Origin of the sequence: Wolbachia endosymbiont of Ctenocephalides felis wCfeJ, from assembly GCF_012277315.1 — a bacterium.
Classification (GTDB): Bacteria; Pseudomonadota; Alphaproteobacteria; order Rickettsiales; family Anaplasmataceae; genus Wolbachia.
The window spans coordinates 922,228-979,898 of the sequence record NZ_CP051157.1 but is presented as its reverse complement, the minus strand read 5'-3'; the positions used below and the strand labels follow the sequence as shown (position 1 = coordinate 979,898).

The 57,671-nt window shown below is 35.7% G+C and carries 50 protein-coding genes and 3 pseudogenes (2 of these 53 only partly in view); 23 read left to right on the top strand and 30 right to left on the bottom strand.

Features of this window, described 5'->3' with window-relative positions; translation table 11 throughout:
* A protein-coding gene (gene prfB / locus HF196_RS04705; protein ID WP_179958992.1) for a peptide chain release factor 2 occupies nt 1–448 on the bottom strand; the annotation gives its coding sequence in 2 pieces (ribosomal slippage) (nt 1–372 and nt 374–448; 1,104 coding nt in all) (it extends 657 nt beyond the left edge of the window).
* Nucleotides 449–603: 155 nt separating this feature from the next.
* Here prfB and mgtE point away from each other — a divergent pair.
* Nucleotides 604–1,974: a magnesium transporter gene (gene mgtE / locus HF196_RS04700; protein WP_168456030.1), complete on the top strand. Its 1,371-nt coding sequence runs from the start codon at nt 604–606 to the stop codon at nt 1,972–1,974.
* On the opposite strand, the gene HF196_RS04695 is transcribed toward mgtE, so the two are convergent.
* The 3 genes from HF196_RS04695 to HF196_RS04685 form a co-directional block, all read right to left on the bottom strand.
* Nucleotides 1,971–2,969 (bottom strand): pyruvate dehydrogenase complex E1 component subunit beta, encoded by a 999-nt coding sequence (locus HF196_RS04695; RefSeq protein ID WP_168456029.1) that lies wholly within the window; start codon nt 2,967–2,969, stop codon nt 1,971–1,973. The two genes, mgtE and HF196_RS04695, sit on opposite strands and share 4 nt — an antisense overlap.
* Before the next feature lie 78 nt (nt 2,970–3,047).
* Nucleotides 3,048–4,907, bottom strand: a complete 1,860-nt coding sequence (locus HF196_RS04690; protein WP_168456028.1) for an ankyrin repeat domain-containing protein — start codon at nt 4,905–4,907, stop codon at nt 3,048–3,050.
* Nucleotides 4,908–5,094: 187 nt separating this feature from the next.
* Nucleotides 5,095–5,478, bottom strand: a complete 384-nt coding sequence (locus HF196_RS04685; protein ID WP_168456027.1) for a TrbC/VirB2 family protein — start codon at nt 5,476–5,478, stop codon at nt 5,095–5,097.
* Between the two features lie 194 nt (nt 5,479–5,672).
* Between HF196_RS04685 and HF196_RS04680 the strand changes: the two genes are divergently transcribed.
* Both HF196_RS04680 and HF196_RS06150 read left to right on the top strand, forming a co-directional pair.
* On the top strand, nt 5,673–5,870 hold the full coding sequence (locus tag HF196_RS04680) for a hypothetical protein (RefSeq protein WP_168456026.1): 198 nt from the start codon (nt 5,673–5,675) through the stop codon (nt 5,868–5,870).
* A gap of 96 nt (nt 5,871–5,966) precedes the next feature.
* On the top strand, nt 5,967–6,239 hold the full coding sequence (locus HF196_RS06150) for a hypothetical protein (RefSeq protein WP_410543532.1): 273 nt from the start codon (nt 5,967–5,969) through the stop codon (nt 6,237–6,239).
* Nucleotides 6,240–6,295: 56 nt separating this feature from the next.
* On the opposite strand, the gene HF196_RS04670 is transcribed toward HF196_RS06150, so the two are convergent.
* Nucleotides 6,296–7,075 carry a hypothetical protein gene (locus tag HF196_RS04670; protein ID WP_168456025.1) on the bottom strand — a complete coding sequence of 260 codons (780 nt, stop codon included), beginning with the start codon at nt 7,073–7,075 and terminating at the stop codon, nt 6,296–6,298.
* Nucleotides 7,076–7,202: 127 nt separating this feature from the next.
* Between HF196_RS04670 and glpX the strand changes: the two genes are divergently transcribed.
* The 3 genes from glpX (at nt 7,203) to HF196_RS05810 (ending at nt 9,651) form a co-directional block, all read left to right on the top strand.
* Entirely contained in the window at nt 7,203–8,129 is a 927-nt protein-coding gene (gene glpX / locus HF196_RS04665) for a class II fructose-bisphosphatase (protein WP_168456298.1), read from the top strand.
* Nucleotides 8,130–8,225: 96 nt separating this feature from the next.
* Complete coding sequence (locus HF196_RS05815; RefSeq protein WP_174855517.1) at nt 8,226–8,660, top strand: hypothetical protein; 435 nt, start codon at nt 8,226–8,228, stop codon at nt 8,658–8,660.
* Nucleotides 8,638–9,651, top strand: a complete 1,014-nt coding sequence (locus tag HF196_RS05810; RefSeq protein ID WP_174855516.1) for a hypothetical protein — start codon at nt 8,638–8,640, stop codon at nt 9,649–9,651. Before HF196_RS05815 ends, HF196_RS05810 begins: the two co-directional genes overlap by 23 nt.
* Here HF196_RS05810 and ychF read toward each other — a convergent pair.
* A complete protein-coding gene (gene ychF / locus HF196_RS04655; protein ID WP_168456024.1) occupies nt 9,641–10,735 on the bottom strand; it encodes a redox-regulated ATPase YchF in 1,095 nt (364 codons plus the stop codon). The two genes, HF196_RS05810 and ychF, sit on opposite strands and share 11 nt — an antisense overlap.
* A 118-nt stretch (nt 10,736–10,853) precedes the next feature.
* Here ychF and HF196_RS04650 point away from each other — a divergent pair, with 118 nt between their 5' ends.
* The 4 genes from HF196_RS04650 to HF196_RS06040 all read left to right on the top strand — a co-directional run bounded on the left by HF196_RS04650 (nt 10,854) and on the right by HF196_RS06040 (nt 13,829).
* Entirely contained in the window at nt 10,854–11,981 is a 1,128-nt protein-coding gene (locus HF196_RS04650; protein WP_246198538.1) for an OTU domain-containing protein, read from the top strand.
* A gap of 79 nt (nt 11,982–12,060) precedes the next feature.
* Nucleotides 12,061–13,236, top strand: a complete 1,176-nt coding sequence (locus HF196_RS04645) for a CCA tRNA nucleotidyltransferase (RefSeq protein WP_168456023.1) — start codon at nt 12,061–12,063, stop codon at nt 13,234–13,236.
* A gap of 217 nt (nt 13,237–13,453) precedes the next feature.
* Nucleotides 13,454–13,657 (top strand): hypothetical protein, encoded by a 204-nt coding sequence (locus HF196_RS04640; RefSeq protein WP_168456022.1) that lies wholly within the window; start codon nt 13,454–13,456, stop codon nt 13,655–13,657.
* 46 nt (nt 13,658–13,703) lie between these two features.
* A complete protein-coding gene (locus HF196_RS06040) occupies nt 13,704–13,829 on the top strand; it encodes a hypothetical protein (protein ID WP_256359375.1) in 126 nt (41 codons plus the stop codon).
* Here HF196_RS06040 and HF196_RS04635 read toward each other — a convergent pair.
* Entirely contained in the window at nt 13,813–14,925 is a 1,113-nt protein-coding gene (locus HF196_RS04635) for a D-alanyl-D-alanine carboxypeptidase family protein (protein ID WP_168456297.1), read from the bottom strand. The two genes, HF196_RS06040 and HF196_RS04635, sit on opposite strands and share 17 nt — an antisense overlap.
* Nucleotides 14,926–15,098: 173 nt before the next feature.
* Entirely contained in the window at nt 15,099–15,635 is a 537-nt protein-coding gene (locus tag HF196_RS04630) for an HK97 family phage prohead protease (RefSeq protein WP_168456021.1), read from the bottom strand.
* Between the two features lie 174 nt (nt 15,636–15,809).
* Between HF196_RS04630 and HF196_RS04625 the strand changes: the two genes are divergently transcribed.
* Both HF196_RS04625 and HF196_RS06035 read left to right on the top strand, forming a co-directional pair.
* Complete coding sequence (locus HF196_RS04625) at nt 15,810–16,805, top strand: Mrp/NBP35 family ATP-binding protein (RefSeq protein WP_168456020.1); 996 nt, start codon at nt 15,810–15,812, stop codon at nt 16,803–16,805.
* Nucleotides 16,798–16,920, top strand: coding sequence for a hypothetical protein (locus HF196_RS06035; RefSeq protein WP_256359374.1), 123 nt, complete (start codon nt 16,798–16,800; stop codon nt 16,918–16,920). The genes HF196_RS04625 and HF196_RS06035 overlap by 8 nt, the downstream gene beginning before the upstream one ends.
* A 28-nt stretch (nt 16,921–16,948) precedes the next feature.
* On the opposite strand, the gene HF196_RS04620 is transcribed toward HF196_RS06035, so the two are convergent.
* On the bottom strand, nt 16,949–17,164 hold the full coding sequence (locus HF196_RS04620; RefSeq protein ID WP_168456019.1) for a hypothetical protein: 216 nt from the start codon (nt 17,162–17,164) through the stop codon (nt 16,949–16,951).
* Between the two features lie 129 nt (nt 17,165–17,293).
* On the bottom strand, nt 17,294–17,446 hold the full coding sequence (locus HF196_RS04615; protein WP_168456018.1) for a hypothetical protein: 153 nt from the start codon (nt 17,444–17,446) through the stop codon (nt 17,294–17,296).
* Between the two features lie 238 nt (nt 17,447–17,684).
* Between HF196_RS04615 and ubiH the strand changes: the two genes are divergently transcribed.
* A complete protein-coding gene (gene ubiH, locus HF196_RS04610) occupies nt 17,685–18,842 on the top strand; it encodes a 2-octaprenyl-6-methoxyphenyl hydroxylase (RefSeq protein ID WP_168456017.1) in 1,158 nt (385 codons plus the stop codon).
* Nucleotides 18,843–18,992: 150 nt separating this feature from the next.
* On the opposite strand, the gene radC is transcribed toward ubiH, so the two are convergent.
* Nucleotides 18,993–19,667 carry a RadC family protein gene (gene radC, locus HF196_RS04605; RefSeq protein WP_168456016.1) on the bottom strand — a complete coding sequence of 225 codons (675 nt, stop codon included), beginning with the start codon at nt 19,665–19,667 and terminating at the stop codon, nt 18,993–18,995.
* 217 nt (nt 19,668–19,884) lie between these two features.
* Between radC and secG the strand changes: the two genes are divergently transcribed.
* The 3 genes from secG to HF196_RS04590 are packed head-to-tail and all read left to right on the top strand — an operon-like array spanning nt 19,885 to nt 22,257.
* Nucleotides 19,885–20,205 (top strand): preprotein translocase subunit SecG, encoded by a 321-nt coding sequence (gene secG, locus HF196_RS04600; protein WP_168456015.1) that lies wholly within the window; start codon nt 19,885–19,887, stop codon nt 20,203–20,205.
* Complete coding sequence (locus tag HF196_RS04595) at nt 20,205–21,800, top strand: CTP synthase (protein ID WP_168456014.1); 1,596 nt, start codon at nt 20,205–20,207, stop codon at nt 21,798–21,800. Before secG ends, HF196_RS04595 begins: the two co-directional genes overlap by 1 nt.
* A 40-nt stretch (nt 21,801–21,840) precedes the next feature.
* Nucleotides 21,841–22,257, top strand: coding sequence for a nucleoside deaminase (locus tag HF196_RS04590; protein ID WP_168456296.1), 417 nt, complete (start codon nt 21,841–21,843; stop codon nt 22,255–22,257).
* Nucleotides 22,258–22,433: 176 nt separating this feature from the next.
* Here the strand turns inward: HF196_RS04590 and HF196_RS04585 are convergent, their stop codons facing one another.
* The 5 genes from HF196_RS04585 to ppdK all read right to left on the bottom strand — a co-directional run bounded on the left by HF196_RS04585 (nt 22,434) and on the right by ppdK (nt 28,215).
* The gene (locus tag HF196_RS04585) at nt 22,434–23,348 is read right to left on the bottom strand and encodes an Rpn family recombination-promoting nuclease/putative transposase (RefSeq protein WP_168456013.1); all 915 of its coding nucleotides are present in this window, start codon (nt 23,346–23,348) and stop codon (nt 22,434–22,436) included.
* 115 nt (nt 23,349–23,463) lie between these two features.
* Nucleotides 23,464–24,735: an MFS transporter gene (locus HF196_RS04580; RefSeq protein ID WP_168456012.1), complete on the bottom strand. Its 1,272-nt coding sequence runs from the start codon at nt 24,733–24,735 to the stop codon at nt 23,464–23,466.
* 263 nt (nt 24,736–24,998) lie between these two features.
* Entirely contained in the window at nt 24,999–25,160 is a 162-nt protein-coding gene (locus HF196_RS04575) for a hypothetical protein (RefSeq protein ID WP_168456011.1), read from the bottom strand.
* Between the two features lie 212 nt (nt 25,161–25,372).
* A complete protein-coding gene (locus HF196_RS04570; protein ID WP_168456010.1) occupies nt 25,373–25,591 on the bottom strand; it encodes a hypothetical protein in 219 nt (72 codons plus the stop codon).
* The gene (gene ppdK, locus HF196_RS04565) at nt 25,579–28,215 is read right to left on the bottom strand and encodes a pyruvate, phosphate dikinase (RefSeq protein WP_174855515.1); all 2,637 of its coding nucleotides are present in this window, start codon (nt 28,213–28,215) and stop codon (nt 25,579–25,581) included. The genes HF196_RS04570 and ppdK overlap by 13 nt, the downstream gene beginning before the upstream one ends.
* A 197-nt stretch (nt 28,216–28,412) precedes the next feature.
* On the opposite strand from ppdK, the gene HF196_RS04560 reads away from it, so the two are divergent.
* Nucleotides 28,413–29,375, top strand: coding sequence for an Rpn family recombination-promoting nuclease/putative transposase (locus HF196_RS04560; RefSeq protein ID WP_168456008.1), 963 nt, complete (start codon nt 28,413–28,415; stop codon nt 29,373–29,375).
* Between the two features lie 28 nt (nt 29,376–29,403).
* On the opposite strand, the gene HF196_RS06115 is transcribed toward HF196_RS04560, so the two are convergent.
* The 10 genes and pseudogenes from HF196_RS06115 to HF196_RS04520 form a co-directional block, all read right to left on the bottom strand.
* Nucleotides 29,404–29,781, bottom strand: a complete 378-nt coding sequence (locus HF196_RS06115) for a hypothetical protein (RefSeq protein WP_369799935.1) — start codon at nt 29,779–29,781, stop codon at nt 29,404–29,406.
* 92 nt (nt 29,782–29,873) lie between these two features.
* Nucleotides 29,874–30,236 carry a hypothetical protein gene (locus HF196_RS06110; protein WP_369799934.1) on the bottom strand — a complete coding sequence of 121 codons (363 nt, stop codon included), beginning with the start codon at nt 30,234–30,236 and terminating at the stop codon, nt 29,874–29,876.
* 193 nt (nt 30,237–30,429) lie between these two features.
* Nucleotides 30,430–30,636 (bottom strand): hypothetical protein, encoded by a 207-nt coding sequence (locus tag HF196_RS04550; RefSeq protein ID WP_168456007.1) that lies wholly within the window; start codon nt 30,634–30,636, stop codon nt 30,430–30,432.
* Between the two features lie 107 nt (nt 30,637–30,743).
* Nucleotides 30,744–31,226, bottom strand: coding sequence for a hypothetical protein (locus tag HF196_RS05930; RefSeq protein ID WP_246198536.1), 483 nt, complete (start codon nt 31,224–31,226; stop codon nt 30,744–30,746).
* The gene (locus HF196_RS05925; protein WP_246198534.1) at nt 31,223–31,882 is read right to left on the bottom strand and encodes a hypothetical protein; all 660 of its coding nucleotides are present in this window, start codon (nt 31,880–31,882) and stop codon (nt 31,223–31,225) included. Before HF196_RS05925 ends, HF196_RS05930 begins: the two co-directional genes overlap by 4 nt.
* Before the next feature lie 75 nt (nt 31,883–31,957).
* Nucleotides 31,958–34,849, bottom strand: coding sequence for a glycoside hydrolase/phage tail family protein (locus HF196_RS04540; protein WP_246198532.1), 2,892 nt, complete (start codon nt 34,847–34,849; stop codon nt 31,958–31,960).
* Nucleotides 34,818–36,548, bottom strand: a complete 1,731-nt coding sequence (gene ltrA / locus HF196_RS04535) for a group II intron reverse transcriptase/maturase (RefSeq protein WP_256359389.1) — start codon at nt 36,546–36,548, stop codon at nt 34,818–34,820. Before ltrA ends, HF196_RS04540 begins: the two co-directional genes overlap by 32 nt.
* 560 nt (nt 36,549–37,108) lie before the next feature.
* Nucleotides 37,109–37,456, bottom strand: a pseudogene (locus HF196_RS04530) (baseplate megatron protein TIM-barrel domain-containing protein); the annotation flags it as partial.
* 82 nt (nt 37,457–37,538) lie between these two features.
* The gene (locus HF196_RS06145) at nt 37,539–37,703 is read right to left on the bottom strand and encodes a hypothetical protein (RefSeq protein WP_168456006.1); all 165 of its coding nucleotides are present in this window, start codon (nt 37,701–37,703) and stop codon (nt 37,539–37,541) included.
* A 166-nt stretch (nt 37,704–37,869) separates the two neighbouring features.
* Nucleotides 37,870–38,844, bottom strand: a complete 975-nt coding sequence (locus HF196_RS04520; protein ID WP_168456005.1) for an Rpn family recombination-promoting nuclease/putative transposase — start codon at nt 38,842–38,844, stop codon at nt 37,870–37,872.
* A 675-nt stretch (nt 38,845–39,519) separates the two neighbouring features.
* Here HF196_RS04520 and HF196_RS04515 point away from each other — a divergent pair.
* Nucleotides 39,520–40,158 carry a hypothetical protein gene (locus tag HF196_RS04515; protein WP_168455263.1) on the top strand — a complete coding sequence of 213 codons (639 nt, stop codon included), beginning with the start codon at nt 39,520–39,522 and terminating at the stop codon, nt 40,156–40,158.
* A 101-nt stretch (nt 40,159–40,259) separates the two neighbouring features.
* On the opposite strand, the gene HF196_RS04510 is transcribed toward HF196_RS04515, so the two are convergent.
* The 4 genes and pseudogenes from HF196_RS04510 to HF196_RS04495 form a co-directional block, all read right to left on the bottom strand.
* Nucleotides 40,260–42,302: an ankyrin repeat domain-containing protein gene (locus HF196_RS04510; RefSeq protein WP_168456004.1), complete on the bottom strand. Its 2,043-nt coding sequence runs from the start codon at nt 42,300–42,302 to the stop codon at nt 40,260–40,262.
* A gap of 156 nt (nt 42,303–42,458) precedes the next feature.
* Nucleotides 42,459–43,363: pseudogene (locus HF196_RS04505) on the bottom strand (IS982 family transposase).
* A 561-nt stretch (nt 43,364–43,924) separates the two neighbouring features.
* Nucleotides 43,925–44,461, bottom strand: coding sequence for a hypothetical protein (locus tag HF196_RS04500; RefSeq protein ID WP_168456003.1), 537 nt, complete (start codon nt 44,459–44,461; stop codon nt 43,925–43,927).
* Between the two features lie 301 nt (nt 44,462–44,762).
* Nucleotides 44,763–45,552: pseudogene (locus HF196_RS04495) on the bottom strand (IS5 family transposase).
* A gap of 179 nt (nt 45,553–45,731) precedes the next feature.
* On the opposite strand from HF196_RS04495, the gene HF196_RS04490 reads away from it, so the two are divergent.
* The 5 genes in view from HF196_RS04490 to HF196_RS04475 are tightly spaced (at most 59 nt apart) and all read left to right on the top strand, a layout consistent with a single transcriptional unit that may run on beyond the window.
* The gene (locus tag HF196_RS04490; protein WP_168456002.1) at nt 45,732–47,027 is read left to right on the top strand and encodes a hypothetical protein; all 1,296 of its coding nucleotides are present in this window, start codon (nt 45,732–45,734) and stop codon (nt 47,025–47,027) included.
* A gap of 22 nt (nt 47,028–47,049) precedes the next feature.
* Nucleotides 47,050–49,383 (top strand): hypothetical protein, encoded by a 2,334-nt coding sequence (locus tag HF196_RS04485; RefSeq protein WP_168456001.1) that lies wholly within the window; start codon nt 47,050–47,052, stop codon nt 49,381–49,383.
* Nucleotides 49,344–54,782 (top strand): ankyrin repeat domain-containing protein, encoded by a 5,439-nt coding sequence (locus HF196_RS04480; RefSeq protein WP_168456000.1) that lies wholly within the window; start codon nt 49,344–49,346, stop codon nt 54,780–54,782. Before HF196_RS04485 ends, HF196_RS04480 begins: the two co-directional genes overlap by 40 nt.
* A 59-nt stretch (nt 54,783–54,841) precedes the next feature.
* The gene (locus tag HF196_RS06100; RefSeq protein ID WP_369799950.1) at nt 54,842–56,671 is read left to right on the top strand and encodes an ankyrin repeat domain-containing protein; all 1,830 of its coding nucleotides are present in this window, start codon (nt 54,842–54,844) and stop codon (nt 56,669–56,671) included.
* A protein-coding gene (locus HF196_RS04475) for an ankyrin repeat domain-containing protein (RefSeq protein ID WP_369799949.1) crosses the window boundary here: on the top strand, nt 56,608–57,671 show its 5' end (the start). Its footprint extends 2,170 nt past the window's final position; the window shows 1,064 of its 3,234 coding nt (coding positions 1–1,064); it begins with the start codon at nt 56,608–56,610; its stop codon lies off the right edge, out of view. The genes HF196_RS06100 and HF196_RS04475 overlap by 64 nt, the downstream gene beginning before the upstream one ends.

The window sequence follows — 57,671 nt, the reverse complement described above, 5'->3', positions numbered from 1 at the left end:
CATTAGCATTTCAGCCCAATCATTGCTCTCTGTTCCACCAGCTCCTGAGTGAATTTCTAAGAAGCAGTCATTGTTATCTGCTTCGCCAGTAAATAAAGATTCTGTTTCTTTACGCTGAATTAATTTTTCCAATTTTATTAGTTCATTTTCAACTTCAGAGAAAAATTCTTCGTCATTCTCATCAATAGCAGATTTCATTAAGGTAATAGCATCATTATAATCACTTTCCAGCTTTAAAAACGACTCTACATCGTTCTTAATTTTAGAACGCTCTTTTAAAATTTCCTGTGCCTTTTGGTTGTCTTGCCATAGATCATCGTCTGCAGCTTGAGATTCCAGTTCTGCAAGACGCAACTTCAATTTTTCTACGTCAAAGACACCTCCTGATAACAGCAATACTTTTATCTAAGCTCTGAAAGTGCTCGAGAATTTCTAAACAAGTTTTCATTACGCCTTAGATTTTAATATGTTCACTATTAATAGCAATAATAGTACACAAAATAGAAATTTAACCATATAGTAGTTAATTTGAAACAACCTTATTATACTCTGATGTTTATAAGGAATCAAGTGCGTGTATTTATTAAGAAGTAAGGTGAAGATATGAATGTTGAAATAAACTCCCACTATGGCTTAGACAAAAAAGTTATTGATGACTTAACTGAGTCACTTGATAGCGAACAGTTAGAAAGTGCCTGCGAGATTGTAAAAACAATAGATAGCATTCAGTTGGCCTATTTTTTGTCTACTTCAATCAGTGATCACAGGGAAAAATTAGTTAGTATTTTAGATCAACATTCATTAAGTGATGCCTTGGTGCATGTAGTGCCAGATTTACAAGTGGAGATCATAGAAACGCTGGGAATAGAAAATACTGCAAAGTTATTAATGCTTCTTGATGTAGAAGACATAGTAACCATAGTCAAGGGTTTGGACAGAAAGTCTATAGAAAACATACTTAACCACTTACCCAGTGCAACTCAAAAGTTAGTGGAGGAATTGCTATCATATCCGGAAGAAAGTGCGGGAAGGTTGATACACAAAAATATGGTTATAGCACCATATTACTGGACAATAAATGAGCTAACAGAATTTTTGCGCAACTATAAAAAAATACCAGAAACATTCCACCAAATCTTCATCATCAACTCGAAGCTGGAGCCTATAGGTAGTGTTAACTTAAATAAGGTAATATCCCACTCAGGAGAAACAACGATAAAAGAGATAATGAGCCAGGATATAAAGATCATCAAAACTGGAGTAGACCAAGAGGAGGTAGCAAGAATATTTAAAGATTACTCTCTACTGTCAGCTCCGGTAGTAAATAAGCGTGGTAAGATTATAGGTGTAATCTTAATCGAAGATGTAATAAGAGTTGTTCAACAAGAAACAGAAGAAGATGCGCTTAAAATCAGCGGTATGTCGTCTAAAGCCGATATAAATGCCCCCATACATAAAACTATAATTCAAAGGTTACCTTGGCTACTATTTAATCTTTTGGCTGCAACAATGTGCTCCATAGTAGTTGGCTTTTTTGATAATGTAATAAAGAGCTTTGTAGTACTGCCAATAGTTATGCCGATAATTGCATCAATGAGTGGAAACGCAGGATCCCAAACAGTAACGCTAACCATTAGGGCAATTGCCACGAAGTATTTAACTGAGCAAAATGCAAACAGAATATTGATAAAAGAATTTTTTATAGGTCTGATAAATGGAATAATTCTATCTACTATTTCACTCGCAGTATTAGCAGTGAGGTTTCACAGCTTCAAAGTGGAGATCATTTTTGTAGCCTCCATGATTATGATGTCGATCATTGCAACATTTATTGGAACTTTCATTCCTATAATGCTCCATCGTTTAAAATCCGACCCTGCAGTTTCCTCTTCAATTTTAACATCAGCAACAACCGATATTCTTTCAGCTTTTATATTTCTCGGCTTAGCTACGCTCTTCCTGCTAAATAGCTAAGTTTTTCTAAAGCAGACCTGGTGCACAGCGTCAACTATATCTTCCACTTGTGGTAATGCTTTTTTCTCCAGATTTGCAGCGTAGGGTAAAGGGACATCCTTGCCAGTTACCCGTACAACTGGTGCATCAAGGTAGTCAAATCCATGTTCCATAACGATAGCTGAAAGCTCTGCGCCGATTCCCGCAAATGGCCACCCCTCCTCTACACTAACTAGCCTATTAGTCTTCTTGATGGAGTTAGTGACAGTTTCAGTGTCAAGTGGCCTTAAGGTTCTCAGGTCAATAACTTCAGCTTCTATACCTTTACTAGAAAGTAAATCTGCTGCATTTAAAGCGTCCATTAATTGCAGTGAGAAAGCAGTGATAGTTACATCCTTTCCTTCCCGTATAACAGCAGCTTTGCCTATCTCAAGTAAATGGTCTTTATTTGATAACTCAGAGTCAGGAACTTCGTGCTCATGCCCATAAGCGATCTCGTTTTCTAAAAATATCACTGGATCCGGATCACGAATTGCAGCTTTAAGCAGACCTCTGCAATCGGAGGCAAAATAAGGGGCTATTACTTTGAGCCCTGGTACATGCGAATACCAAGATGCAAAGCATTGAGAGTGTTGTGCGGCAACTCTCGCTGCAGCACCATTTGGTCCACGAAATACTATAGGGCATCCAAGTTGTCCACCTGACATATAATTGGTTTTTGCTGCAGAGTTCACAATTTGGTCGATGGCTTGCATAGAAAAATTAAAAGTCATAAACTCAACAATTGGCCTAAGTCCAGCAAACGCTGCTCCAACAGCAAGGCCAGCAAATCCATGCTCAGTAATGGGTGTATCAACCACCCTACTCTCTCCAAACTCTTTCAGCAACCCTTTCGTTACTTTGTAAGCACCGTCATATTCTGCAACCTCTTCACCCATGATAAATACATCAGGGTCATTTTGCATTTCTTCTCTGATTGCTGTGCATAAAGCTTCTCTTACACTTAAAGTTGCCATTTATAAACTTTTATAGATTTTAACTAGAGTAACTATATCAAAGTTACCAGGTGCTAGTAAAGCAGATATTACTGTAAATCATATGCATAAACAACCATACTGTTGATCTTGAGTAGTTACTTCTTTCAATTCAGTGGCAGGTTTTGGCATTGCGTATACAATACCACCAGCTATCAATGCAGATGTCACAGAAGTTGCAATTATTGATAGAACAAACAATCCAGAAACAATACTGAAAACGGAACATGCTATTGATATAGATACAAGGCTTACGTAGGCAATTTTTGGTAACAGTGGCTTTTTTTCTACTTTTTGTAATGACACTTCACTTGTTTGAGAATGCTGATTTTTATTTTTTTCTAATTCGCTATTAAGCGTTGCATTTTCACTTTTTAGATTTTTTATTTCTTGTTCCAGCAATTCACTCTCTTCTTGGTTTTGTTTTTTCAATGCTTCTAATTTAGCCTCATGCTCAGCTATATAATTAGAATGCTGATCTCTGTTTTTTTCTAATTCATCCTTAAGTGCTGTATTTTCATATTCTAGATTTTGTATTCGTTGTCTTAATGATCGATTTTCTTCATCAAGCTTATCAAGCACTTCCAACCTAGTTTCATGTTCAGCTACAAAATTTTTTAATTCTGCTAGATCCTTTTGTGCTTTTTCCAGTTTTTCCTCAACCTGCTTTAATTCCTCATCTGAATCTTCCAATTCTTGGATTCGACTCTCTTTATCACTTAACTTTTTCAGAGTATTATCTAATTGTTGTTGTGCATTAATTTGCTGTTCTTTTAAATCATTCATTTGCTTACTTAACTTTTCAGCTTTGCTTTCTGAATCTTTCTTCTCTTGAGCTAATCTATTCAATTGATCATTTAATTCCCTTTCGCGCTTACTTGAAAAATCCACAACTGCAGCAACATTTTTCTGTGACTTCTTTAACTCATTTTCTAATTCCCTGATACATGTGGTCTCGGGTTGTTCTGATTTTAGAGATTTTATAATATTTACATATTTATTAATAAAATATAAAGGAGTATATCCATCTTTATCTTGTATATTAATGCTTGCTCCGCTATCTGCTAAACATTCTATAATCTCTACATAACTATATTTAGCAGCAAAATATAGAGGAGTACGTTTATCTTCGTCTTGTGTATCAACATTTGCTCCATTTGCTATCAAAAGTTTGACTAATTCCTCATTTCTAGCTGCAACGGCATAGTGCAAAGGAGCCAGCCCATCTTTATTTTGCATGTTGACATTTGCTCCATGCGCTATCAAAAGTTCTACTAGTTTCTTATTGTTTTCTGCAATGGCAAAATGTAAAGGAGTCCTTTCATTTTTATCCTGTGCATCAATTTTTGTTCCATGTTCTATTAAAAGTTTTATTAGTTCCTCATTGTTCCCTGCAACAGCGAAATGTAGGGGAGTCTGTCCATCTTTATCCTGTGCATTAACATCTGCTCCACGTGCTATCAAAAGTTTTACTGATTTTTCATCGTTTATCTCAACAGCAAAATGTAAAAGGGTGCATCCATCTTTATCCTGTGCATCAACATCTACTTCATGTTCTTCTAAATATTTTGCTAATTCTTCATGAGCCTCCTCTATGGGAGTACATATTCCACTGTCATCACGAGTAATACTGCCACTTGAAGAAGTATTTTCATCATTACATGTAGCACCGTATTGTCTCAAATGTTGATCGTGACCAATTTGTTTTATGTGCTTCTGATTATTGGAAGGTTGTTGTTTTGTCCTTTTCAACCCTTTTGCTGCAGCACTTTTATTTTGCAATGAATTAAAAAGGTTTATTAGATCCCTAACGCTTAAGCGTTGATCACTACTTTCACCAGTAGTCGAATCAGAAAAGATCTGTTCACTCTGAACACCACTATTCTGCCTTTTATCCCACGTTTGTATTCCTAATAACATAATCCTTCTCTCTTAGTCTATTTATCATTGCCATATGGTTGCACAGAAAGATTAAATTTATTAAAATTCTATATCTGATATAAAAATTGGGCGTAAACATTTTTTTGTGCTACTGCCTGTCGTTCAAGTAGCAGATGCTGAGATTGAGAAAGAAGGCTAGATTCGAGTGGAGTGAAAGCGGCAGGAATTAATGTCGTTCCAACATGTGATGCAAGACATTTATTTTCTTTTCATCCGCTCCACATTTTTCCATAATGGAAGTGCTTCCGGCACCGCCTATGCCACTAATTAACCTCGTCACGATGGCTTTCGCGCCAAAAAACACAGCACAGAATACACCAAGTGCGAAAAGTGCTGGCCATGGCATTCTACCAAATATTGCAAGCAAGGCTGCACCTATTATCACTATAGTCATTAGAGGTCCACCTATTCCCCAAACATATTTTATGATGTTGCATATTACTTTAGTAGTTGCATCAAGATCATCTGCAGCAGCACTGCTCATGTGAGAAAAGGAAATGAGTAATACTAGAAGAAACACACTAAAAACTTTCCCAATTGTAGGGTTCATCCCTATACCTTAAATTTTAAACATTGTAATTATATCTAAAATACTATAATTTTTAGTAAAATTAGCATAAAGATTGGTAAGCTTGTACAGCAAAATTCCAGTGCATAAATATAGCTAAAGCAATTCAAAAATCTATAACTGGTATCATTCCAGCGCTTGACGCTGGAATCCAGTAAAAAAAAGAATGGATCCCAGTGTTAGCTAATAAGCCTTATTTTCATTTTTACGCAAAATCGAAAATAAGAGATTTTTTATGTTTATCCACGCAAATAGATAAGCCTTATTTTCATTTTTATACAGAATCGAAAATTAAGTCTTATTTTCATTTTTGTACAGAATCGAAAATAAGAGGTTTTTTTATTTTGATCAAAAGATGTCATTCCAGCGCTTGAACCCTGTTATTCCTAGTGCTTGACGCTGGTTCACTTTCTGAAGGTGTCATTCCAGCGCTTGACGCTGGAATCCAGTGAAAAAAAGAATGGATCCCAGTGTTAGCTACTAAACCTTATTTTCATTTTTACGCAAAATCGAAAATAAGAGGTTTCTTATGTTCATCTACACAAATAGATGAGCTTTATTTTCATTTTTATACAGAATCGAAAATAAGAGGTTTCTTATTTTCATCACAGGGTGTCATTAAAGTAGCTGACACTGGAATCCAGATTGTAGTCGTTTCATTTAAAATGCTGTACAGCGTACTTGTTTACAACCAGTTTTGCTGGATCCCAGTGTCGGGGCACTGGGATGACATTATTCAGTAGCACTGGGATGACACCCTAGTGGTAGGCTCAAATCACAATGTTCGTACAGTTGTGCATCATGCGTTGGGATTACATCCTACATTTGTACACCTTGAACTTACATGTTCAACTCTATTTTCTTCCATCTCTCTATAACTTGGCAATGTAGAATCTTTTATGTGCAATCCGGTACCTATTAGAACTAAAGCAGCAACAATACCGCAAACCACTGCACCAGCAACAGATGGAACCATTACAGCAGCAGCAATTAATAATCCTGTAATAACAACTCCAATAACATCATTCCTTAATGAGGTGTGAAAATTTTCTTTGCTTTCTTTATATCTGGTTTCTTTTTCATGTGGTGAAGAAAATTGAGCATTTATGAAGCCGTGAGAATTGTTACCACTGCTTGGTGTAGGAGTTGAGCCTATATCTGTTTTTTTTGTTGGTATAGGAGGCACTGGTTTATTTTCTTTTACGTTAGGTGTTTCTGATGTAATAAAATCCAATTTATTAAATTTACCACTATTCAAGAGTATCTCTATAACGTCAGCTTGTTTGGTTCCTATAGCTTCACTCAATCCAGTCTTTAGACATTTGTTTTCAGTAGCAGTATCAACTTTCGTTTTCAAACTTGCGAGTAATTTAACAATTTGTAGAAATATAGTACGATTATGGGTGTGTGTAATATTAGGTCCTTTTGAAGCAACAACATATCCAAGCAAAGTATAGTGATCTCCTCTTACTCTTTTTATATTCCTACCTTTAAGCTCCTTTTTAAACTCTGCAGCAGTTATATTAGGGTTGTGAGTTACAATTTCTTTTATCTCTTCATAAGTTAAATCGTTAGTCATGATTAGGTCTTACCACATATTGCTATATGTCTATTATACTAACTATCCCATAATTAGTCAAGACATCTTGCAGTTTCAAATGGCATGATATATATTTGGTGCTTTATTTATGATCCTTAAGCAGATGATGGAAGAGTTAGCTTACAAATTAGTCAAAGTGACTGAAGCTGCAGCACTTGCTGCACATAAGTTGGTAGGCTCCGGTGATGAAAAAAAGGCCGATCAGGTTGCAGTTGACGCGATGCGAACGATGCTAAACTCCATGGAAATAAATGGTACGATTGTAATTGGTGAAGGTGAAAGAGATGAAGCGCCAATGCTATATATTGGAGAAAAGGTCGGCACTGGAGGTGGGCCTGAAATTGACATTGCCGTTGACCCACTTGAAGGTACTACAATTTGTGCCCATTATAAACAAGGAGCAATGTCTGTTCTTGCCGCAACAAAAAAAGGTGATTTTTTACACGCACCTGATGTTTATATGGAAAAAATAGCAGTGGGAAAAAATCTTCCAGAGGGTGTAGTTTCACTCAAAAATAGTATTGAAAAAAATTTAGATAATTTAGCTCAGGCAAAAAACTGCAAAGTAAATGACTTAGTAGTAACGGTGCTTAAACGTGAAAGGCATAATAAATTAATAGAGAAAATTAGGCAGTTGGGAGCAAGAATTAAGCTGATAGATGATGGTGATATTGCTGCTGTAGTTTCGCTAGTAAATGGCAATCATGACATGTACACTGGAACCGGAGGAGCCCCAGAAGGAGTGCTCGCGGCTGCAGCGCTAAGCTCAATAGGCGGACAAATGGAGGGAAGATTAATATTTGATACAGATCATCTAAAAGAAAGAGCAAAAAATGTGAATATCGATGACCTGGAAAAAATCTACACTGTAAAAGACATGGCAAGAGGCGAATCAGTGTTTATTGCAACTGGAGTAACAAGTGGTGAACTTGTGGACGGAGTTAAATTTAGTCATAACACCTATTCAACTAGTTCTTTAATTATTCTACCTAACAAGCTGATAAAGTCGCAAACAATGCGAAATTTATGCTAAATTATTTAATGTTGACATGCTTAAATTTTAGTCCTATCCTGATAGGGTTGAGGTGTAATGGATTTATCTTTTTTAAATAAATAATGGAGGTGTGATATGCATTCTAATTCTTCCCCTATAACAGCAACCTCTGCTCCTAATCTGGGTGGTGGAGATTCTAACTCAAAAAGCGAAGAAAAAGTAATTATGGGAAATGATAAAAATAAGGCAAGCAGTGTAAATTTAGATTCTACGAAAGAATATCCTAAGAATGAACCTCAGTTTAGTAGTAGTGAGGTAGAAGCAGTATTATCAGACTTTAAGAAATTGAATTTTGAAGATAACAAATGTTTTAGCAAAATAGTAGATGATTACCAAAAGAAGAATATTTCCCTTTTTAACTATGTGATATTGAATAAGCGAGAAGAGGTAATAGACATATTAGACCAGAAACGTACTCCCAGTGATCAGGAGGAATTTAGAAAGGAGCTTGGTAGATATCTTCTTCAAATTGATGGGGGAGCAAGTTATGGAAAAAAAACTTCAAGATGAACTCCAGTTTAGCAGCGATGAAGTAGAAGAAGTATTGTCAGACTTTAAAAAATTGAATTTTAATTTTAAGGATAATAAATGTGAAGATCCTTCTGATTCTATAAATTATAATAATAGCTGGCCGGCAGACCCATTTGACAAAATAGCAAACTATTACCGAGAGAACAAGAATATTTTCCTCTTCAATTATGTGGTATTGAGTAAACAAAAAGAAATAATGAATATATTGGACGAGAAGCTTTCTTCCAAAAATGAAGGTCAAGAAAGGTTAAAAGAAAAAGAAGAGAAGCAAAATAAGTTTAAAGAAAGGTTGGGTAGATATCTTCTTCGAATTAGTGAAGGGATGGATGATGGAAAAAAACTTCTAGGAAATGACAACACAATCACTTTTTTTGATGGGTGCTATGTAGCATGTAAATACGCAGGACGTGCTCTTAACCATCATGACCTTCTTAATATTAATATTATCAAACCTGGACAGACTTTGGAAACTAGTCGCCTTTTCACCGAAAAAATAAAAAAAATGGAAGAGGAGAAAAGCGAGGTAAAAAGAGCAAAAATATACGACCACGGTAAAAAGATAGTAACAATTGAGAAGAATGAGAAACAACAAAGGAATTACTCCTTTACGAAACTTGCAATATGTGACATTGAAATGAGTTGGAATGCAAAAGACACTTCAGGGAAAGATCTTAGTTGCGTTATTGTTCTAAGTATAAATTCTGGTCAAGTGAGTATTAAAAAATCAACTATTAATGGTCAAAATATTGAACCAAATAACATTTTAGAACTCGCTAAGCAAAATGAGGTTGCACTTATAGAGGATAAAGCTTTACATGAAGTTCTAGGAAAATGCTTAGCTCAGCAAACGCAACCTGAGGAGAAAAAGAGTACACAGCCACACGAGAATATCGTTGTACCTGCCTCTGCTCTTGGTGGAGTAGGAACTCCAGAATTAGTAGCTCCTTCCCTTCAGAATACTATACATTAAACCTAAAGTGCATTATGTCGCCATCTTGCACGATATAATCTCTGCCTTCGAAGCGAATTTTTCCTGCGTCTTTGCAGGCTGATTCGCTTCCATGTTTTATATAGTCTGCAAAGTTTATCGTTTCTGCTTTGATAAAGCCTTTTTCAAAATCAGTGTGAATTACACCTGCTGCTTTATCAGCTGTTGACCCTATTTTTATTGGCCACGCACGTGCTTCTTTTGGTCCTACAGTAAAGAAAGTTATCATACTCAATACTTCGTACATAATACGCGCTACTCCATCAAGACCTGACTCTTGCAAGCCAAACTCTGACAAGAAACTCTGTTTTTCTCCTTCGTCTTCAAGATTTGCAATCTCTGCTTCAAGTTTTGCTGAGATACAATAAAACTTGCTCTTGTTCTCTTCTGCCATCTTTTCTACTTTTTTAGATAGCTCGTTGCCAGTTAGGATGTTGGTATCTTCAACATTGCAGACGTACATAACAGGCTTTGTTGTCAGCAATTGAAGCGTCTTCATTTCAGCTTCGTCCATGTTTCCCAAACTTCTTGCAGGTCGACCCAATTTTAGGATAGATAAAACCTCCTGCATTAAATCAAGCTGTCTCTTTAGTTCCTTATCGCCTTGCTTTGCTTTCTTTTCCAACTGAGGTAGCCTTTTTTCTATGCTATCAATATCGGCTAGTATTAATTCCATTTCCACCACTTCAGCATCTGATATTGGGTCTATTGTATTGTGTACGTGGCTGATGTCGTCATCCGTAAAGCATCTGAGCAGGTGAACGATAGCATCAACCTCTCTGATATGACTCAAAAACTTATTACCGAGCCCTTCGCCTTTGCTTGCACCTTTTACCAGACCTGCAATGTCTACAACTTCTAATTGATTGTAGATTATCTTTTCTGAATCGGCAATGTTTGCAATTTGTTTCAAACGCTGGTCTTTTATTGGCACTTTACCAACATTGGGTTCAATTGTACAAAAAGGATAATTTGCAGCTTCAGCCGCACTTGATTGTGTAAGTGCATTAAATAAAGTTGATTTGCCTATGTTGGGTAGTCCTACTATGCCACAGTTAAAGCTCATATTTACTATGTAAAATTATAATTGTTGCATAATTTAATAATTTTTGCTATACTTAATTGTCTACTTATTAACAACTTTGTTAGTGTAGTAGTGTATAGCTTGAATTAAGGTAAAAATTATGAATGACAAGCAACAACTGTTACAAGATTTACGTAGTATTGAAGCTGGTATTGTTAAACAAGAAAAAGACTTCGACATAAAGACTCAGCTGATAGAGATTTTCAAAGTTTTGTTTAGGTTATTTCAAGGTAAAGAGAGCGTTTCTAAAGAGAATATAGTCAATGTAGCAAATAAAGAAAGTAGAAACCGAGGGATAGGAGATAAATACGATAACTGGAGTGAGATTTTTGGTTTAGAAGAAAAAGTTGTCCAAAATGTGGAGAAACAAAATAATACAGAACAAAAATTAAATGGAAATCCATATCCTGATAATTTCCATGTAGGAAAAGCAATTGGTGATGGAAGCTGTTTTTTTGACTCATTCAGGCAAAGTTTAGAACAGCAGAAGGGCATAGAAGTTACTGTAAAGCAGTTGCGAGAAAACTGTAAAGAATTTGCACAAAACAATCCGCCGGAATGGTTTAAGGGTGCAATTGCCAATAGTTATGATAACAATGGCCAGCACCGTAGCGAAACTTTAGATGCTTATGCAGCAAACATTATGCGCAATGACAGATGGGGTGATCCTGACATTGAAGGCAGAATACTTTGTGGAAAGTATGGTGTGAAGTTGCATGTTATAGAGAACCAGACCGTTAATAACCAAGATCTGTCTTTGCATCAATTAATAGACAATTCAGGTTCAAAAAATGCAGGTGAATACAATAAAGTTAATTATAACGATAGTAGTGTCTTGCATATAATAAATAAAGGTAGTGCTCATTTCGAACCATTGCTTGATAAAAATAAAAGTTTAGCAAAACAACTGCAAGAGGAAGCTAGGCTTAAACAAGAACAAGAAGACTTTCTGCTAGCAAAACAACTTCAGATAGATGGGATCTTAGAATATTGTAACCTTTCAAAGGATATTTCTAAGAGGGCAGAGGTTGAAAAGAGATTTGATGAGTTATTGAAAAATAATCCTGAAGGGAAAATTAGTGATGTTGTAGAGCAGTGTATTAGTGATATAAAGCAACGTACTCAACGCTCTGAAGAGCAAAGCCCTTTACCAAGTTGTGGTATGGAAGAAACAAGAGTAGAAAAAACATTTGGTCAACAGCAAACACCACAACTGGAATCTTGTTAGCCCTGTATGTTTTTATATAGGGCTTTTTGCAAAAGCTTTGCATTTCATGTAATATGAGTTGCAATACATGCTAACCTAAATGCAAGTTGACCATGAAACTAGTTTAATCATTGATGCCATAGAGAAATTTGGTGGTGAGGCAAGGCTTGTCGGTGGATGTGTTAGGGATTCAATTTTGCAGCGCGACGTTCACGATATTGACCTTGCTACCAATCTTCTCCCTAATCAAGCAACTGAGGCACTAAAACTTCATAATATAAAAGCTATTCCAACTGGCCTAAAACATGGAACTATCACTGCAATTTTAAACAAAAGGTCCTTTGAGATCACGACGCTAAGGTATGATGTAAAATGCGACGGCAGACATGCAAAAGTAGAATTTACCAATAGTTGGCAAGCCGATGCTTCAAGACGTGACTTTACATTTAACGCTCTTTATGCAGATAAGTATGGTCAGATATATGACTACTTCGGTGGCACTCAGGACTTAAAAGCGCGGAGGTTAAATTTTATAGGTAATGCTGAAGATAGAATTAAAGAAGACTATCTTCGTATTTTAAGAGTGTTTCGGTTTCACGCAAAAATATGCGTTGGAGATTTGAGTGACGAAATATTGGATGTATGCAAAAAACATTCGCACATGATCCAAAACCTCTCTGGAGAAAGGATAAGAGATGAAATGTTTAAATTGCTAGAGTGCGATAATCCGGCTCCAACACTTAAGAGCATGCAAGAATCTGATGTTCTGCAAAAAATTATTCCACAAGAAGTAAGAGGGGAAATTCTGTCTTCGTCGCTGCTTTCTGACTCAGGTGCAATAGTAAAACTAGCGTTACTCCTTAGAACTACTGAAAAGAATGATAGGATAAGTCTCGGGAAACACGTGAGCAAGTTTTTACGTCTTTCAAATAAGCAAAAGAAAAAACTGTTATTTTTATTATCCAACAATATCAAAGCAGAGCTTTCAGAAAAAGAGCAGAAAAAATACATATTGTCATTTGGTAAGGAGTTATATTGTGATTTAGTGAAAATTTGTGGTGTTGAGTCTGGAACAAATGTTGATCAATACATCTCATTTTCTCAGGCATTCGACATCCCGAAATTTCCTTTATCTGGCGATGATTTAATAAGTATAGGTTATCAGTCAGGAAAAAGTTTAGGTAGGAGCTTGGAATTGTTAAAGCAACACTGGGAAGATAGCTCCTACACTTTAACAAAAGAGGAATTGTTACTTTATGCTCAGAACCTACTCTAACGTTCAATGAGTGCATGCTTGCTCTGATGTACAAAGGGTGTCACTCCAGCGCATGACGCTGGAATCCAGTGAAAAAAGAATGGATCCTAGTGTTAGCTACTCTGATGACATTATTGTACCATTCAGATGACAAAAAGACATATGGGAATGACATCCACAACCTTGTCATTCCAGTGCTTGACACTGGAATCCAGTGAAAAAAAAAGAATGGGTCCCAGTGTTAGCTACTAAGCCTTATTTTCATTTTTACGCAAAATCGAAAATAAGAGATTTTTTATTTTCATCCATGCAAATAGATAAGCCTTATTTTCATTTTTATACAGAATCGAAAACAAGAGGTTTCTTATTTTCATCAAAGGGTGTCATTCCAGCGCTTGACGCTGGAATCCAGGAGAGTTTGCTTGCTAAACTAATCTTGTGAACATAGAAAGTAGCTAATCTTAACTTAAAACACAACATTAATTATTATGGAAATCTGGATCCCAGTGTCTGGGCACTGGGATGACATTATAGATGGCTACTTGGATGACATTATAGATGGCTACTCGGATGACATCCACAACCCTGTCATTCCAGTTAAAACAACATCCTAAAAAACTTTTCTATATAATTTAGTTCCTGTACGTCATTTACTGCATAAAGTGGAGCACTTTGCTGCTCAGTGCCCGGTATTTCTATAAAAACCTTGCCAACTTCCTGTCCTTTTTTGATTGGCGCAGGTATCATATCTTTATATTCAACGTGTACCTTAATTTTGTCGTGCAAATGACGGCTATAGGTTATGATGACGTCATTTGCAACTGTGACGGGTACTTTTCTTTCTTTTCCATATAGAACGTTCATTTCTTCAACTACACTATCCTTAGCGAATATTTTCTTAGTATTAAAATGGTTTAAAGAATATTGTATCAATCTTTTTGCCTCTTCTATTCGCTCTTTCTCAGTGTTTAAACCATTTACGGCAGCAAAAATTCTTCTGTCGTTTCGTTGTGCTGATACTACAATTCCGTAACCACCAGCGTTTGTATAACCGGTTTTTAAGCCATCAACGCCAATGTCATGAAAAAGTAGAAGGTTTTTATTTTTTTGTAAAATGTCATTATATGTCAGGTATTGTTCAGAAAATAAGCCATAATACTCGGGGAAATCAGTGAAAATCCTCTTTGCTAGCGTTACCAAATCCTTTGCGCTCATGAAATGATCTTCATCAGGCCAGCCGCTTGAGTTGACAAAATGGCTGTTGCTTAGGCCTAATTTTTGTGCAACCTCATTCATTTCACTTGCAAAATTTTCTTCTGATCCCGCAATGCCCTCAGCTAGCGTGATGCAGGCATCATTACCTGAAACTATTGCAATTCCTTCAAGTAACTCCTTCACCGTAACAGATTGACCTTCCTTCAGAAACATGGAAGAGCCTTTCCTTTCCCATGCTTTTCTACTCACCCGAAACTTGTCTTCCATGCCTATTATTCCTGCTTTTAGGTAATCGAAGGCTACATATAAAGTCATTAATTTGCTCATTGAAGATGGAGCCATTTTTTCTTCGGAATTGTGCTCAAAAATAAATGAATCTGAAGCTAAATCTAGGACTATTGCTTGTTTTGCTTTGGTTCTAAATTGGTATGAATATGAAGAAAGAGGGAGTGAAAAGACCAATAGCAAAGTTACCAATTTGCTCAATACGTTCATAGTTTTAAGTTTATAGTGCACTAGTATAATTTTGCAAGAGTATTTCAATAGATCTCTTGTATAACAACGCATTGAAAAAACCACTTGACAGCCCTAAAAGTCCGCTTACTATGACATGCAGTACAAATAAGAGGTTTCTTATATTCATCCACGCAAATAAGACACAGATACATCTAATCATCTTCAAGCAAAGGTTTTGTAAGCACATCTTTTGCCTTTTTTATTGCTCTTATCAACATCTTCTGCTCGTTATCCTGACTTTTTACATTAACTACCTGAGCAGCTAAATTTGCAGGAAAAGTAACTAAACTGATCTCCCATAATTCTACTTGTTTTAATACTCTTGCTCCACTTTCATGATCAATGTCATATTTTATAGGCATATAGCCAATTGAGAGCCCATTGATTACTCCAGTTTTGAGCATTAAGTAAGCCTCTTCTGCTTTTTGAATACCCAAAAGTAAACGTGCAGTTATATAAAGACCAATATCATTCTCATAAAGCTCTATAATATCGCCTATGGGCTCGCTCGGATTGTGCTGCCAGAGAAGTTTTATTTTATCTTTATTCAAGCTTTCTTTAAATGCTCCGGGTGAGATCAGGTCATTCTGTTTATCAACAATGTTAAAAACACTTGCATAGCCAGAAAAAACACCGTTTTCCCCTATGTTTTTTATTGACAGTGGTGAACAGAGAAATTTCTTGTTCATAAAGCCTCCTTGTAGATTATTGAAAATTTTATTTGAAATATATGCTGGATGCTAACCATAGTATACACGATACCCCAGAAAGAGGAAGTGCTTTTTTAGCAGGTTAACAGGTGAAAGTTGACTTCAAACGACAACACCCGTACAGTACGTACTGTACAACACTGAAATCATGATATGATCGATGAAAAAATCGTAAGAGAGAGATTAGAAAAAGTCATAGAACAAAAAGGTGTTGGCATAGTATCCTCAATTGTTATAAAAGGTAGAGATGTTGGCTTTGCACTTGAATTTTCTGATGACACACAAGCAAGTGAAGAATTAAGAAGAAGTTGTGAACAAGCTGTCAAGGCAATACCAGGGGTAGAAAAGGTGACCGTGGTTGCTACTGGACGAAAACAAGCTGCAAAGCCGGTAACCAGACTGCATATTAAAGGAGTGAAGAATATAATTGTTGTAGCCTCTGGTAAAGGAGGAGTGGGCAAGTCTACAGTTGCGCTAAACCTTGCTCTTTCACTTGCAAAACTAAAACACAAAGTTGCGCTAGTTGATGCAGATATATACGGTCCTTCAATTCCTAAAATGCTTGGTACTGAAAAACTAAAGCCAACAATACAGGAAAATAAAGCAATGCCTATAGAAAAGTATGGGTTGCACACTATTTCAATCGGCTACTTTATTGATAAAGATCGTGCAGCAATATGGCGCGGACCCATGATCACAAAAGCACTTTACAATTTGCTGGTGGGGACAAAGTGGCACGATATAGAATATTTAATCGTTGACACACCACCTGGAACTGGTGATGTACATCTCAGTCTGATGGAAAATTTTAACTTAACTGGTGCAATAATAGTTTCAACTCCGCAAAAGCTCGCCTTAATTGATGCACGCAAAATTTACGATATGTTTACAAAGCTCAATGTATCGATTATTGGCATTGTAGAAAACATGAGCTATTTTATTCAAGACAATTTAAAAATACATATATTTGGAAAAGATGGTGCAAAAAAAATGTCCGAAGAGTTAGGAATCAAACTTTTGGGCAGAGTTCCCCTAGACCCGCAGATATGCAGTGCTTCCGATTGTGGAAATCCTTTCATGCTGAGTGAAGATTTAGCAGAAATTTATCAAGATGTTGCTTTGGAAATAGTGAAACAAATGTGTGCTTGACACTGGGATCCATTCTTTTTTTCACTGGATTCCAGTGTCCGCTACTTTAATGACACCTGCAGAAAATGAACCAGCGTCAAGCACTAGGAATAACAGGGTTCAAGCGCTGGCATGATACCCTTTGATCAAAATAAAAAAACCTCTTATTTTCGATTTTGCGTAAAGTGAAAATAAGGCTGGATTCCAGTGTCACGCTCTGGAGTGATAGGGTTGTGGATGTCACCCGAATGGCCCAATGATGTCATCCAAGCAGTCTTTTTTTCTGTCATCTCAGTGCCCTTTTTTTGCCATCCCAGTACTTGATACTGGGATCCATTCTTTTTTTTACTGGATTCCAGCGTCACGCGCTGGAATGACACCCTTCGATGAACATAAGAAATTTCTTATTTTCGATTCTGTATAAAAATGAAAATAAGGCTTACCTTATCTGCGTGGATGAAAATAAAAGACCTCTTATTTTCGATTCTGTACAAAAATGAAAATAAGGCTTACCTTATCTGCGTGGATGAACATAAGAAACCTCTTATTTTCGATTCTGCGTAAAACTGAAAATAAGGCTTATCTATTTGAGTGGATAAAAATAAAAAATCTCTTATTTTCGATTTTGCGTAAAAATGAAAATAAGGCTTAGTAGCTAACACTAGGATCCATTCTTTTCTTACTGGATTCCAGCGTCACACGCTGGAATGACATCCTTTGTTGTACTGAATTTGATTATTGAATAAAAAAGCCTGCAGACGAAAATAGATTTCGAGCTCTATAAATAGCTCTGCTATTAGCAGAATAAGATTTTTAGTATGTGAAAGTATTTTTTTTAGCTAAATACATTTAAGTCTTTTGTGTATAATCTGCAAATAAACTACTTTCAAAGTTTTACAAATGAATTACGATGTAATTATCTCAGGTGGCGGGTTACTTGGTCTTATCACTGCTATTGGCCTTGGCAATAACTCTGTATCCGTAGCTGTGATTGAAAAAAGTAGTTTGCCGCGTGTAATTGATGACAATCGAGCATTCGCTATTTCCCAAGGCTCGAAAAAAATATTGGAAAAATTAGGGATTTGGCGGTTCATAGAAGGCGAAGCAGAACCTATACTTGATATATGCATACTAGATGGGAATAGTCCGATTACCGTACATTATGATCATAAGATGGTTGGTGAAAAGCCAATGGGCTATGTTATCAACAACACTACTATATGGAATGCAATCAATAATAATTTTTTGCATAAACTAACCATATATTCTCCGCACTCCTATAAAACAGTTGCCTGTGATGCAGGATACGTTGAAGTAATCTTGGACAATGACCAGAAATTAATATCATCACTACTTATCTGTGCTGAAGGCAAAAACTCCAAACTACCGGAGTTACTTTCTATGTCGGTAATGAAGTTTGATTATAAACAAAGTAGCATAGTATTTAATGTAAAACATGAACTATATCACCAAAACTTAGCTGTAGAGCGGTTTTTTCCTGGTGGACCATTTGCAATTCTGCCGATGAAGGGTGGCTATACTTCTTCAATAGTTTGGACAGAAAAATCTGAAACTTCGAGAATGTTAATGAGTTTATCCGCAGAGGAGTTTGTTGTAGAGCTGAAAAAAAGGTTTGGCTCTTATTTGGGAGAAATCAAATTGGAAGGTGAAAGAAAATCTTACCCTTTGAGTTTTGCATTCGCAAAAAAGCTGCATAAAAGTAGAGTTTTGCTCATTGGTGATGCAGCACATTCGATTCACCCAGTTGCGGGTCAAGGGCTCAATCTTGGAATTAGAGATGTAGAAAGTGCTATAAGGCAAATCACTGCTGCGAAAATAGCTGGTATTGACGTTGGCAGTAGTTACCTGCTGAAAAAAATTTCACGTGATAGATACTGTGACAACTTCACTATGGCACTTGCAACTGATGGATTGAACAGGATATTTTCCAACAGAATATTTTGTGCTAAAGCACTGAGAAATCTTGGCTTAATGGCAGTTGAAAATTCAGATTTCCTCAAAAAACGCTTTATTCGTCATGCTATGGGATTGAGGTAAGGCTTATGCCAAAAATCTTTAAAGATATCTATTCAGGTGCATGGTTAATGTTTAGGCAAGTCACCCAAGCAGCCTTTGATCATAGGGTCGGAGAGAAGTGGTTTTTCAACGTGCTGCTAAACTATGTGAGCAAAAGAACCATCTGGGTTTTCACAATAGCCTGTTCTCTTTGAAACTAAAATAGCTATCGAATGTGATAATAATGTGATCTATTAGTTCTATTCCTACACCTTTGCAGGCTTCTGCTAATTGTCTAGTTAGTGATATATCGCTATTTGAAGGCTGTTTGTCTCCACTTGGATGATTATGAGATATTACAATGGCTGTTGAGCCAATCAAAAGAGCACGTTTGATGATTTCTCTAACATAAAGGGGTGTTTGATCGATTGTGCCGATATTTTGCAGGTCTTCTGCTATTAGACGATACTTCTTATTCATGTAAATGACACGAAAATTTTCTTTGTTAAGGCTTCCTATACTTATCCTCAGGTAGTTAAGCAATTTTTTCCAGTTGTTGATTATAGGCAGGTCTTTTATCTCTTCTCTTGCAGAACGAACAAAAGCTTGTTTCACGCAAAAGATGGCAGATATAGCAGCATTGTTAACCCCATCGATGTTCTGTAGTGCTTCTAAATCGGCATTAAAAACTTTATTCAAACTACCAAAATTTTCTATTAGGCTCTTTGCGATCGGTTTTACATCAATCCTACTGTATGCTGAGTACAAGATGTGCTCTAAGACTTCATAGTCAAGTAGCGATTGTCCGTTATCTGAAATGATTTTCTCTCTCAGGCGCTTTCTGTGCCCTTTTTTATAATCCTTCACTATAAATAAATTGCTTGTTGTGTATCTCTTTTATAATAGTAAATTAGACTTTTGAGTAAAATATTTAATAAATCCTTTGCTATTTCAGCATGTAGCACTGAAGACCATATTTTCAAATTTTTATGATATATCTCAGTAATTGAGCTATTTAAGGTTATAAAAACTTGACTTATGCACTTTACGTTCCTAAAATTTTTATTTTCAGTCCTACTTAATAATGTTGATAGCAATATTGAGCGCATTCCAAATAATATTGGTTGTGATTCTAGTAATTTTAGTCATTTTGCAGCCGCCTGGGAGTAGCTCGCTAAGTGGTTTTAATAATTCACAGCAGGGGCTCGATTCGATGATTCCAGTGAAATCTTCTGCGAACCCGCTTAGCAAAATAACGGCTATAGTTGTTGGCTTATTTATAATAAATACATTGTTATTATCGGGATTGTGTTCAAAGGATGTACACAAAAAGTCAATTGCAGAAAAAATTATATCGGAAAAAAAACGAGAAAATGAATCCACTTCTGTTCCTTTTGAAGATTAATGAAAGAAGCTAGATTTATCTTCGTAACAGGTGGGGTTGTTTCATCACTTGGCAAGGGTTTAGTTGCTTCGAGTGTAGGTGCACTTCTTCAAGCTCATGGCTTTAAGGTACGCATCAGAAAACTTGATCCATACCTCAATATAGACCCTGGAACAATGAGTCCAACTCAGCATGGAGAGGTGTTTGTTACCGAAGACGGTGCCGAAACTGATTTAGATCTTGGACACTATGAACGCTTTACTGGTATCAAAGCAACCAAGGATGACAATATAACAACCGGTAAAGTATATCATGAGTTATTGAAGAAAGAGAGGCGTGGTGATTATTTGGGCAAAACTGTACAAGTCATTCCTCATGTAACAGATTTAATTAAGTCGTTCATTTTCAACGGTACAGAGGGTTTAGATTTCATAATATGTGAAATAGGTGGAACTGTAGGCGATATTGAGAGTCAACCATTTTTAGAAGCCGTACGTCAAATTGGCTATAAGCTCGGAAAACAAAGAGTTATCCTTATTCACCTGACCTTGATACCATATCTTACCGCAGCACAAGAATTAAAGACAAAACCAACACAGCATTCAGTTCGAGAGTTAAATTTTGCAGGGTTACAGCCAGATATTATATTATGTCGTAGTGAAAAGGAAGTCTCCGATAATCAGAGAAGAAAAATAGCCAACCTTTGTAATGTTTCTTTATCTAATGTCATACCTGCGCCTGATGTAAGTCATATATATGAGCTGCCAATTCTATATAATCAATGCGGACTCGGTACACAAATTCTGGAACATTTTCATTTAAGTAAACCACAACCAAGTCTAACCGAGTGGGATCAAATAGTACACTCTATGAGCAACTCAACACAGGAAGTCACTGTATCTATAGTAGGGAAATATACTGAATTTCCCGATACATACAAATCATTAGTTGAAGCATTAAATCATGGTGCAATTAGTAATAAGGTCAAGATAAAGGTAAATTGGGTTAACTCAAGAGAGAAGAGTGAAGATGAAAAATTCATAGGAGAGAAATTACGTAATTCTCATGCAGTTCTTGTCCCAGGTGGATTTGGTGATGATGGAGTAGAGGGTAAAATATCGGCAATAAGTTATGCTCGCATGAATAATATTCCATTTCTTGGAATATGCCTTGGTATGCAACTTGCGGTTATTGAATTTGCTCGCAGTGTCATTAAGCTTGAAGATGTACACTCCGAGGAATTTTGCACCTGCAGACATCCAATCATTAAACTAGCTGGTGGCAGAAACGTTGATCTTGGTGGAACCATGAGACTTGGAGCATACGAATGTAATATAAGCCCGAGTTCTAAAATGGCAGATGCATATGGTAATACCACTATCTCGGAAAGACATAGACACAGATACATAATTAATTCAGATTATAAAGATGATTTAGAAAAAAATGGGTTGATATGCAGTTGCATATCAGAAGATAGAACGTGTATAGAGGCAGTGGAGCTAGAAAGTCATCCTTGGTTTATCGGCGTGCAATTTCATCCAGAGTTTAAGTCAAAGCCGTTTTCTCCCCATCCTCTTTTTGTATCGTTTATTAAAGCAGCAGTTAACACAATTTGAAAAAGAAGATTAGCAGAGGAAAGTGTTTCAATATCGATACATGGAACTTGCCATAGAGCAAGCAAAACTTGCTCAAAAAAATGATGAGGTTCCCATAGGTGCTGTAATAGTAAGTGAAAGCAGTGTTGTTTCTTCTGCACACAATATATCCAGCGATCCAACTGCACATGCAGAAATGTTAGTGATCAGGCAAGCATGTAAACTGCTTTCAACACCGATGCTTTGTGCTGCTGATATGTATGTAACATTAGAGCCGTGTCCAATGTGTGCTCAAGCTATCTCCTTTGCAAGAATTAGACGATTATACTTTGGAACTTACAACCCAAAAGGTGGGGGAATTGAAAATGGTGTTAAAATATTTCAATTTTGCAATCATATACCTGAAGTTTACGGGGGAATATTAGAAAAGGAATGTTCTTTTCTGCTAAAGGATTTTTTTGAAAAGCTGAGGACCTAACGTAGCCACCTATAATGTCATCCAAGTAGCGGACATTGGGATCCATTCTTTTTTCACTGGATTCCAGCGTCATGCGCTGGAATGACACCCTTTGTTGTAAATTCACTCTTACTCTACGGATAACATTAAACTTCTTCTTTGTCATCTCAGCGCGCCGCATTAAGCCAATTGATTTTTTATCTTGCAATTCTTTCAATTTCACTAACAGAAAGACCAGTAAATTTGGCAATAATGCTGATATCCATTTTGTCAGCAAGCATTTCTTTGACTACAGCAATTTTAGCCTGTTTTTCGCCCTCTGCAATGCCTTCTTGTCTGCCTTTTTCTTCGCCGATTTGGATGCCTTCTTCTCGACCTTTTTCTTGAGCAGTCTCAAGTTTGTATTCAAGGATAGCTTCCTCTTTGTAAAGATCCATTATTCTTTCTTCATATGCCGTTAGATCTTTTTCATTCCAGTTAAACCTGTCTAATTCATCATATGCTCTCTTTATTATAGGCGCTTCTCTTGCAATCTTCTTTAGATCTTTTTCAGTGGTTTCTTCTGCATGCTTGAAAAAGTAACACCAGCGTTCTACTATGCTTGTTAATTGCTCTACTTTGTTTTTAGGAAATTTAGGTAGTTCAATAAACACAAATTGAAAATCTTGTAAGTCATGCTCATTAGTCTTCTCATCTCTGATGGTATGGCTAGATATGTAATTGGACTTATCAGGAAATAAAACACAATTTGAAATCGCAATAAAGAAGATCTTCTGTAAATTAGCGTACTTACCAACTTGCCTTGAGTAAGCTTTAGCAGCATAATATTGAGCGCGTTTTTCGAAACCTTTATCACGAGTAAGCTGCATTTCAACCACAAATCTATTGCCAACAGAATCCCGACAGAGAACATCAACTATACTTTGTCTCTCAGAGGCAATTTCAGGATTCAAAATGGTGCTGATAAATTCTATTTCTTGTATAGTATTAACTTCAGTACACCCTAGAATATCGTTCAAAAAATGGATAAGGATCTTCTTATTTTTTTCAGTGCCAAAGATTTTCTTGAAGGTTAAGTCCAGTTTTGGATCGAGAAATTTAGAAAAAGCCATCAGAAATCAAGTGAAAAATCATTAACAATTATACACTATTCTTGAGAAATATTCAACTATGTTCTTTAACTGACAATTTTGAGCTTAACTTGACGTATGGTTGATACCAGAAATTTTACCAATCACATCTTTTATCCTGTGGTTTTATTTGCAATATTGCTACCAAACTAACCAATAAGCAGAAGACTATATAAAGCCCAGCGGCAAAGTTTATTTGAGGAAATGTTATAGTAAACCAAGTGCATATCATAGGAGTGAATCCCCCGTGCAAAGCATAAGAGATGTTGCGCGATAAACTCACTCCGCTGAATCTAACATTAGTGGGGAAGAGCTCGGATGCAACTATTCCTATAGGATTTATACCCTTTTCTATTATAGAAAGAACCATGACACTCAGCATGATTATAAGATAACTTTTGTAGTAGTAAGCAATAGATAAAATAGGACAACATAGTACCATTGTAATCACTGTAAATAAGATTGCAGTGCGCTCTTTACCTATTCTGTCAGCCAACATTCCTAATACTATTGCAAATATCAGCATCAATATGCTGGTTATAATGAGCACAATCTCATTGATATATGTTGTTACATACGTCTCAACCGATACTATTTCTTTTGCGATTGTCCTAAGAAATATGGTAAACCCAACAGCAACATTAACGGGTACAGATATTAAAATAGCAAGTGTAAGAGCTCTCTTATAGTGTTTTATAAGCTCTATTATTGGCAAATCAGGTAGATTTCTTTGTTCTCGATTTTTTTCATATGCTGGAGTTTCTCCCAGCGTGTATATACTACATGCACTAATCAGTCCCAAAACAGCTGAAAAAGTAAACGGTATTCTCCAACCCCAAGCGTTAAAGTCAGTGTTTTTTTTACAGATGATTACCATCGCCACAGAAAGCAAAACGCCAATAGAGCGACCAAAACTTATTACTCCAAAAAACATTCCTAGCTTTTTCTTATTAGGTAAATGCTCTATGAGATAAACAGAACTGCCTCCTTGCTCAGCACCCAGCGCAATTCCTTGTGTTACATGAATTGCAAGAAGCAACATGGTCGAAGCTACACCTATCTGGCTATAACCTGGAATAAATGCAACAAAACTAGACGGAATCGATATTAGCAAGATGGCAATCGTTAATGCTATCCTCCTTCCATATCTGTCACCAATGTGACCAAATACAAATGCGCCAAGTGGCCTTACCATAGCGCCCAGTCCTGCAATTCCAAACAATTGCAATATGTTGTAGTAAACATCTTTTGCAGAACAAAACTCTCTACTGATTATATTAACCAGATCAATGAAGAGCATATGGTCATACCATATTGCAATTCTACAGAGTATTGTTGCTATCAACGCCCTTGTTTGCTGATTGCACACTAAATTTAATTCGTAAATGTTTGCCCATTTTAGCCAGTTTTTAGGGTCTAGTAAAGCTACAACTAAAGTATGAAGTTGACTTTTTTGTCAACGCGTAACCTTTACAGGAATGACACCTTCAGAAGGTGAACTAGCGTCACGCGCTGGAATGACATCCTTTGATCAAAATAAAAAAATCTCTTATTTTCGATTTTACGTAAAAATGAAAATAAGGCTTAGTAGCTAACACTAGGATCCATTCTTTTTTTCACTGGATTCCAGCGTCACGCGCTGGAATGACATCCTTTGATCAAAATAAAAAAACCTCTTATTTTCGATTCTGTATAAAAATGAAAATAAGCCTTTACCTTATTTGCATAGATGAAAATAACACCTCTTATTTTCGATTTTGCGTAAAAATGAAAATAAGGCTTAGTAGCTAACACTGGGACCACTTTTTTTACTGGATTCCAGCGTCACGCGCTGGAATGACATGGTTGTGGATGTCATCCGAGTAGTCTAATGATGTCACCTGAGTAGCCATCTACGATGTCATCCCAGTGCCCCGACACTGGGATCCACTCTTTCCACAATAATTAATGTTGTGTTTTCAATTAAAATTATCTACTTTCTATATCCACAAAATTAGTTTGCTTGCTCACAAGCAAACTTTCCTAGATTCCAGTGTCAAGCACTGGAATGACAGGGTTGTGGATGCTACCCGAGTAGTTCCCCTTCTTGTCATCCAAGTAGCAGACACTGGGACCATTTTTTCACTGGATTCCAGCGTCACGTGCTGGAATGGAACCCGCAAATTACCTGCTAATTGCAATGTTTGTACATCTGTACACGTAACGCTGGAATCTAATTTACACATTTAGATTTAACACTAAACTGGGCTGCTACTAACTTTGCAATTGGTACTCTATAGGGTGAGCATGAGACATAATCAATCCCTGATTTGATGAAAAACTCTATAGATTTTGGATCTGCTCCGTGCTCTCCACATATACCAAGCTTTATTTCTTTTCGGGTTTTCCTGCCTCTTTCAATAGCTATCTTGACTAACTCCCCTACCCCTTCGGTGTCCAGCACCTCAAATGGATCATTTTTGAATATGTTGTTTTTCTTATAAGAATCGAGAAAGTTAACCGAATCATCCCTTGAAAGCCCCATGGTTGTTTGCGTTAAATCATTGGTACCAAAACTAAAAAATTCTGCATATTTTGCTAATTTATCAGCAATCAATGCTGCTCGTGGCAGTTCTATCATCGTTCCGATTGAATAAGCCTTACCTGATGTCATTCCAGCGATGACAGAGGATTCTTTCTTTATTAACTCGCATATCAGTACAAATTCTTTCTCATCCATAATAAGAGGAATCATAATTTCAGGCTTAATTTCTGCCTTTTTTTCTTTTCTTAGCTCATCCGCAGCGCTGAGTATTGCTCTAATTTGCATGCTATATATTTCAGGGTGAGAAATGGCAAGCCTGCAGCCTCGGTGACCAAGCATTGGATTTTTTTCTGATAACTGTGCTATTTTATTTTTTACCAATTCAACTGGCTTATTCAATGATTGAGCGATTTTTTCTATGGTGGACTGATTGTCTGGTAGAAACTCATGCAGAGGGGGATCAAGCAAACGTATGGTGACCTCCCTGCCCTCCATGAGAGAAAATATTTCTTTGAAGTCAGACTTTTGCATTTCCTCCAATTTGCTCAGTGCATTCGCTCTTTCAATTTCGTCGTCAGCTATTATCAACTTTTGAATAAACTCAATCCTGTCACTAGCAAAAAACATATGCTCCGTGCGACATAAACCTATTCCTTCCGCGCTAAACTCTTTAGCGATCTTTGCATCTTTCGGAGTATCAGCATTTGCTCTTACTTTGATCGTTTTAATTTCATCTATCCACTTAATTATTGCTTTGAATTCTTGCGATAACTCAGGCGAAATCGTAGGAAGAATGCCAAGCATCACCTCTCCTGTTCCTCCGTTGATAGTAATTGGCTCACCTTTATTTACTTTTGTATCTCCTACAGAAAAGAAATTTTCATCTTTGTCGATATATAGTCCACTTACACTGCAAATGCATGGCTTGCCCATTCCACGGGTTACAACAGCAGCATGTGAAGTCATTCCTCCCCGTGCTGTTATTATGCCACTTGCAGCATTCATTCCATTAATATCCTCAGGGCTTGTCTCTGATCTCACTAAGATTACTTTTTTACCCTGCTCTGCAGCTTTTTCTGCATCACTTGCACTGAACACTACATGCCCTGAAGCAACACCTGGAGAAGCCGGCAGGCCCTTTCCTACTACTTCTTGATCACTTTTCACATCAAGAACCGGATGCAATAAAATATCAAAAGTTTTGGGGTCAAGCCTTAGTATCCCTTCTTCTTTTGTAATTATTCCTTCGTTTACCATATCAACTACTATACGAACGGCAGCTTCAGCCGTGCGTTTGCCAGACCTAGTTTGCAAAATCCACAACTTGCCATTCTGCACAGTAAACTCGACATCCTGCATATCTTTGTAGTGTACTTCGAGTTTCTTACATACATCGCACAACTCTTTGTATACGCTTGGCATCAGTTTTTCCATGGTACTCTCCTTCTCCCCATTAACTGGCATAGGGGTATAAACGCCAGAGACCACATCTTCACCTTGAGCATTGATTAGAAATTCACCAAAAAGCTTTTTTTCTCCAATTGAAGGATTACGTGTAAATATCACACCTGTTGCAGAATTATTATTGAGATTGCCAAAAACCATCGCTTGTACATTTACTGCAGTTCCAAGATCTTCAGAAATACTATGTATTTTTCTATAGGAAACAGCTCTGTCATTCTGCCAAGAAGAAAAGACTGCATTTACTGAGCTGAGCAGCTGCTCTTCAACGCTCTGCGGAAAATGTTTTGCAGTTTTTTTGTACACTATCTTTTTGAAATCGTCAACGATCTTTCTTAAGACATCAACATCGAGATCAGCTAAACTTTTTGCTCCACCTTTTTGCTGTTCATTATCGATAACGTCTTGAAATAGGTGATGGTCAAGCTGCAGTACAACACTTGAATACATCATGATGAAACGGCAGTAGCTATCATAGGCAAAACGTTCTCCACTTTTTTTTGCAAGCCCGACAACAGTTGCATCGTTTAAGCCAACATTTAGGATTGTATCGAGCATACCCGGCATCGAACTTACACTGCCAGAGCGTATGGAAACCAGTAAAGGGTTACCTGAATCTCCGAATTTGCAACCGATATCACTTTCGAGCATCGCCATGTATTTTTTGATTTCGTTACGTAGATTATCAGACAATCTGTTGTCTTGCTTACAGGCAGAGGTTGAGATTGTGAAACCAGGTGGAACGGGAATACCAACGTTGCACATTTCCGCTAAGTTTGCGCCTTTTCCTCCTAGCAGATTTTTCATTGCTGCATTGCCTTCACACTTGCTTTGGCTAAAGTAATATATTAACTTTTCTCCCATTGTTTTCTCCGTATTTTCACTCGCAAACATATTATACATATGATTCCAATAAAATTGTCAGGGTTTGAAATTCCAGGGTAATAAATTTTGCAAAATTTGGCAACAACGTTCCTTTGAATAGTGAAAAAGTTAAACGACAAATTATTGAATTATTGTCAATAAGAATGTATAATGTAAGGGTGTTTTAAAGGTTTTTTATGGCTTTTTCTAAGTTTCTTGATGCACGAAACGATTACGCTTTCAAAAGGATATTTGGTACTGAGAGAAATAAAGATATTCTCATTCATTTTCTCAACGATATTTTAGGCTTTACTGGCTTGGCTGCTATTCAGGATGTTGAATTCTTAGCTACCGTTTTGGACCCTGAAATTGCCGCTAAAAAGCAGAGTATTGTCGATGTTCTTTGTAAAGATTCCCTAGGCTCCAGATACATAATAGAGATGCAGTTCACTAAGACCAAAGGTTTCGAAAAGCGCGCTCAATATTATGCTGCTAAAGCCTATTCAAGTCAAGCTGGCCAGGGAGATGAATATCATAACCTCAAGGAAATTATCTTCATAGCTGTTGCTGATTGTATTATTTTTCCAAATAAGGCTGAGTATAAATCAAATCATACTATTCGGGATGAGAATACCAATGAACATGACTTAAAGGACTTCTATTTCGTATTCATAGAACTACCGAAATTCACAAAAACAAAAGAAGATCAATTGGAAAATATAGTTGAAAAATGGTGTTATTTTTTTCGATATGCAGCAGAAACAAGAGAAGAGGACCTGGATAAAATAGCAGGCAACGATATAGTAATAAAACGAGCTTATGAAGAGATGAACCAGCTTAACTGGTCGGAAGAAGAATTGCTAGCATATGAACAAATGAAAAAACGCATAATGGATGAAGTAGCTGCTTTTGCCCAAAAATTTGATGAAGGTGTTAAGGTTGGGGAAGAAAGGGGTAGACAAGAAGGTATCCAAATCGGTCATCAAAAAGGTATTGCGGAAGGCAAGGCAGAGGGCGAAAAACAGGCTAAAATCACTGTGGCTAAAAATCTACTTAAAGCTGGCGCATCTGTTGACTTAATAGCAGATTCTACCGGTCTTTCTGTCAATGAGATCAAAAAATTAATAGAGACGATTCAAGTTGAGGCGGCAGATTTTTAATATTAAATAATAAAGCTAAATCAATATCTTATCTTGGATTATTTAACCTTTGGTTCAAGTTTGAATTCTTATCTTGGGATGCATTGATGTCATTCAACACTTTAAGTGGTTCACCTAGACTATGTTCCACTTTTGTCTCAAAATTAAAGCCCAATTTTTCGCAAAATTTCTGAAAATGTTCAACGATAACGTCCAGCAAATTCTTACCACTTACTTTGTAATTTTTTAGCTCCTTAGGAATAGTAAGAGATACCTTACCCTCTTCATATTTCACATTTTCACCTTCACATTTTAGTTTAAACTCTACTGAAGTATGTAGATTGCATACTAAATTCTGGTTATTATCATATATACCATCACTTGCATTAAAACTGAATTTCAGACAATTTGAGTCATCACAATCCATACAAATCTTTTCTTTGTAGGAAGGGACTAGAGGCTTGAAGGAGTACATGCGTAATTCAAAAGGACGAAGTAGATCCTGGAAAGAAACAGAACTCATATGCCCAGACCTGTTAAATAAGTTATCAATTCCTCCATAATGGAGTTATTAGGAATTTTTGCACCAGCACGCCAAAACATTTCTGTAAAAGCTGCTTTAAGAAATAAACGATAATTCTCTTTTCCTTTTTCATCTTTTAAAATTAGATTCTTATGTTTTGGATACAGATTGTTAACGTAGTCACTAGTTACTACCTTTCCATTAATAACAAAATCACGGGCAAATTCATATTCGCCATTAAAATTCATATCTAGGTACGTTCTATCACCAGAACCAAGTGTCTCTTTTGCAGGCCTTAGGTTGGTGTATTCGCTTTTCTTCACTTGAGTTTTCAACTCGTTAACTATTTTCTTTGACATTATAAACCCCCACTACAGTATTTATATTTACTATAGCATGAATTTATTAAATTTTAATTACTGGAGAAATTTATCACTTTTTCTTTCTTGTTATCCAATGAATCGCCATAGGTTATTGCTCGAAAAAAAACACTAAGTCGCCATTATGTTGCCTTTCGAAATTAAGCACTACATAGTAGTGCTTAATTTTTATTTATTTTTGCTTCCGCTTGGAGAAATATTTTTCTACCTCGCATATGCATATATAGCCAGGAGATTTACGGCATACATGCTCACTTGTTGATTGCTTCTTTTGTTGGCTTGCACTTGCATTTTCAGCAACTTTTCTCTTTTCACCACTGTGTTCCCCATTATCTTTATTACCTTTTTTATTATGAGATTCACCTGATACAACATGCATAGTGTTACCTACAGTAAAAATAATATGCTATAATCAGTTTTATATTATGTAAAGAACATTTTGATATATATGCTAAAAAGTTTTTCAAGAGTCCACTGTAAATCATTTTATTTCAACCACAACTTCTCTACCATCATCTGGTCTATTTTTACCTTGTCTAGCTTGTTATCCACCTGTTCATGGTATAGCTTCTCCCCTTTAGTCCAAGATAAATCACTTCTTCCTACAATCTCAATAGGATCATAGTTGCCATTATTACAACTAAACAAGAATAATTTACATGCGCTTATTGGTCTCTTATTTCTTATGATCTTAGCTTCAACTCCACTTAATATGCTTGTTTGAGCCAAATTGAGAACGCTTATAGATTGTCCAACAAGGTTAAAGAGTTCGATATCGTATAGCTTCGGTATCCCCTCACTCTCAAGCTGGGAACTATATTGAAATATATCATAATAATAACTAAAACATTTACCTGATAAGCACCTTTTGAAGTATGCTTTCACTTCATTCAAGATCTTTTTGTGACTCAGTATTTCACTTTTATATCTGTAGAAAATCTCAACTATTACACCTGAACTGTTTATCACAATGCAATCATTGTTAAAAAAAAGCCGAATGATTTTTTATATTTATTATAATCACTATCTATCATATTTGCTACACTAAGGCATGTACGTTTTTCTTTTTTATTAAGAGATCTGAGTGTAATACTTCCTAACAATATTTTTTCAGGAACTGTTACGTCTTTTCCTATATGGTTGGTAATGGCGTTTAAAGAATCAAAGTCTATATATATTCCACCTTCGTGTTCTGTAAATTGCTTTAAAAGGGCAAGAGCAATTAATCTAAAAGTATCTATTTCAATGGCAAAGTATGTTCTTTGTTCATCTGTCATATTATACATATTTTCAAAGAAATTCTTAATACTGATATCTTTGCCATCCATCTTCCATCCTTTATCTATTTTACTCCAGTCGTATTGGTGTAAATCTACAACATACACTCCTTCAATTTTTTCTAGTTCGCTTTTTAAACCATTTATTTGACTCTGTCTGAACCCTGGGCCATTGATAACCAAATATATCTCCCTATCCTCTTTATTTTTTAATTTATGATTTTTGATTATATCTAAATAATTAAGAGAACTATTTTTACCATCCGGTAGAGATGCACCATGTACTCTCGGTACCCATGTAAGTATTATTGGTGCAGTATCTGGTAATTTTCTTGTGTCACCGATCATTGTTCTACCTCGGCACATTAATATACCTAATACTATAATCAAACGATAGCAATGTACAAATAAAATTTTAATAGCCTACAGGAGCTCAAACATTCCCGCTTTCGTATTATCCAATGAATCGCCATAAGTAACTGCTTTGAGGTGAAATTTTTTCCCTCTTGGTACTTCAAAAGATATTATTGAATCATCAAGTAGAGCAAATTTTTCACCTGCGGTGTGCTCATATTCTTTGGTGCCCTCTTGCCCTCTAATTAGGTTATTAAGCTTATATTTATTTTTGTCTTTGACACTTTGGAATTTAATTATCTCTTTGCCAATTAATGCTAAATTCGAGTGTGAAATTGCAGACAGTTTACCAAAGCGTAATACTACTACAATTTCTTCATTGGTGGATTCCACTACATATCCGTAAGTGGACTGTTTGTTTGTGTTTGCAATAGGTTTATAATCTTTATTATCATACGAAATAAAAAGCGTTGCACCCTTCCAATTCTCTTCCTCACCAGCTAAAGTAAAGCTTACAATATTGCCTTTAACATGCCGTAAATCAATCATTTCTATGATGGTTTTGCTGATGTGAGAAGGAGAGTATTCTTTAAGCATAAGTGATCTTGTTGAAGGAAAAGAAAGTTTATATATAGAGCAGTCATAACCAACACCACTTACTTGAATAGACATGCTTGCAAATTTTGTTTTTATAATTCTTATCGTATGCTTTTTCTCGCCATCTGAAATTGTTATGACATCGCTTGGTGCAAGCCACGCATATTTTATCGGCAGCTTAAAATTGTATATATTTCTCTCTTGCCATGAAGAATAAAGTAAGACTTCAGCTATATTCTGCGCTTCTCCTTCCTCCATAATGAGCGGTATTTCAATTGTTGCAGCAGTACCTTGTTTCGGCAGTTCAGCATATTTCACATCAATTGGATAGCCAAAGTTGCGGTTAAAATAGACAACATTGATTTTACTGTTTAAATCTAGCTGACTAACATTAACAAGTTGTATCAGTCTTGAACTGTGATTGAACACAACCTCACCCACTGGTATTTCAGTTGTAGCTTCCCTGCCCTTTTGGACAAATTTCAGTTTAGAGTTTTGCTCAACCACATCAAAAAAATAGCAACTTTGCAGCATTTGAATAGCTGAGCGTATTGGGTGTTGATCGTTTATTACATATCCAGATAACAGCCCTTTAACGTCACTTGTATCAAACTGATCACTTTTTAAACCCGCCTTCTGCAATAGGTCAGACAAAACATCGGAAATATTAAGTTGTGGAATCTTTCCCTGAATCCAGTGTCCTGTTTGCCAGTTACGGCAGTCAGCCCATATATTACATAAATTAGGAAAATAAGGAAATGGTCTTGCATCCCATGCCCAGAGGAACATTTTTTCCACCATTTCTGAATTTTGCCATTTTTTCAGTGTTCCTTCGATTGCAATTTTCTGCGAAAGAAAGCTCACCTCTCCGTTTGAATATCGCGGATATTTACTCTCTATACTGCCTTTATCAACAAATACATTTGGCTCATTAGTACAACCGTTCATGCTGGGAAATCCATACTCAGTAAACCATATTTTTTTCATTTTCGGTTGCCATTTTGTTTTACTACCATCTGGATTTACATGAGCTGCGCTCCACCATTTTTCTATGTTTTTCCAGGCATATTTGCTGCCATTATATTTTACTTTTTCAGGATTACTCTTTGAGTAATCATAGAAATAGTCATACCCAACTCCGCTGCTCCAACCATCGATTACATCCTCTACAGAATAGCCAAAAGGAGGTTCTGGGCCATCAGTTAGCGGAAAATAAGCATCTATGCCAACAACATCGATGTACTGCGAAGACCACAGTTTATCCATGTTATACCAACCATCATATGAGTGATATTCGCTCCAATCGGCAGCGTAAGTTACGTTTACTTCTTTTCCGAGCTGAAGTTTTATTCGCTTTGCAAGCTCAGCTAGCTCTATAACTGCAGGATAGTTATCTTTTGCATCTTTTACTCTGGTTAGCTGTGCAAATTCAGATCCGATGATAAACCCTTCCACTTCAGTCTGTTTTGCAATGCTCGCGTAATGTTCTATGAATTTGTTATACTGATCCTTAAAAAAATTACTTATATCTTCAGGAGTCCCGCTCAATTTTCCTCGCCACTCTTTATTTTTTGTATCGAGCAAGGGCATCGGATAGAGCATTACCTTATAACCTCTGCTGTGCAACTCTTCTATGTATCTGATTAACGCTGAATCACTAACTGTACCACCATATCTTGGGTTTCCATCAGCATCTTTTGAAATTAGCTGAGCATTGTCTCTAGTTATGTTTCCTACTTGCCAATCATTAGGCACAATTGCGGAATCATCTTGAAACTCAACTGCAGGATATACTTTACAATCTTTAATATTTAAACTGCTTGCAAACCAGTTAACTACTACTGACACCCACTCAACATTTGGCAAACCTTCTTTTAGTTGATCCAAGGAAAGCATAGCATCGCTTTCTTTAGTGTGATTGTTGTGGTTTACCCTTTGTGCCAGTCCATATGGGATATATTGGCTACTGCTTATTCTTTCTTGCGCAGTTTTCTTCTGTATTTTTGTATCATACACAAACTCCCCTGAACCTGGTATAATATTGATATTCCGAATATTTTCTGCTATTGAAAATCCACTGGACTTCAGCGTAGTTTGCACTTCAAATGTAAACACTGGAACGCGATTGTTATAGTCCACTAGAGGAAAATTCTTGATAACTATATAGGATATTCCTCTGTAGGCTGGCACATTTCCTTCGCCTTCGATTGATGACATAAGTGGATCAGGGTTTTGGTCCTCTGTACCACTATAAAAAGTATAATCTATTTCATCAAAACTAAGCGACGTTGTATCTGCCCAGATTCTATTTAATTTTTTCACTTCCCCTTTGTTATCTAAGTGAAGAAGGTCGCCCTTCCTCACTCGACTTCAGAACCGTACTTGAGACTTTCACCTCATACGGCTCCTCTATAATTTGGTGCTTGTCATGCATACTTTTGTGTAATTCATCATGACAATGTCCATGCAACAAGGATAAATTTCTGTTCATATTATTGCGCCTATTACGGTCTTTATGATGTATCTCTAGAATATCCTCATTCTTAAACCAAAGTTGGCAATGACTACATTTACCTTGTTGCAATTTCAGTAATTTTATTACTCTTGGTCGCTTACCTGGAATTTTCTTTAGACGATTACCCCAATAAACCCAATCCCCATCATACGGAGATTTAGTTCCTTTCACTTTGACATGCCGTTTAATAGTATAATCTCCGTGCTTAGTAAGGTATATTTTGTTACTTGTCATAAACCTCCAATTATCGTTTTTATACTTTTTAAAGTATTTTCTTTTAATCCAGCTTCGTCCTTTGTTTTGGTGTCTAACAACTGCCCATTTCCAAAGCTTTCTAAACATTACACTACCCATCAAATTAAAGGTCTTATTCGAAACTACCGATAAGTAGTATTGGCTCCATCCTCTGATGATAGGATTGAGTTCTTTAATTACTACCTCTTGCATTGCTCCTCTTAATCCTCTAAGCTTGCGTTTAATAGTAATATTGTGCTGTTTTATAGATTCACGACTCGGTTTGATAAATAATTTGTAACCTTTCTTACTATTTCTTGTTCGATAATGTCTTATTGAAAAACCAAGAAAATTAAATCCTGGCTTTTCTCCACTTAGAGTGTGGGAAATCCTTGTTTTTGAGGGTTTTAATTCTAATCCGATGGTTTTTAGCCATTCTTCGATTAGTATTTTTGCCTTAAGGATGATTTCCTCACTCTCATGCATGACAACAAAATCATCAGCGTAAAAAATTATACTGAGAGTTTGCTGTGCCCGTTGATGCGATGTTGTACCAAATTTTTTCTTTCTATATAGAAAAAGTTCACTCTTTAATGCTTCTTTAATATATTGTTCCAGACCATGTAGTGCTATACAAGCTAATAATGGAGAAATAGTCCCTCCTTGAATCGTACCACTTCTAGTTGGTTGGAGAGTTCTGTTTTCTACTACACCTGCTTTCAACCATCCTTTTATAATGCTTCTTAAAGTTGGTGTGGTATTGAGTTTTTCAAGCAACGCATAGTGTTTTATATTGTCGAAACATCCAGAAATATCAGCATCTAAACAATATGCTGTTTTCTGTTTGAGTGCACTGAATATGGCTTCAATAGCATCATGGCATGACCTACCAGGTCTAAAACCATATGTGTTCTGCTCAAATTTTGCTTCCCACTCCGGTTCTATCACCATTTTAACAAGTGTTTGTTTTGCTCGATCTGATATTGTGGGAATACCAAGTGAGCGATGCTCCGATGGCCTGCCAGGTTTTGGGATCAAGACCCGTCTTGATGGTTTTGCTTTTTCTCTTATGTCTAAAGAATTTGCTAATAACAATCTTTCTTTTTTACTAAGATTGGACTTTCCATCGACACCTGCAGTCTTTTTCCCTCTGTTGTCCTGAGTTACCTTTCTAACAGCGAGTATTTTTGCACTTGTTGATTTGAGTAATAACCTCTGAAGATTATGCATCTTTTTGATATCATTACATTGTGAAGCTCGATAAATTCGTTTTTGTAGCTTGAATGAAGATTTCTCCAGCTTACGCCAAGGAATTTCATTCCATTCATACCTAACTTTTGTTGGTCCATAACATATACACTACTACTCACAACTTTACCTTCCAAATTACAGTGTTTACGTCTGCATATCCCAAATATTACTTTGGGCTTTAGCTTCTTAAACAATCCTTCCACATAAATGCTTGCGGCTGGCTACCTACTTATATCCGGATGAATATAAGAGCATTTATATGGTTACCCCGTTCCATGATTTTGTTTCCCGTTAGACTTAGATCCCTACTATTTACCGGAAGCTGAGAACACCTATAATTAAGGATCGGTACCCTTAATTCCTCTTTGCTTCATACCTTTTGGTCAATGCGTAATCAACCTTATTTCGCATATTAATCGTCACGATAATTCAAACATAGGTTCTTCTCATAATCATATCTAACTCTTTTTGCAGGGATTTACCATAAGGTTAGGTATTACCTGCTTTTGTCTCATGCTTGCACCTCAAAGGTTGCCACTCTCTGAAATGTGAGACATACTTTATCTCCGATGTCTAGAGAAGATGGAATTTAACCATCACAAAATCATGACTTCGGATCGCACGCAGATAGCAATTGCAAGCGTTGTATGGTAGTTATATACAACATTTATGCCTCTTCCTATTTTAGTAGTGATGGCTTCTTCTTTGATTGGCTGTGCCCAAATAATATTTCCTGCAACGCGAGCAGTACCGTAGATAATTGCGATTGTTCTGCCGTAGGTTGAAGTTTGAACTTGCAGATTTTTTAGCCTTGCCCCATACGTTACCTTTTGCTCGGCATCAAGGCCGAATATTGCATTATCGAGCTGTGCACCAAGCAAAGCACCAAGTTCCGAGCCAATAACTTGGCCAATTGGACCAAAAATACTACCAGCTTGACCTAAAATTGATGATAGAATTATTGTAGACATGATAGTCCTCCTTTTAATAGATTTTTTTGAATTTGTTAAGACCCAGTATTAAGCACTAAATGTTGAGTGCCAAAGTAGGGTGTCATGAAAGTAGCTGACACTGGAATGACAGGGTTGTAGATGTAATCCCTGTAACCCCTTTGTCTGTTATTCCAGTGCTACTTAATAATGTCATCCAAGTAGCCATTTTCCTGTCGTCCAAGTAGCTCCTCTTCTTGTCATCCGAGTAGCGGACACTGGGATCCACTCTTTTTTCTACTGGATTCCAGTGTCGAGCACTGGAATGACACCCTTTATAGACTTTTGAATTGCTTTAGCTATAAATATTTAAGTAATTTACCAAATAAAAAAAGGTAAAAGAATCCCCGTGGGTAGCTAATTATTTATATGTACTTCAAAATATCAGTTTCTGTTCAGCTAAGTGGTTTGAACGTGACTTCTTTTTTGAGCTGCGCAATTTCAGCTTTAGGAAGACCAGTGGATTCAGCTATCAAGTCAACAGATGCACCAGCTTTAAGTAGGTTTTTTGCCACTTCAATTTTTCCCTTTTTTGCCCCAATTTTGATTCCATATTCTTGACCGATTTGGATGCCTTCTTGTCTGCCTTTTTCTTCGCCGATTTGGATGCCTTCTTCTCTCCCTTTCTTTATACCTTTTTCTTGAGCAGTCTCAAGTTTGTATTCAAGGATAGCTTCCTCTTTGTAAAGATCCATTATTCTTTCTTCATATGCCGTTAGATCTTTTTCATTCCAGTTAAACCTGTCTAATTCATCATATGCTCTCTTTATTATAGGCGCTTCTCTTGCAATCTTCTTTAGATCTTTTTCAGTGGTTTCTTCTGCATGCTTGAAAAAGTAACACCAGCGTTCTACTATGCTTGTTAATTGCTCTACTTTATTTTTAGGAAATTTAGGTAGTTCAATAAACACAAATTGAAAATCTTGTAAGTCATGCTCATTAGTCTTCTCATCTCTGATGGTATGGCTAGATATGTAATTGGACTTATCAGGAAATAAAACACAATTTGAAATTGCAATAAAGAAGATCTTCTGTAAATTAGCATACTTACCAACTTGCCTTGAGTAAGCTTTAGCAGCATAATATTGAGCGCGTTTTTCGAAACCTTTATCACGAGTAAGCTGCATTTCAACCACAAATCTGTTGCCAACAGAATCCTGACAGAGAACATCAACTATACTTTGTCTCTCAGAGGCAATTTCAGGATTCAAAATGGTGCTGATAAATTCTATTTCTTGTATAGTATTAACTTCAGTACACCCTAGAATATCATTTAAAAAATGGATAAGGATCTTCTTATTTTTTTCAGTACCAAAGATTTTCTTGAAGGTTAAGTCCAATTTTGGATCGAGAAATTTAGAAAAAGCCATAACAAATGAACTTAAAAGGTATTAATAATTATACATAATTCTGTAGAAAGATTCAATCTATTTGTTTCGAAAAGCAAATAGCAAGACATTAGCTATAAGAAATCTACCAAATGAAAAAAGGCAAAAGAAGCCCTGGTCAGTATTTATTTTCAGTATCGGCGTTTTTATGTCTTAAACGCTGCAATTTAGCTGCTTTTAAACGCAACTAGTCTAAGCTATAATATTTAAGAAATTTACCAGACAGGAAGAAAAGACAATAAAACCCCGAGGTAGCTAGTTATTCCACTCTCTATTTTAAAATCCGGCGTTGGGTGATGTCTTAAACGACTTATAAGCGCGTTTCAGCTTGTATGGGCAAAAACCCGAAGTTTTAAAAAGACATGCAGTGCACATAGTGCGAAAAATTAAACAATAGTACGCCAAATACAAGTTCTCTGAATCCTGTTACAATGTTGAACAAAATATCTTAGAGTTTAAGAGAACAATTCCTAGAAGACTTTTACATCCAAAAAGAGGTAAATCGTGTTAGTGCTGTTTGAGTAAGCTAAACATTTTACAGCGAAAGAATAGCAAAATACCTTTGATTAAAAAAGAACACCAAGCTTATGGGGTAGGCAGCTAATCCTGTTGCCATTTCCTCAATTAATAAACTTTAACATAAAAGGAGAAGACATTATGAAACTACCAAAAAAAGTAAAGAAAGCTATTGTCAAAAAATTAAGAAATTTGAAGGACATCGCCGCTCCAAAAGAAACTGCTACACAAGGACCAAGTGTTTCTAGTGGTAGGAAACTTTCACCAGGACCAGAAAAACCTTTGGAAGATGTTCTTAACACGGAAACAACCATTGAACAGCAAACCCTTTCCCCTACTGCTACAGTAGATGCTGCTGTTAATATTGAAACCAACATAGTTGAATCATGCGAAAATAGTGATATAACAACAATAGAAGATCAAGCTGCTTCACTCACTGCTTCTGTAGATGAAACACCAAACGCCTCTGACAACCTCTCTTTAGCTGAAACAAAGCCTTGTTTTGATAATAGTACTGCTAACGAACAAGAAAAACCATTACCAAAAGCAACGCAACAAAGGCGAGCAATCGTAGCTGGTTTAGTTGGTGTGGTGTTACTAGCGAATAGTCTTACATTGTATATCCTGAAAATGCACGTTATAGCGGTAGTTGGCGGGATTGTTGGGTTGGTTTGTCTGGGTTTTGCACTGTATAATGCTATAAAGCCCAGCACTAAGCTCGAAAAAATAGAAGATATGGAACAACCTGTTACTGCTTATCCTCCTTTGAATCGGGCATAAAAGGACATTTCTAAAAAAACATAAGCATTGAGCAAGCTTCTTAAAACACTTCCTTGAAATATTAAATAGGTAGTGCTGTGAACATTGAACATGTCATCCTTTTACCCTATAGTACGGCTTGTTGTTTGTTCTGAACTTGGTACTTCACTTATTCTCCTACACCACTCTCCTTTTTTCTGTTCATCAGGTAAGATAATTTTTTCAGAAGGTTGGCGCAGTTTTTCTGGCCTTTCAAAATATCCTCGTTCAACAGCGTCGTACACTGAATACCTACCCAGTGAGCAATTTTTTCCTATTTCTTCTTCACAATTCTTTAATTTTTCCCACATTTCTTGATCTCTTACTTCTACCTTTACTAGGTTCTTATTTTGCATATCAGGGTACAGTCTCACTTCTAATTCTCCCAAACTGGTATAGAAAATTAATACTATATCACTACCATCTATAAGGTCAGTATAATGCCTGACGCCATTTACCGTTATAATTTCCACCTCACTTTTACCGATCTTTATTATATCTTTTCTAGATTGTATGTTTTTCTGGTTTGGTACCAAATTTTTTTCTTCATCTGTGATCATTGCAACATTTATTGTGCTATCTTCTGAATATTCTAAGTAAAAAGTAGTGTTATCTATTCTCACATCATTCAGCCTACCAGTGGTTGCTTCTCTTGCAGCTTTAATAAATTTATTAGCATTATTCCTATGACTTGCATAAGTTTTGTCCAAATTAGCTCTAAAATCTTTAAATTCTAATTCCAGTTCGTCAATTATATCCATACTGTTTCTATTATACAATACTGCCCCCTTTGAAATCAGTTTACATATTATATCACTAGCAGTTTTAGGATTCCCTTTTAACTCACCAATTCTTTTTATCACATAATCTGCAAAACTATGCCAATCGTCTGGAAAAGGGCACTGTGGAGAAAAGTCTTCGTTAAAACCTAGTCGCACCCCAGACCTGATGGCCTCATCTACAATTTTTTCTAGCTTGCTCACACATTCAACTTTAGATATTCTACCTAAAAAATCATCTAGTTTTTTTTGTTGGGCTGGCGTTAAATTACGCCATAAAGTGCAAGGTAGTTCTTCCTTTACTAGGCAATGACGTATATCATCTGATGCCCCTGCCTCTAAAAATAAGTTTCTTATTTCTACACCAATGGCTTCATTAACATCAGAAATACCTGCATTAGCATAACAAATATTATCAGCAAGTTCAAGAAATAACGCCTTACTTCCTGTTCCCCGAATATTTAGTACCACTTTTAGGTCTGGGTTACTCTTATGTTCATCTAAAAACCTTTTTACAAGCTCTTTTAATTTATTTAAGGCAAAAAGATCTGTATGATTGAACCAAATGTTACATAATTCTTGCCTCAGCTTCTCTTGTTTCTTAGTTAAAAGGGACCATGCAACATTGTAGTGACCACCAGCAATTGCAATCTGTTGTGGAGTTTTTCCTTGTCTATCACACATACTTGGATTAGCACCAGCCCGAAGTAGTGAGCTTACACCTTTATTATTACCAATAGCAGCAGCATAGTGCAAAGGTGTTTCTCCTTCATTATTCTTTGCGTTAGGATCTGCTCCTGCTTTCAAAAGTAAATCTACAGCTTGATCTACCCGATCACGAATCGCTTCCCTTGTACGAGCTCTTGAAACCGCATGCAACACCGTTACCCCGGATTCTCCCCTTGGAAGGTCAAGAATGACTTTTAGATTTGGGTCATTTTCATTACTTTTTAAAAATTCTTCAAGTTCAACAGCACTGCCATTATCATAATCAAAAATATTATCCTCGTACCAGTCTAGGTATTTTAAAATACTTAGTAGTTTTGCGTTTAACTCTTTTTGACTTCCCTTGAGATCATGCTCTTGAGCAAACCAAACACATACTTGTTTTCGTAGTGAATCTCGATCATCCATCAAGGATGGTGGCACCATATTATAACTTTCAAATGGCAAAATGACTGTTTGAGTCCACGAGGTTTCTAAATGATTATTACATGAAACTTGTAACAGGTATTCTTCTTTAATTAACTCATGTCCATCATCAAATGGTTCATCTGTTTCCAAATACTCTTGCCCAGTACTTAATTCCTCTTCTTCATGTTTTTTTAACTTTGTAGTAGAAGCCATACCACCTCCTAGTCAAAACATATAATATATTATGTGTAATATATTATATGAGTCAAGCTAATTTCAACATAATATTTTTATTATTTTGCAATTTTTGAGTTTCTGTAGTAAGATTAGGTGTTTACATAAACTCTTAACGTAATAAATATATTCATGTTAGTAATCCATAAATTGGCAAAGTTCATCTGTAAACGCTAATTCTGGATTAAGGAAGGAAGAATAGGAAATGGAAGGCTTTTGAGGTTTCATAGAATAAGAAATGAGAGTAGAAAAGATATGAACCAGAAAATTAGCAGGAGATCTATGACGAGTATGTTCAACCTCAAGTCTATTTTTGAGGTAGCCAAAAACCGTTTCAATAATAGACCTTTTTCTCAGCAAAATCTTCTCATTTAGGGAAATTAACGTATTTTTCATACCCTTTTTACCTTGGTAACAAGTTTCAGTCCTCGATCAAACAGCTCTTTTGCAATATAACCTTTATCTCCAAATAACAGATCTATTAATTTTTCCGTGAGGTTTGGAACTGGCTTCCTATCGTCAACATTGCCTGTTGTCAGAGTAAGCGCCTGAATTTCACCATTTTCATTGATTACCATATGTAATTTAAAACCAAAAAACCAGCTATAGGAGCTCTTGCTTAATTTTGCAATGCCAGCAAAAACTTTGTTTATGTATATCCTTTTTGCATGACAGACTGCAATAGAAGTTGAATCAATATAGGATATACCTGTTTCTTTTGCTTGCTCACATAACCATTGCAGCAACATTGCTAAATGCCACAAAACTCTAGGTTTTAGAGCAACAAACCGAGTGTATGAAGGCAATTTTGGAAACTCTGATTTGTAAGTGGATGTTAAGTGATATAGATAGAATGCTTTAAAATTTTTGCATGGAGATTGTTGATAGAGGAGAACTATTGTCACGATCTCAGGAAGCGTAATTTCAGTTACTCTTGTCGGTTTTCGAGCATTCGATAGTAGCTTATCTGCAAAATTTTCCTCTATAGATTTACAAAAGTCATCGACTAAGCAAAACAGTTCAGTTATATCTTGATTCATGGGTGACCTCGCTTACATTTTTATTTGTCAATATTAGCTGAGTTTACCCTATTTTCCTGCTTTTTTTCTCTCTTCTCATCCAGAATTAGCGTTTGTTTGGTGAAAATAGGGCTGTGAAAATAGAAGCTTGAAATTGCGGCAGCAAAGTTAGGCAAACTAGTTCGTATATAAATTTAGTAAAAGTGAGCTAACATGGCTAGTTTTAGCGAATAGCAAAGTTACAATAAACAAAAGTTCGCAAGAAACTTGCGGTAGACCAACCCATCCCAAAGAAAACACTTCTCACCACTTTTGATTTTGAGCACTGGAAATGGTTAATTTGCTTGAGATCTTAATAATATATCTTGCTAAATTAATAGTATTTTACTTGCGGAAGAATTAATAAGCGTATGATAAAAACAGAATTTAAAAAAATGAAAGATCAGATTGACCTTATCAAGAGGCTCTTATTGAAAATTATTGCAAGTCTGAAATTTTCTATAATATTACTGGCCCTTTAATTTAACCAACAAGTAGTAAAATCTTTTATAGATATTAATCCATTTTTACCTTTTAGTGGACTTATTTATTAATATTAAATTTTGCATTTCTTATAATATTATTCACAGTTTCAATATCATCATTAAAAGAGCGATATGCATTTTCTACTGAAGTTTTATCATCAACGAAGTAGTTATAAGGATTTGTCATACGTGAATGAATGTCAAAGAAAACGCACTTGCCATCAATCATACCTCTGTATATATATGTATCATAAGCAGTACCTGCTGCACCTTCACCTGTATAAAGATATATAAAGTGATACCCATCTATCAATATTTTATCTGGTAACACTTTTTCCTTACTGTTAAAACTCATGAATGTTGGGTAACTACTATAACATGTTTCTTCTAAAACATCACCCTTGCTAATTAGCACATCCCCTCTTATGCAGTAGTGGTAGATATCAGACTTATCAATTTCGAATGAGACAACTTTTCTTGAGTCTTTTATGAGAGAGTCATTTTTGTAATGAGCTATCAGGGCAGTATTGTCATCATCTATAATCATGTTACCAGGTAGTGGTAGCTGGAAACCACTGTCTTGATCGTAAAACATATCTGTTTTTTCCTGTGCAAGAAGCTGCAAATTAAAAAAAAGAACGAAGATCAAAATTCTAAATAAAGAAATACTATACATCTGCAAAACTAAAGTTAAATTAAGAAAAATCTCTTTCTAATCATACAGGTTACTTTAATTCTCTTCTACTCTATTTACTGATATGCGTTGAACCTATAGTTTGAAAAAATTTAAACCAAATTCCAAAAATGTGTATAGCTAATAAAAGACCTTATATAAGCCTATTAAGAGCCTTTTACTGAAAACCACTTTAGGTTAGAAAATTTTTCTAAGAACCTGTTTAAAATCTTTTGAGGAGTAAAGCAGAGAAAGCAAGAACGACCATTTGCAAGCTAGTGTTGAGTTTACGTTCGCAATTTTTCCATAGCCGTCTACACTTTTCCAACCAAGCAAAAGACCGCTCGACAACCTATCTTTTTGGCAATATAGCAAAGGTATGTAATTCTCTTCGTTTTATTATCTCAACAGTTGCACCGATAGTTACTTTTATTTGAGTTGCAAAATTTTCTCCTGTATAGCCAGCATCAACAAGTGTATTTTTAACTTCAGAGAGGCTTTCTTTAGCATTCTCAACCATTTTCACAGCACTGCTACGATCAGTTGCTTCTGCAGTTGTCAGATGAATTGCGTGTGGTAAACCTTGAGTGTCAACTGCAATATGGCGCTTTATACCAGAGATCTTTTTACCAGCATCATAGCCTTTCTTTTCAGCAGTATCTGTGTTTTTAACACTTTGAGAATCAATTATACAGAAGCTTGTTTTCTCTTTCCTACCATTGTTTATACGGACCTCTCCAACTAATCTTTTTTAAAACTAATTCCAGCAAACTTTGTTCTGCTTCATTCTTTTTATTCCACATTTGAAAATAGTAATACACATTCTCCCACCTTGGAAAATCTTTTGGCAGCATTCTCCACTGGCAGGCACTTTTTAGAACGTATAGCACTGCACAAAATACTTCATATAAATCAAGCTTTCTTGGTTTTGTTTTCTTCCTGCTACTTTCCAGAATCGGTCTGATCTTTTCAAATTGTTCTCTACTTACATCGCTTGGATAACTTTTTCGCATAGATATACCTCATCTTTAATCTATGCCTATTCTATCTCATCTATCCGAGATTCTTAACACGTTCTAAAATAGTGATTGACAGGTTACAAAGGTGTAGTATAATGTTGAAGTTAGTATAGAGTTTATAAATTATTATAGCTCTGTATCTTACATATGGTTTTGTTTGTGAGGTAAGAATTATGGACTTAGATGATCTAACTAAGGTAGCTTTTTCTATTATTAAGGATGACGATCCTTATAAAGAATCTAAACAACTTCAAATAAAAAATTGGGGGCGTGGGTACTTAGAGACTATCAATACTGAAAACCTCCCTTTTTTCCTTGACATATTGTCAAATGAAGAGTGTTGGGAAAAAACTAACACAATACATGGCATTAAACTCAATAGAAGAGTAGTAGCTAAAAAGATGATTGAACCCCAGAGTTGGAAGGGTACAAATAATCCGCTAGATGACTTTGATCGTTACCAAATCGCATGTTGGTGTTGCTTAGAAGAGGATATAATCTCTCTATTTGAACATTTTAAACAGGAAGATAAAATAAAAGATGGAGATTCAGATGCACTAAAAAAATTAGTTAAATCAGTAAGTGGAAGTTGGTATACAGATGCAATGATGCAATTTTGGTCACATTTCATTAGTGGATACATTTCAGAGTTAGATCTAGAAGGTCAGCATCCTTATGTTTTTGGTTTACATCGTGCAGCAATAAGTTCGAGGAGAAGACGTGTAGAAGCAGTAGAATTCTTTTGGGATAAGGTTCGTTCATTACCTGAAAGTGAATTAAGTGCTCGAGAGAAAGATGAAGTTTTCATGAGAATTGCAGTGCATGCAGCACATGATAGTGGCTATCCTGATGTGTTTGAATTTTGTTTAAGTCAGATAAGTCCTGATAGATATCCAGAGCTTTTGAAAAGAGATTTGGAGAGAAATACTGAATATGCCTCTTTATACAGAATGCTAGAAATGTTTAATTTTGATCGATTTCAGAAGTTATTTGATTTTTTGAAGCCATGCAATATTCCAGAAGATGATTACTATCTCTGGTTAAAATTAATGGTAAAGGAATGCCCAGAGCATTATTTAAGCACAGCTATGGGAATTTTTATACATGTATGGACAAGAGAGGGGTTTGATGATCATCGTACCTTCACATTGAATAAAGAAATGATGAATAACTCTGTTTTTCAAGGGAGATTTTTAGTGCCTTTAGTTGAAAAAGGTTTTATGAAGCCAGTATGGGCGATGTTAGATAAGGCTAATTCTAGCCAAATCAAGGAGTTTATGTCTTCTGAGGAAGCAAATTACATACGTTCTATATTAGAGCGAGGAGATCATGTTTCATTAAATAAGTTTTTAGCCTATGGTAAGGTTGCTGATAAAGAACTCGATCAAAAAAACATACCTGGCCCAAGTGGTGATTTAGCTGAGGTAGAGATTAGTAAACAATCTTATGTGGGGTTAGGTGATCATTAAAAAGTTCTAAAAGGAGGGTTATATGCCAAACGAAGAAAAACCACAAGATTTTGAGTTAATAGAGTTATTGATTAAAGAAGCAAGTTCTGTTACAGGTACTGGTGTTGTCAATCATCCGGCTCGACGAGGCGATGAATTTGAATCTTTCGAAGCAAGGTTTCAATCATATATTGATCAGATTCCATCATATTTACATTCAGTAGGTAAAGAAGGATTTTTTCCTCATTTCTTTTTAGGGAGCTTTTCTACTTTTATAGACACAAAAGCTGCAAAGGAATTAAAGATTAAAAAAATGTATTTTCGCTTTGATGGTCCGAAAATTTTGAAGGTTGCTGTTGTAAGAGATGGGGGGAATGAAAAGGAATATAAAGATAAAGGTTATGATGATTACGAAGTTAATTTAAGTCTTTTTGTGATTTTAGAGTCTGGTGAGACTGATAGTAAGAGTAAAAAGTTTACCTATGATGAGCTAGAAAATATACTTAATCAATTAGCGCTGCCGGCACAGAGTACGAGTATAAGAAATGTTGGACATAAACTCCAAATCAGATCAATAGAGATTGCTAAAACTACGGGAGAAATATCTATTAAAGTAGAAAATGAGAAATTGGGTAAAGTTGCTTCTGCAACATATGATTTTAAGGAAATAAAAAAGGGGTTATGGAATAATCCAGAAAGTGATATAGCAAAACTGACTAATTCTAATGCAGGAAAAGTAAAGGAATCTGTTGAAGAAATTTTTAAAAAAGTCAGTGGAATCCATTCTGAACATGAGAATTCACTTATCTATGGTAAAGAGGTACGAGAAGCAGCACATCATGGATTTATAGCAGGTGCTTTAGTAAATTTCCGCTATAGGCATAATCTGAGGGTTTACCTGGAGCAATTTGCAGGAAGAGGTTATGCTGATATTGTTCTAGTGCCTCGTGGTAAGAATAGATTACCGAATGCTGTTCCAATTATTATTGAATTGAAAGCAGGAATAGGTCATGGTAAAGAACTAGATGATGCATTAGAGCAAGCAAAAGGTTATGCAAAAGGGTTTCAGCCAAATACAACGCGTGTTTTGACTATTTCAGATAATGTATTGTGTGTAGGGTTAAATTTGGATTCAACTAAAAAGTTTTCAATGCATATATCACCCCGTGAAGATAGAGAAATTGCTCCACCTACAATGCAAGCACTCTTGAAGGAAGCTTCAGACTGGAATGGAAGACAAGATACGACCACTAATGTTAAAGAAAAAATAAAGCAGCCACTAGAGCGTATTTATCACACATTTCCTGGTACGCCGGAGAAAGGAGGTAATTACTTTAGTAGATTCCTGTTAGGGCAACTTCTCCTTGCTAATGAGTTCAAGAGAATTAATTTAGAGAGATCCGTATTTTTATATGATGAGTACCCACTTGCTTCTTCTACAAGGTCTGGTGCACAATCAACTGAAAGACCTGTGACAACGTTCATGCTGACTAAAGGAAATCAGGGGCAAAATAAAGAGGTATTTATTTTTCATATTAGAGAAGGGGGAAGAGGAGATCGTAGCAGTAAAAAGATACCTACACCTGATGATCTACCGGAGCAAAGCAAAATTACAGAGGTATACGTAAGTTTACAAGAAGGGAAGAAGTCTGATTTTTTTAACATAGAGGAGGTTAATAGATATAATTCCTTAAATGAATACAAAGAAGGGAAAGAGTTTTTCAAAGGAGAATTAAAAGATGTTCCTTACCCTAATGGACTAAGGGAGGCATTTGATGATGCACTTAAGTCTCAAGTTACTCCTGCAGCAGGGCAGTCTCTACCAGTAGATAAATATAATTCATTACTAAAGAAAATTGGAGAAGGAATGTTTCCTTTTAGGGATTTTATTAATGAAGAGGCTCATTTTCAAGGAGCGTTACATGGAGTATTCAGCCACTATAGTGATATAAGGCTGGGGGAATCACAAGAAAACAGAGCATTAGTATTAACAGAGCTTCAAACAGGTAGAGGAAAACGTATCGATATGTTGGTTCATGGTATTAAGTTTGCAAGCCGAGATGGAAATGCCAAAGAATATATTCCTGTGGGATTAGAGCTTAAGGGACCAAGAAAAGGTGAAAAAGCTGATGCATTAGTGAAGGAAGCTGATGAGCAAATACGCACAGAATATAAGGAGGGTGTTAGTTATAAAACGCTTACAGATGGTGATAAAGTAGCTTTTATAGGAGTTGCTTTTGATGAAAAAGCTGAAGATAAAGGTTCTCTTATTTTAACAGGAGAAGCATTTCAAGAAGTGGAAGTTAGGCACAGCTCTGTCTTTAGGGTCAGTCAGCTGTGCAACCTAAGAAAAAACTTAATCCAAATAGTTGTGTAAAGCAAGGTGGTAGGAGTAGAAGAAGTATCAGTTATTGTTTATTTGCAAAAGATGATGTGGAAAAGTTTAGTAAAGGAAAGGTGGATGAAGATAATGTAGATAAGGTTATAGTTGATAGTGAAAAGTTCCTAACTTATGTTAAGAGTAGTAAAGATGAAGCGAAAAATGCTCAGCTAATAGAGTTTGTTGGGGATAAAAATATTGAAGGTGATTACAAATACTTACTTGATAAGGTTGTTGGAGATCAAGGATATGAGCGCTATGTCCAGAATGAGCGTATTAAAGATTTGCAAGGTGATGTTTTACAACAAAATAGTGGTTTAACAAAAAATCCAAAATTAAAAAGCAGGTTAATGAATGCTGCAGGTGGAATACAATTAATAAGAGGAATCCATGGTGCTATTGTATCTTGTAAAGATGGAACAGCAACGGATTGTGGATTAAATCTAGGCGGAATAGGATGGTCTTTTGCATCTCAACCAATTGAGAATGTAATGGTTAAAATTACTCCAAGAGTTGTAACATCAGCTGAAAAGGTTATAGGAAAAATTATACCAGGTACTTTAGGTAAACAGACAAAATTTGCTGTCCGGGTTGCAGGAGTAAAATTTGGAAGCACAATAGTAAAAGGTGTGGCAGGGGCTGTAGGTGGTGTATTTGATATTATTGATATAGGCATATCAGCAAATAATCTTGTAGACTGTAAAAATAGAGAAAGTAGTGATAATCCATGTGGAGAGAAAGAAATAAGGGATAATATAGCATCTATATCTTTTTCTACTGTGTCGTTTGTGTCTGGTGTTGCTCTTACAGCACTTAGCATGCCTGGAATCGGCATTGCAGTTGGAGTTGCATTGATGGTAGCTTCGGGGGTTTATAGTGGTGTTAGCAATATCGTAGAGTACGAGAAAAAGCACGATACAACCCATGATGAAAATTGGCGTATTTTTTGGCATACAGTTGCTTTTCAACCTATACCAGAAGATGTGCAACATCTTGCAGCCAGAAAGGAAATGGTTAATAGTCTCACTAAAGAAGCGTGGCAAGCTTTAAATAATAGCCCTAATAGTACTGTTGCTTATGGTATTGGTTTTGGAAAAGTAAGTGGTAATACCCTTCGTCCGGATTATGCAAAGATTCTTATGAATAAAGAAGAAAGGGCTAATACAAGAAGTCTTTCACGTGTTATACCTCATCGTATTGAAGATGCTAGCAGAATTTGTTTACCACAGGTTACTGACCAAGATTATGAAAAAGAAGGTACAAAAAATTCATTCGACTTTGCTTCGTATTATTGTAAAAATTCAATGGTTATTAGTCACGATAATAGGGTAAAGGGGAAACAAAAGGATAAAACAATTGTTTATGATTTAAGCAATGTAAACAAAGGTACCGTCGTTGGAAATAACGAATGGAGCAATAATTTTTTAATTGACTCAGGTACAGCAGAAATAACTGGTGGCAATAAGGTAGTAAATAGGTTTGTTGTAAACAACATTGACTTTTCAGGTAAAATTATTGGTGGAAGTAACTCCATTAATATACTTGATTTAAGCCAATTGAAAGATAAAGTTATAGAAGTGAATGTTAATTATCGTTTTAAGCCTAATGCCTCTGGGTCATTAAAGGCAAGAGTAAATGGTCGTTGGCTAATCGATGATCAAATTGATAATAATGGCGTCTTTAACTATTACTATGTTGGAAGGAAGAACAAGGTGGATAAGGTTTTGTGCATGGGTTACTCTGAGCACTTTACAGGAACCGATGGTCGTGACGTTATCATAGATAGTGGTGGTGGTTCTAACAAGAACGAAAAAGATATAGTCGAAAATTGCAAAAAAGTAATTATTTCACCGTATACTACAGTCAAGGGTGGAAAGAGCAATTATACTTTTTACGTAAAAAGTGCAGATTATAAAGGTAGGAGTTTATATTCAGAAATTGATGTAGATGGAACAGGAACTATAATTTTTCCGGAAATCGATTTATTAGGTGATTGTGATCAAATCACTTATTCTACAAGCAGTAATACTTTATCTTTGAAAATAAATTTTGGTCAAAATAATCAATTTACTCTCGATATAAAAAATTACGTCGAGCAAAGCAGTAATAAGCCTCACTTTTTACTAATAGATAGAAATGGTAGTAATATTGTTCCTAAGATTGAAAGATCAGGCTCATCAACTATAAAGATTAATTCATTTGAATTACATTCAGAACATTCTTTAGATAATTTTAAGGATGTTGAAAATCATTACAAAAAGATTCTAAACAATAATAAGGATTATAAAGTTTTGGGTGTTATTAGAGGAAAAATACAAGGTCAAGATAGTAGTGTAGTTCCACATATGGTTTTTGGTTCTTCAGGAGATGATATAATAAACTTTGATCAAGGTACTATGTTTGCTAGAGGTGGAAAAGGAAATGATATATATGTTATTGGTGACAGTGTAAATAATAGAGAAGTTAAAATTGATAATAATTCAGAGGATGGAAAGCTAGATACAATATTTATGCGAGAAGTTCCAATGAAATTTCTGATGAAGGGGTGTGATGTACACCTCAATTATAATAATACTAATATTCAAATAAAAAATTATCTAAAGAGTAACAATTATAGACACCTTGTGGTTATGAATAGCAAAGGAGAAACCTTTATTCCTCATGTACAATCAACGTCATGTGTTGATTCTTCTATGGAAGATGGTGAACTAATTCCTTTTTTACAAGCTACACAAACTCAGATTAGGTTTTGGTTATCTGGGGATTTTCAAGGCGATTATGTGGTGATTGATTCTAATCTTAAAGATATTGAAAAATATAAAAATGAAGATGATCTTTTATTAATAAGAAAAAATGAAATTCCCTTTATTATTAGAATAGAAGGATTTTACACTGATCGAAGTAAATGGGAAAATATTTCTTACTCTCTATGGAATAACAATGATTTTGTGCCATCTCCTAGCTTATTAGAGGATGTTGATGATACAATGGAGTATAAAGATAAACTCAGAGATGATTATGAAAGAACTGTAAAAGAATATAATGAGGACTTTAGTAACTCTACTAGTATTATTCAGCACAATCAAAAGTTAGAAAAAAATATCTCTGTTCCTGTAAAACAGGATGAGGAACGCATGGGAGTAATGGTACTAAAAAATATTATTCCGGATCAGGTAGAAGTTTTCAGTAGTGGTAAAGATTTGATATTTCGTGATAAGAGGTCCAACCATACGATTAACGTAAGAAATTGGGATAATTCTGAATCTTATAGAATCTCTACATTAGAATTTGATCTAGGCTTAGAACCAATAACACTCCGTAAATTAGGTGGATTTAGCTTATCTGAGGTAGGAAAAATACAGTATTTAATTCGTAAAGCTTCAGAAAATTATCAAAATAGGGATAAATATACTCTGAAAGTAGAAAACGACTTTAAATGTTTAATGTCAGTTGATGATTTTGAAAGAGGAAATAGAGATCCAGTACATCAGTGTCTTGGTTTTCCTTCACTGCAAGACCGGGTTAGATTTACAGAAAATTCCTGTAGTTTAGAGCAAATTGAGGAATTAAAAAATAAAACGCCAAGTAGTAATCAGATTTTAATATTGCTTGAAAAGTTAGAAAACAACCTTTTGCTGAATGGTTATGATTCAAACATAATAGATCAGTGCAATAAGTGGATGATAACTTCAGGATTGAGGGTATTAAAACCATTGGTAAGCACAGCAGTTGATGAAGGTAAATGGGATGAAGTTGAAACTCTCCTTGATAAGACTGCTAAAAAAAGTAAGGCTGCTGATGTTGAACATAAAATTCAGTGTTCACAAAACTGGACGGCTTTGAATTATGCTGTTTATAACGGTAATGTGGAATTAAGCCAAAGTATATTTAAACCGTTTTTAAAAAAGAAAGGTGACATTAATGCCTTAACTAGTTGCAACGGTGATAATTGGGCGCTTTTACACTATGCTGTTCACTACGACAATCTTGATATGGTTAGCTTTCTTATAGATAAAGGTGCTAAGGTTGACATTCAAAGTAAAAAGGGTAAGACGCCTCTATATTTGGTTATTGAGGAAGCCAAGCAGTTGGATATAGTTAAGCTTCTCCTTGATAGAGGTGCAGATATCAAGATTAAGTACAATGGTAGAACACCTCTGTACTTAGCTGCTTATAATGGTAATTTAGGTATAATCACATTTCTTTGTGATAGGATTAAAGCTGAAAGTAACAACTCATTTAAAATAGAACAGATTAAATTTTTAAAGGAGGAAGTTGTTAACCAAGCGAATATTCCATCCGATACAAAAAGATTGGTGGAGTCTTGTATAAGCAGTTTAAGAGGTTCGATAAAAAGTGAAGCAGAAAGGGCGCTAAAGGATGGTATGCTGAATGGTCGTAGTGCTTCAACCATTGAGTTTGTGAATAAGGTATATAATTTTGATAAAAATTTATTTGGTGAAGCAATTAAAGAAGCTGTAAATCGCACATATTCGAGTGTAGGTATAGAAGGAATATTAAAGTTTATAGGCAGTCACCATTATATTAGTCAGTTTATTCCAGGTTACGTAGCTATGTTTGACAAAATACCAGAGAATGATGGTGCAATGTTTAAATTAGCTTACTCTATTAGAGAGACCATGAAAATGCCTAGGGTCAGTTCAGAAGAGAAATCTGATCTTGAAAGGCTAAAAAACAAATTACCAGAATCAGTCAGAAATGCAGTATTTTCATCAGCGGTATGTATTAAAAATGTTGAGTATGGAAGGTACTTATATTCACCTAATAGTGCTTCTAATTTCCAATTTGACGATGAAAGACGTTATGTGTTTACCTGGTCTTCAAAGATGGACAATGGTAAGTGGAAAGTTGAGCTTAATGGCGATAATGTGTATCTACGGAATGTTGAGTATGGAAGGTACTTATATTCACCTAATAGTGCTTCTAATTTCCAATTTGACGATGAAAGACGTTATGTGTTTACCTGGTCTTCAAAGATGGACAATGGTAAGTGGAAAGTTGAGCTTAATGGCGATAATGTGTATCTACGGAATGTTGAGTATGGAAGGTACTTATATTCACCTAATAGTGCTTCTAATTTCCAATTTGACGATGAAAGGCGTTATGTGTTTACCTGGTCTTCAAAGGTGACAATGGTAAGTGGAAAGTTGAGCTTAATGGCGATAATGTGTATCTACGGAATGTTGAGTATGGAAGGTACTTATATTCACCTAATAGTGCTTCTAATTTCCAATTTGACGATGAAAGGCGTTATGTGTTTACCTGGTCTTCAAATGGAAAGGGTGGTCAATTTAAGTGGAAGTTTGAAAATTGTGGATCTACTCGCAGTAGGCGTAGTATACAAGAGTCAAATGGTTATAATCAAACTGTGGTAGACTATAAGTCGGTATTGACTGAAGAAGATAGTCAACAAATATCAAGTAGAATATCTGCTATGGTTGAAGATGTTGAAAGGCACACCTTTTTAAATCAGTCAAAAAATAAGTTAGATTTAGATAGTTATTTAAATAATAGAGGGAGAAGCAATGCTGCGGATTCTATGAGGAGAGATGTATGTAGTGAACTCAATGCAAGTGGGAGAAGAAATATTGTTCTAAGCGGAAACGATGTATGTGCAATTACTTCAGGTCATGAAACACTTGATATTGAAAACTTCCCTATTCAAGAAGTAGTGATTAATGATGATGCTAATGGAAAGAAAAGTTTAAGAAGTACATTAGACCTACATCAGTTGGTGCAGCAGATAAATAGGGATTTGAGTATAAAACCGATACCAACAGTTATTAAAGGCAAAAGTGATTTATTAATTAAGTTATCTATATCAGCCACCGACTTGCGGCAAGATGTAATAACAGTTAGGCTGAAAGATGCACTTATAAATAAGTGGTATAAAAAATTACAAATTATTTTTGATAATGCCCCTGTGGAAATAGATGATGGTTTAGGTTTAAAGTCTTCGTTCTTTATTTCTGATGAGAAAATTATTGTAGTAACACCTCAAGACGTGGAAGAAAAGAATAAACTAATCATATCTAAAAAAGCAGGGCAGTATGCCTATCTTCATGATAAATATGATTTGATAGTTACCAATGCCTTTAATGCTGATATAGAAGCAAGTGAGTTGTGTATTATACATTTTAAAGATTTCTATAAAGAACCTAAAATGGAAACATTATCTATAAAATTTGCTGACAAAGAAATATTATTAAGTAACGAAATAGATAAAATACGTAATTCAGATAGTATTGATAAATTAAATAATGTGAGTTCTATTGTTAATTCACAAGGGAGTTTTATACATTCAGAGGTTCCAAACAGTGGAGACATAAATGCTCAAGGTAAACTTGACAGAACACTGTTGCATCTTGCTTCCGAGGCTGGTGAATTTGATAAGGTTAAACTTCTTCTTGATAGAGGAGCTAATATTGAAGTTCAAGATAAATTTGGGTACACACCAATATTTCTTGCTACTCAATCAGGTAAATGGAGCATAGTAAGACTCTTACTTGATAAAGGTGCTAATATTGATGCTCAAGATAAGGAAGGTCAAACACTTTTACACTTTGCTGCGTCAGGGAATAATTTAGATATGGTTCAATTTCTTCTTAATAGAGGTGCTAATATTGAAGTTCAAGACAAGTTTGCTTGGACACCAATACTTTCTGCTGCTCAGTCAGGTAAATGGGACGTAATAAAACTTCTTATTGGTAATGGTGCTAAATTTAATAATGAAATAACGATTCAAGGAACACCTTTACATTTTGCTGTACAAGAGGGTAATTTGGATATGGTCAGATTTCTTCTTGATGAAGGTGCTGACATTGAATCTCAAGACAAAGATAATAAAAAGCCTTTGCATCTTGCAGTTGAAGCAGGTAGGTTAAATGTAGTCAAACTCCTTCTTGATAGAGGTGCTAGTGTCAACATTACGGACATGAATAGCCAAACGCCTTTAGGTTTAGCTACTAAAGGAAATATGATAGAAATTTTGAAGAAGGCGGAGTTGGATCAAGGGTTATTAATTAATGCAAGGGATGGTAATCTTGATAAAGTAGTAGAATATTTTATCGGGAAGAGAGTCAGCTTAAAGGTTAAAGACAGAGATGGTAAAACACCTTTAGATTTGGCTAAGCAGAAGGGTCACACAGATATAGCAAAAGTGATAAAGCAGATGCAGTTAGAGTTGGATAAAAAACTGTTATCTGCAGTAAAAATGGTGATCTTAATAAAGTTGAGGATTTTATTAGCCAAGGTACTAGCTTAGAGGTGAAAGATAGCAATGGTAACACTCTTTTACATTATGCTTCTCAGAATGATCATTTGGAAGCAGTAAAATATCTTATCAAAAAGGGAGCTAGCTTAAAAGCTAAAAATAAATATGGTAAAACACCTTTAGATTTGGCTCTTCAAAAGAATTATATAAGTATAATAGAATTTTTGAAAAAAACACAATTAGATTTAGATGAAGAATTGTTAGCTACAGTAAAAGGTGACGATCTTAATAGAGTCAAAGCTCTTGTTAGCCAAGGTGCTAGTTTAGAGGCGAAAGATAACAGTAATAATACTCCTTTACATAATGCTTGTAATAATGGTCATGTAAAAGTAGTAGAATATCTTATCCAAGAGGGAGCTAGCTTAAAGGCTAAAAACAAAGATGGTGAAGCACCTTTACACGTAGCTGTCCAACATGATGGCACACTTGAAGTAATTGAGTTTATTTTGAGCAGAGATCTTAGTGGTATTAATGATATAACTAATAACGGTAAAACGCCTTTACATTTAGCTATACGAGAAGATAAGCCAAATACGGTTCAATTCCTTCTCAGAAAAGGTGCAAGTATTGCAGTTAAAGATAAAAATGGTAAAACATCTCTAGATCTGGCCAAACAAGAAGATTACACAAATATAGTAGAAATGATAGAAAAAGTACAATCAGATTTAGATGAAGAATTGTTGACCGCAGTACAAGATGGTAATCTCAATGAAGCTAAAGGTCTTGTTAGTCGGAATGCTAATGCTAATGTTAATACTAGAGATAAGTACAGTTGGACACCACTACATTGGGCTGCGTATAAAGGTCATTTAGAAGTTGCAGAGTTTTTAGTAAAGAAAGGTGCTGATGTTAATGCTGCAAGTGAAAATCTTTATGGCAGCAGACCTATACATATTGCTATTGAGAACAATAATAAAAATATTATAGAGTTTCTTCTCAGCAAAGAAGTAGGTGTTAATGATACTGACAAGCAAGGTTATACGCCACTGCA

Bases quoted from the DNA above. Each gene is read 5' to 3' on its own strand.
- mgtE (WP_168456030.1), top strand. From the start codon at position 604: ATGAATGTTGAAATAAACTCCCACTATGGCTTAGACAAAAAAGTTATT.
- HF196_RS04695 (WP_168456029.1), bottom strand. From the start codon at position 2,969: ATGGCAACTTTAAGTGTAAGAGAAGCTTTATGCACAGCAATCAGAGAA.
- HF196_RS04690 (WP_168456028.1), bottom strand. From the start codon at position 4,907: ATGTTATTAGGAATACAAACGTGGGATAAAAGGCAGAATAGTGGTGTT.
- HF196_RS04685 (WP_168456027.1), bottom strand. From the start codon at position 5,478: ATGAACCCTACAATTGGGAAAGTTTTTAGTGTGTTTCTTCTAGTATTA.
- HF196_RS04670 (WP_168456025.1), bottom strand. From the start codon at position 7,075: ATGACTAACGATTTAACTTATGAAGAGATAAAAGAAATTGTAACTCAC.
- glpX (WP_168456298.1), top strand. From the start codon at position 7,203: ATGGAAGAGTTAGCTTACAAATTAGTCAAAGTGACTGAAGCTGCAGCA.
- HF196_RS05815 (WP_174855517.1), top strand. From the start codon at position 8,226: ATGCATTCTAATTCTTCCCCTATAACAGCAACCTCTGCTCCTAATCTG.
- HF196_RS05810 (WP_174855516.1), top strand. From the start codon at position 8,638: ATGGAAAAAAAACTTCAAGATGAACTCCAGTTTAGCAGCGATGAAGTA.
- ychF (WP_168456024.1), bottom strand. From the start codon at position 10,735: ATGAGCTTTAACTGTGGCATAGTAGGACTACCCAACATAGGCAAATCA.
- HF196_RS04650 (WP_246198538.1), top strand. From the start codon at position 10,854: ATGAATGACAAGCAACAACTGTTACAAGATTTACGTAGTATTGAAGCT.
- HF196_RS04645 (WP_168456023.1), top strand. From the start codon at position 12,061: ATGCAAGTTGACCATGAAACTAGTTTAATCATTGATGCCATAGAGAAA.
- HF196_RS06040 (WP_256359375.1), top strand. From the start codon at position 13,704: ATGGAAATCTGGATCCCAGTGTCTGGGCACTGGGATGACATTATAGAT.
- HF196_RS04635 (WP_168456297.1), bottom strand. From the start codon at position 14,925: ATGAACGTATTGAGCAAATTGGTAACTTTGCTATTGGTCTTTTCACTC.
- HF196_RS04630 (WP_168456021.1), bottom strand. From the start codon at position 15,635: ATGAACAAGAAATTTCTCTGTTCACCACTGTCAATAAAAAACATAGGG.
- HF196_RS04625 (WP_168456020.1), top strand. From the start codon at position 15,810: ATGATCGATGAAAAAATCGTAAGAGAGAGATTAGAAAAAGTCATAGAA.
- ubiH (WP_168456017.1), top strand. From the start codon at position 17,685: ATGAATTACGATGTAATTATCTCAGGTGGCGGGTTACTTGGTCTTATC.
- secG (WP_168456015.1), top strand. From the start codon at position 19,885: ATGTTGATAGCAATATTGAGCGCATTCCAAATAATATTGGTTGTGATT.
- HF196_RS04595 (WP_168456014.1), top strand. From the start codon at position 20,205: ATGAAAGAAGCTAGATTTATCTTCGTAACAGGTGGGGTTGTTTCATCA.
- HF196_RS04590 (WP_168456296.1), top strand. From the start codon at position 21,841: ATGGAACTTGCCATAGAGCAAGCAAAACTTGCTCAAAAAAATGATGAG.
- HF196_RS04585 (WP_168456013.1), bottom strand. From the start codon at position 23,348: ATGGCTTTTTCTAAATTTCTCGATCCAAAACTGGACTTAACCTTCAAG.
- HF196_RS04570 (WP_168456010.1), bottom strand. From the start codon at position 25,591: ATGTGTAAATTAGATTCCAGCGTTACGTGTACAGATGTACAAACATTG.
- ppdK (WP_174855515.1), bottom strand. From the start codon at position 28,215: ATGGGAGAAAAGTTAATATATTACTTTAGCCAAAGCAAGTGTGAAGGC.
- HF196_RS04560 (WP_168456008.1), top strand. From the start codon at position 28,413: ATGGCTTTTTCTAAGTTTCTTGATGCACGAAACGATTACGCTTTCAAA.
- HF196_RS06115 (WP_369799935.1), bottom strand. From the start codon at position 29,781: ATGGATTGTGATGACTCAAATTGTCTGAAATTCAGTTTTAATGCAAGT.
- HF196_RS06110 (WP_369799934.1), bottom strand. From the start codon at position 30,236: ATGTCAAAGAAAATAGTTAACGAGTTGAAAACTCAAGTGAAGAAAAGC.
- HF196_RS04550 (WP_168456007.1), bottom strand. From the start codon at position 30,636: ATGCATGTTGTATCAGGTGAATCTCATAATAAAAAAGGTAATAAAGAT.
- HF196_RS05925 (WP_246198534.1), bottom strand. From the start codon at position 31,882: ATGATCGGTGACACAAGAAAATTACCAGATACTGCACCAATAATACTT.
- HF196_RS04520 (WP_168456005.1), bottom strand. From the start codon at position 38,844: ATGGCTTTTTCTAAATTTCTCGATCCAAAATTGGACTTAACCTTCAAG.
- HF196_RS04515 (WP_168455263.1), top strand. From the start codon at position 39,520: ATGAAACTACCAAAAAAAGTAAAGAAAGCTATTGTCAAAAAATTAAGA.
- HF196_RS04510 (WP_168456004.1), bottom strand. From the start codon at position 42,302: ATGGCTTCTACTACAAAGTTAAAAAAACATGAAGAAGAGGAATTAAGT.
- HF196_RS04500 (WP_168456003.1), bottom strand. From the start codon at position 44,461: ATGTTTTACGATCAAGACAGTGGTTTCCAGCTACCACTACCTGGTAAC.
- HF196_RS04490 (WP_168456002.1), top strand. From the start codon at position 45,732: ATGGACTTAGATGATCTAACTAAGGTAGCTTTTTCTATTATTAAGGAT.
- HF196_RS04485 (WP_168456001.1), top strand. From the start codon at position 47,050: ATGCCAAACGAAGAAAAACCACAAGATTTTGAGTTAATAGAGTTATTG.
- HF196_RS06100 (WP_369799950.1), top strand. From the start codon at position 54,842: ATGGTTGAAGATGTTGAAAGGCACACCTTTTTAAATCAGTCAAAAAAT.